The organism is Streptomyces sp. NPDC050121, from assembly GCF_044460385.1.
GTDB classification, from domain to species: Bacteria; Actinomycetota; Actinomycetes; order Streptomycetales; family Streptomycetaceae; genus Streptomyces; species Streptomyces soliscabiei.
Genome location: NZ_JBITJV010000058.1, coordinates 1 through 46,763, shown reverse-complemented (window position 1 = coordinate 46,763; position 46,763 = coordinate 1). Strand labels below are relative to the sequence as shown.

Below are 46,763 nucleotides of genomic sequence, written 5' to 3'. Positions count from 1 at the left end.
TGGGGGGGTGAACCGCACGGGGGGGGGCCGCCCGCGTACTGGGCGTACGCGGACGATCCCGACGACGCGGCGAGGCGCCGTGCCAGGCGTCGCGGGCCAGACGGGACTTTCGAAACACGCCCTAGACTCCGGCCTTCTCGCGTTCGCGGCGCTCGCGGGCGAGTGTGGCGGCGTCCCGCTTGAAGGCCCACTCCATCTTCGGTTCCACCACGAACCCCAGCACCCGCCGCACGGGCCTGGTGCACAACAGGGTGACGATGACGGCCACGAGGACGGTGACGGCGATCTCCCCGAGCGGGCGGTGCAGGGCCGGGTGGTCGAACCAGCCGCGGTAGTCGGCGGTCTTGAGCAGCAGGCCGTGCACCAGATAGCCGTAGAGCGTGCCCGCGCCGAGCGCCGTGAACCACATCGTGCGCCCCGGCACCCAGGCGAGGAAGCAGGCGGTCAGCAGCAGGGAGCAGCCGAACAGGGCCAGTTGCATGACGGGACCGACCCACCACGGCACGCCCAGCTCCTGCGCGGAGTTGCGGTGGTAGAGCCACCCGCTGTTCATCCGCGGCACCGCCCACCAGCAGAAGGCCGACGCGAAGACGAACACCGGCACCGCCGCGATCCGGACCGAGCGCCGGCGCACCAGCCGGAAGTGCTCCGGTTTCAGGTTCAGCCCCAGCACGAAGAACGGCAGGAACTGAAGAACGCGCTGGAGGTCCAGGTCGTCACCGATGTTCGGGGTGGCGGACGCCAGCATGGCGATGCCCAGCGCGAGCGGCACCGGATACCGGACCAGCTTCCAGATGGGCGTGGTCAGCCGCCAGACGAACAGCGCGCACAGGAACCAGGTCAGGTAGTAGGGGTCGAGCAGACTGATGTCCTGGGGGGAGCCGTCGACGTACGTCTTCAGGAGCGGGTAGGCGGTCTCGAAGACGACGTACGGCACGACGACGCCCGTCACCAGCCGCTTCAGCTTGCCGGGGCTCGCGTCGAAACCGCGGGAGAAGAAGCCGGAGATGAGGATGAAGGCCGGCATGTGGAACGTGTACACCAGCACGTACGCCGCCGTGAGCACCCGGCTGTCGCCCTTGAGAGGCTCCCAGGTGTGCCCCATCGCCACCAGCACGATCGCCAGGTACTTGGCGTTGTCGAAGAACGCGTCACGCTTGGTGACCGACCGCGGGGACGGCTGCCCGGTGGATCTGTCCCCGGACGGATCGTGCAGATCGTGTTCGTCGCGTTGATCGTGTTGATCGTGTTGATCGTTCTGGCTCGGAACGAGAGACGGAGCGGCGGAGAACATTCGAGGCACCCTAGCGTCGCGTACGCGTATTCGTAAAACACCCCAGGTCATTCCTCGTTATTGCTCTCCGAGTGCCTCACGGCTGCCCTTGATGTCATGATTCATCCCGACTAAAAGGTGCATAACGCCGGTTGTGTGCCGGTAGTTGACGTACATGCGGCCATCATTCGAATTACCTGCGCACATGTTGTGTGGACAGGGAAACCAACTGCCCCGATTTTCAATGCGGATGGGCTCTCGAATTGCCGTACGGGGCACTCGTGCTCGGAAGGTCCACACGATGATGTGTCACGGGCCGCATAGGGAGGCCGGGTTGGTGGCACGATGGTCTCGGGAGTGCGGACCGATCGAGGGTGTGTGATCAGTTGTGGCCATTTCACTGTCAGTGGTGCTGCTGTTGGCGATCATCCTGGTGGTACTGATCCGGGGAGGGTCGATCAAGGCGGGTCCGGCGATAGTCGCGATCCTCTTCGGCTTCTTCCTCGCCTCGACAGGCATGGCCCCGTCGATCAACCGCTTCCTCAACTCCCTCGCGGAGTCGATCAACTCGATCAGCTTCTGAGGCCGGCCCTCGCCGTGTTCCGGACACGCGCCCGAACACGACGAGGGCCGGGTCGGAGAAGTGCATCTCCGACCCGGCCCGGGCCGTACAGAGCGGGCGACGGGAATCGAACCCGCGTAGCTAGTTTGGAAGATCGCGTATGCGGACCGGGCCTGAGCTGGGAAGGCGCTGACCTCGGTGTTCCCAGCGTGCTCGCCGATGTTCCCCGTGAGTCCCCGCCGCTCGCCGTTCGATCGGGCACGCAGCGGGCACACGCGGCCTACTCACGCCCTAACAGGCGCTGGGTGTCCGTCGGGGCTCAATGAGCCCAGGCGATCTGTCAGCCGCCATCGGTGGCGCCGGATGGCGTCACCGCCTGGGTGACACTCCCAACTCGATGAGATAACGCTTTGTCACCCGGCCGCAGTACCGCCCATCGATCAAGCCCGCGATGGACCCCAGCAGCCCGTTCCTGGCGGCGTCCGGAAGAGCTCGGGTGCCGGAATAGGTCCGCAATAGCTCCAAGTACTCTGACGCGGTGTAGGTGAGTTCCTGCTCGTAGCGGCGGAAGACTGTAGGGCCGAATCGGCCGCTTCGCGCCACCTCTTCGGCATGGTCCGAGCCGTCGATGTCCGCGGCCGCGGGAAGCCGCAGCCCGGGCGGCGTCTCCGGGTCGAAGCGCTCGTAGCAGCGCTGCACCTCGAGGAAGAACTCCTCGGTGCCACCCATCACGTGTTGGGTGCGCACTACGGCGAGCGCCCCGCCCAGACGCAGCGCATCGGCGGCTTTGGTCATCCGCACCGCCGGGTCGATCCAGTGGAACGCTGTCGCCGAGACGACCGCGTCAAACGGTTCCTCCGGCAGTGGCCAGCTCTCGAACTCCGCCGTCACCACCTCCACCGCCGTGGCCTCGGCCAGATTGCGGCGGGCGACCGCAGCCATACTCGATCCCGCCTCGACGGCCGTGATCCGACAGCCCCGCCCGGCCAGAGGCACCGTCACTTGGCCGGTCCCGCAGCCCACCTCCAGAACACGGCTGTCGGGGCCGGCGCCCGCGAGTTCCGCGAGGTCGTCGTACAGCTCCGACGGGTATCCCGGCCTGGCCCGGTCGTACAGCTCCGCGTCTTCGTCGAATGTCCGGCTCAGGTGCGCCCGTCGGGACTCCTCGGGCCTGTCGTCGCGCTTCGCGCGCGTGGTGTTGTCGGGCATGCGGAGCACGCTAGGCCATGACCCGCAGGTCGGCGTAGCGACTTTGGCCGGGAGCTGCTTTGGCGCGAGTGATCATGGCCCCGTAAGCTTCCGGCGCGTCGGGCAGTCTGTGGACCTGCCCGTTAAAGCACGACGTTGGGGCCATGATCTTCGAGGCTCGCGCCAAAGTGGCTGGCTAAAGTCGCGGAGCCGACCGCCCCAGCCACGACGTGTTCTGACCTCATGCTCTGTGTGCCTGCCTCTTGGGCGGGAGCGGGCGGTCGGCGGTGCCGAGCGGGGCGGAGACATGAGCGCGGGCGCCGCCGGCCGCCCGCTCCCGCCCGGAGGAGCGAAGCGACGACGGGTGCTTGATGAGGTAGGGAAACCTGTAACAGGTGATCTCCCTGGGGTGGCTGCAACTGGCGATCATTCCCGGTCACACATCCGGCGCCTGCTGTCCCATGGTGTAGAACCCTGGGCATGGGGAGTGAGCGGCAGGAGCGCATGAAGGCGCTCGGGGCACGTCTTCGGGGACTTCGTGGAGAAGCCGGACTGACGGGTGCCGTGCTGGCGCAGCGGGCCGGTGTGGGGCAACCGACCGTGTCCAAGGTCGAGAACGGACGTATGGTTCCGAGCCTCGATGTCCTGGGCCGCTTGTCGCTCGCCCTCGACCTCGACGAGTCCACCACCCGCGAGGTGCGTGACCTTCTGGTCGCCGTGGAAGCTGCGCCGGACGCTGTCGAAGCATCCGAGGATGAGGCTCCCGTCGGGGCGGCTCTCAATGAAGCGGTGGGGTCGGCTCGGTTGGTGCGTTCGTTTCAGTGCGTCGTCCTGCCGGCCATGCTCCAGAGCGCGGAGTACGCCCGGCACGTCTTCGAAAGCGCGCCGAATACGACCCCTGAGGACGTCGGCCGTGCAGTTGCTGCCCGCGTCGAGCGGCAGAGCGTCTTGTACGAGCCGGGGCGGGAGTCGGTGTTCGTGCTGACGGAAGCTGTGTTGAGGACCTGGCCGGGGAACCCTGCGCTGATGCTTGCCCAGTTCGACCGGCTGCTGGCCGTCGACAGTCTCAGCACTGCGCGCATCGGCGTCATTCCGTGGCGGCGGCGGGTGCCGGTCATGCCGCGCCATGGGTTCACCTTGTGTGACCGGGGGGCGGTCGTCGTCGAGTCGTTCCGGGGTGAGCGGGTCTTGGACGATTCCACAGAGGTCGCGGCGTACGAGGAGACCTTCGCCCGGTTCGAGGAGGCTGCGGTCTTCGGGGTCGAGGCGCGGGAGCTCCTGGTGCGGGTGATGCTGGAGTTCCGGGAGTTGGAGGACTCCACCACTCGTTAGAGGAATAATTCCTCTAGATGCCTGGCTCATTAGTCGCGCATGGGAATACTCTGCCGCTGTGTCGTCTAGCCCCCTAGACGAGGAGGAGTGTTCCCATGCTCAAAAGTTGGTGCCGCATGTTTCCTGGCCTGGCCTGGCAGGTGGCCGAGGCCCGTCACTTCGTCCGCAGCCTGCTGGAAGACGAGGGGTCGGACTTCGTCGACGACGCCGTCCTGGTCGTCGGCGAGCTGGCGGCCAATGCCGTACGTCACTCGCGGAGCGGCTGGTACGGCGGGTGGTTCCTCGTGGTCGTCGGTTTCGGCGACGACCTGGTGCGTATCGAGGTGATCGACCAGGGCGGCGACGGCGAGCCCCAGCTCCGCAGTGTGCGCAGTCACGTGGAGGAGGGCGGCCGCGGGCTGATGCTGATCGCGGCCTGCGCCAAGGACTGGGGCGTGAAGGACCGGCCCGCCGGGAGCCGTTGCGTCTGGGCCGACCTGGCGCGGGTGAGCGTGCGATGACGTCCCCCTCGCTGGTGGCGCGTGGTCGCCTCGTGGACAGTGGAGGGTGAGCCCCCGGGGTGTACCTCGACGGAGAGCCAGGTTCTACGTGATCGGCGTTCGTTCCGGGCGGCGTCTCCCGCCCATACCGTCTAGGGCCCTAGACTCCTGGGTACTTCTAGGAGGTGTGGTCATGTCGGACGAGTTGCAGCGGATCACCGCGATCGATGATCCGTACCTGCTCCTGCGGGAGGTCACGACCCGGTTGGCCGACGCGCAGCACGAGGTCACCGAGCTGGCCCGGCTCCGTCGGCGCGTGGTCCAGGACCTTCACGCCCAAGGGCTGTCCTACGCGCAGATCGCCGAGAAGGCCGGCCTGAGCCGCGGGCGGATCCATCAGATCCGCCATACCGGACCGGCGCCGGAAGGGGCCTTCCTCGGGCGGGGTGCGGTCACTGTCGCGACTCCGTTGCGGCGGGACGACGAGCGCGGCCGTACGGTCGTCGCCGTGGACGACGTCAGTTCCGGCAAGCGTCTGGAAGACCTCGCGCGGTCCTACGGTCTCGACGTCACCTCGGAGCATGTGCCGGTGAGCGGCGACATCGACCTCAACCGTGACGGCCTGGTCGTCGTCTGCGGCCCGCGCATGTCCCAGCAGATGTGGGACACCTACGCGCAGGATCCCGTACTGCGCTGGGAGCGCGCGGAAGGCGGGCCCTGGACGGTCGTCGACCGGCGGACCGGCACCGCCTACCGGTCGGGACAGGACAGCGATCCCGCCCGCCCGTACGACGTGGGCTATGTAGGCCGGCTGCCGCGCCCCGACGGCAACGGCTCGCTGCTCGCCATCGCTGGTATCCACACGCAGGGCTCCCTCGGCGTCGTGCAGTTGCTCGCCTCCGACCTGAACGCGCTGTGGGGCCAGGTGGGCGACCATCGCTTCTCCACGCTGGTAGGCGTCGAGTACGACCCGGAGACCAGCGAACCGCAGTCCGTCGAACTCCTCACCCCCCTCTACCGGCACGACGAGGACCCGTCGGCGTGAGGGTCACCCTCGCCTCACTGCCCGCCGAACCGGGCCGGGAGAACGAGGACTTCGCCGCCGCCGCTCCCGGAGCGGCCGTCCTCCTCGACGGTGCCGGAGTGGCCGGCGCGGAGACCGGGTGCACGCATGGCGTCGCCTGGTTCTCCGCGACGCTGGGCGGGCTGCTGCTGAGCACCATCACAGCGCACCCCGCCCGGCCGCTCGCCGAATGCCTCGCCGATGCGATCCGCGCCGTCCGCTCCCTGCACGAGGACAGTTGCGACCTGGCCTATCGGGCCAGTCCGACGAGTACGGTCGTCGCCGTCCGGGCAGACGCGGGAGTTCTGGAGTACCTCGCACTCGGGGACTCCTCCCTCCTCCTGGCCCACCAGGACGGCGCTCCGGCCGTCGTCACCGACCGCCGCCTGGACGACGTCGGCAAGCGGCTGCGCGGGCCGGTCGACGCACTTCCCACCGGCTCACCGGAACACGCCGCGGCCTTGGCCGAGTACCGGAACGCCCTGACGGGGTTCCGCAACCAGCCCGGCGGCTTCTGGATCGCAGGGCCCGAACCGCGCGCGGCCGAACACGCCCTTACGGGTGCGGTGCCGCTGGAGGCGCTCACGTCCGTGACGCTGCTGAGCGACGGCGCTACGCGACTCGTCGACCGCTTCCAACTCGCCACGTGGCAAGAGACGTTGGCTGTACTCGCCTCGTCCGGGCCCGGTGAGCTGCTCCGCCGCGTACGTGAGGTCGAGGCCGGCGACCGTGAGGGCCGGCGCTGGCCACGGGGCAAATCGCAGGACGACGCAACCGCCCTGCACTGGACGCTGCCGTAGCGCGATCCCGCGCATCGAGACTCACACGTATACCCCCCTAGACAGTTGACGATCCGTCGGGCTATTGTCGTCGTCAACCCCCCTAGACAGTTAGGGCGGGTCACTCCCTGTGCTGTCTAGGGGGGTATTCAGTTCGATGCGGCGCTGGCAAGGCGTCGCCGACCAAGTGAGGTTCAAGAAATGCGTGTCATCCCCGTAGACGCCTCGGCCGCGACGCTGCTGGTCACCAAGCTGCCCGAGGTCAAGGTGAGGGACCGTCAGACCGGTGAGATCGCCGTCGACCCGGTCACCAACGACCGGCTCATGGTGCTGGAGCTGGTGTTCATCGCGGCGGGCGGTTCGGACATGATCAAGGTCACCGTCCCGGAGAAGGGCGTTGGCGAGGGCCTGGTGATGGGAGCTCCGGTCATCCTTCCCGGCCTCGTCGCCCGGCCGTGGGAGAGCGAGTTCGGCGGGCGGATGCGTCACGGCATCGCCTACCGGGCGGACGCCGTCATGGTCAACGCCCCCGCCTCGGTGCAGGGCTGATCGCCATGACCAACACCGCCTGGGCCCTGACGCTGTGCCTGCTGGCGCTCGCCGCACTGCTCGTCCTGCGCCCTCGTATGCCGGTCGCGTTCTGGTGGCTCGTCGGCTACCCGTTCGTCGCGCTGCGCGTGCTCACCACCTACCGGACCACGATGGACGCCTGCGGCCTGACGGTCCCGGCCTCGGCCGTCCGTCGGGCCACGGCCCGGATGATTGGGCGGGAAGCCGCCCCCGTCCCGCCTCGGCGGTCGCTGCCGTGGCCGACCGGGTCCGGGCTCGTGATGCGGCTGCGTATGGCGACCGGACAGGCCCCCGAGGACTTCATCGCCTCGGCCGACCGGCTGCGCCACGCCTGGGCCGCGCACGCCGTGCACATCCGCCCGACCAAGCCGGGGTGGCTCGAACTGCGGCTGATCGGCTGGGACGTGCTCTCCGACGTGCAGCCCGCACGGCGGTGGAAGCAGCGCGGCCCGCTCACCCTTCCGATGGCGCTTCGGGATGACGGGCGCTGGCACGTGCGGGACTTCCGTGCCGTGCCGCATGAACTCATCCTCGGCGCAACGCAGTCCGGGAAGTCCGTGTACCTGCGGAACTTGGTGTGCGGTCTGGCCCGGCAACGCGTCGTGCTTGCTGGGATCGACTGCAAGTGGGGCGTGGAACTCGCTCCGTTCGCGCCCCGGTTGTCGGCGCTTGCCGACACCCCGGACCGGGCGAACGAACTCCTCGACGTCCTGCTGGAAGAGATGGAGGCACGGTTCCGCCTCATCGGGCTCTCGTCCACTGCGGGCCCTGACGCCGTGCTCACCTCGGACGTGTGGGGACTGCCGGACGCGGTACGGCCGGTGCCGGTCGTGGTCGTCGTCGACGAGGTCGCCGAACTCTTCCTCGCCGCGAGCCGGGACGACGAGAAGCGGCGCGACGCCATGGTCACCAAACTGATCCGCATCGCCCAGCTCGGCCGCGCGGCCGGCATCTATCTCGAAGTGTGCGGGCAGCGCTTCGGCTCCGAACTCGGTAAGGGCGCGACCATGCTGCGCGCACAGCTCACCGGCCGCATCTGCCACCGGGTCAACGACGAGTCCTCGGCGAACATGGCGCTGGCCGACATCTCCCCGGAAGCGGCGCTCGCCGCCACCGCCATCCCGGCCGACCGTCCCGGCGTCGCCATCGTCGGCGACTCCTCCGGCGGCTGGTCCCGAGCCCGCTCGCCTCACCTCACCCTCGAAGAAGCGGCGGACGTCTGCCGGGCAACGTCCGCCCTCGTGCCGGAACTGCCCCGCCTCGACTCCTTCCGGCCCGCCGTCGCCGTCGAGTCTGCCGGGTCGGCTTCTCCCTCCGCTGCCCCGGCCGTGCCCATCGGTCGTCCGGTGACCGAGTAGCCGCACCCCCTTCTCCACGGTCGGCGTGACCGCCTCGCGCCAAGTCCCTACCCCTCCCATGCCTCGAACCGGAAGGAAGTCGAGCCGATGCGCGCCCAATTGGCCCGTGTGGACGCCGTGATCGTCCAGGCTGTCATCGCCGGTGCCCTGTCCTTCTCGCACCTTCACGACCTGGCCGACGCGGCGGGACAGGGCGGCTGGAAGGCGTGGGCCTACCCCGTCAGCGTCGACCTGCTGCTGGTCGCCGCCTGGCGCAGGATGCGCGAACAGCAGCGCGCCGGACGCCCGGCCGGGGGACCGCGGCTGTGGTTCCTGGTCGCCCTGGCCGCATCCCTCGGCGCGAACATCGCCACCGCCGGACTCCTCGACCTGGACCACGTGCCCGCCTCGCTCCGCGTCGTGGTGGCCGGCTGGCCCGCCGTCGCCTTCTTCGGCGGAACCCTCCTCGCCCACACACCCCGGGCCCCGATGAACCCGGTGCCACCGGTGGAAACGGAGGTGTCCCCGGGCCCGGCCACGGTTGAGGAACTCCAGCGTGACGCGCTCCCGGCACCCTCCACCGAACCGGAACTGGCTCCGGAACCCGCTGCCCAACCGATCAGCGCTCCCGCCCCGGCGCCCCTCGCCCCCGCCGTCTCCCTGCCGCCCGCCCTCGTCGACCGCGTCCGGGCCCTGGCCCAGGAACACCACGCCACCACCGGCCACCCCGCCGACCCCGACACCGTCCGCGCCCGGCTCGGCCTGCCCCCGTCCATGACCCCGTCCGTCGCCGCCCACCTCTGAGGAAGGAACGCCACGCCATGCGCCCCGCCATCCGCTCCGCGCTGGAGTACGCCGCTGACCTGGCCCGCCGTAACCGCCTCGGCGACGCCGTCGCCGTCACAGAGGCCGCGATCAACCAGGCCACCGACGACGAACACCCCGAGATCCGCCAATGGCTCACCGACCACGCCCGCGACCTCACCGGAGAGGACGCCCACTGATGACCGGCCCCCGCTTCCGCAACGTCCGCCGCATCGGCCCCGTACAGGTCGCCTCTTACCTCGCCCGCGGCCGCAACCGCCACCTCGCCGCCTGCACCGCACCCCGCTGCGACTTCTCCACCGAGTACGACAGCCGCGCCGCCGCCGAACTCGCCGCCCGTACCCACCGCTGCAAGGCCTGAGAAGGAGACCGCCGCCATGACCGTCCCGCTCTGGTTCGCCGTGCTCGTCGTCGCCGTCCTCGGCATCCAGCTCGCCCGCCCGCCGTGGTGGCTCGTCGCCCTGCTCCTCCTCGGCGGCTACCTCGTCGCCGACAGCGTCCTCGCCCCCGCCGTCGCCGCCCTCCTCAACTGACGCCCGAAGGGATCACTCACGTGTTCACCCCGAAGTACCCGCCGCAGGACACCGCCCCGGTCCACACCATCCCGGCTCCGACCGTCTACAGCCCGACCGCGTACAGCCCGGCGGCCTACGCCCCCGCTCCCGTCCCGGCTCCGTCCGCCCCGGTCTCCAACCGGCCGACGGTTCAGCTCACCCCCGGAAGTGCCCTCGCCCTCGTCGCCGGTGGCAGCGCCGCCGTCCTGGTGGTCGGCGCGGTCCTGGTCTCCATGCTTCTCGCCGTCGCCGTCACGGCCGCCTCGGTGGCTGTGTGCGCGGTCGTCATCCGCTCCATCCTGCTGAAGGGGAACAAGGCGTGACCGACTCCGCCACCATGGCGGGCCTGGACCCGGCCACCCTCGCCGACGTGCTGAGGCTGGCCGGGGCCCCCGGCTTCGACCGCGTCCAAGACCAGATCCGCCGAACTGGCGGCTGCACCGACCCGATCCACCTGCAAGGCACCACCGTGACCCGCGACAAGGCCACGGGACAGGTCCTCCACACGTACAGCACCGACAGCGAACCCGGCGGCCGACTCCGGATCGCCTGCGGCAACCGCCGCGCATCCCGCTGCCCTTCCTGCGCCTGGACCTACGCGGGGGACACGTACCACCTCATCCGGGCCGGCCTCGTCGGCGACCCGGCCAAGGGCACCCCGCACACGATCCGCGACCATCCCCGGGTCTTCGCCACCCTCACCGCCCCGTCCTTCGGCCCGGTCCACAACCGCCCCGGAAACCGGCCCTGCCGCTGCGGCACCCGCCACCCCGAGGACGCTCCCGCACTCGGCACCCCCCTCGACCCGGACGCGTACGACTACGCGGGCGCGGTGCTCTGGAACAACCACGCCTCCGAGCTGTGGCGCTACTTCACGATCTACCTCCGCCGCGAGATCGCCCGCCGGGCCGGCCTCACCCAGAAAGCCGCCCGCGAGGCCTCCCGCGTGTCGTTCGGCAAGGTCGCCGAGTACCAGAAGCGCGGTGCCGTGCACTTCCATGCGGTGATCCGCTTCGACGGACCCGACGGACCGGACTCCCCGCCCCCGGCCTGGGCCACCCTCGACCTCCTCACCGGCGCGATCCATGCCGCCGCTGCCCGCGTCGCGGTCGACGTCGCCCCGGCTGGTGACCAGCCTGCCCGAACCCTGCGCTGGGGCACCCAGCTCGACGTACAACCCATCGGCGCGTTCGGCCACGGCGAGGAGATCACCGAACAGGCCGTCGCGTCCTACGTCGCCAAGTACGCCACCAAAGCAGCCGAGACCACCGGCACCGTTGACCGCCGCATCGGCAACAAAGAGGCCCTGGTCCTCCTCGACGTGCCGAACCACCCCCGTCGGCTCATCGAGGCCTGCCTCGACCTCCATCCGCTCTACGCGAACCGCAAGCTGCGGGACTGGGCTCACATGCTCGGCTTCCGGGGCCACTTCTCCACCAAGTCCCGGAGCTACTCGACCACCCTCGGCGCCCTCCGCCAAACCCGCGCCGACTACCGCGCAGCCCAGCAACGCGAAGCCCTCGGCCTGCCCGACCCCGACGCCCCGGAGGCAACCACGCTGACCCTCGCCCACTGGTCCTACGCCGGTCACGGCCACACCCCCGGCGAATCCTGGCTCGCGGCCAGCATCCGCCGTGACATCGAACTCAACCGAGAAACGGCACGCGAAGCGCTCGCAGATGTGCGCCAGGAAGGAGAAACACGACGATGAATGAGCGTTACCTCAACGTCGACCAGGTCGCCGAAGTCCTCGGCACGACCGTGCGCTTTCCCCGGAGGCTGATCGAGGAGCGGCGCATCGCCTACGTGAAGGTCGGTCGACACGTGCGTATCCCGGAGAGCGCTGTACGGGAGTTCATCAAGGCCAACACGGTGCAGCCTCGTCGAAGCGGTCGTGTATTTCAGGGGGTGGCTGCCTGATGGCTGGCAAGCGTCGACAGTTCGGCCGGGTCCGCAAGCTTCCGTCCGGCCGCTACCAGGCTCGCTACATGGGTCCTGACGGGCAGCTCCGTCCCGCCCCCGAGACGTTCCGCACGAAGAAGGACGCGGACGACTGGCTTGCCGACAAGCAGACCGAGATGCGGCGCGGCGACTGGCACGATCCGGACGCCGGAAAGGTGTCGTTCGGCCCGTATGCCGCCGACTGGATCCAGGAACGTGAGCTGGCCACCACCACCCGGCAGCTTTACCGCTCACTCCTACGGAATCACCTCGAACCCGCCTTCGGTGCCGTCAGCGTCGCCGAGATCTCGCCTCCGCTCGTACGCCGCTGGCGTGCGGACAAGCTTGCGGCCGGCACCGGAGCCACGACCGTTGCCAAGGCGTACGCGCTGCTGCGCGCGATTCTAGGCACGGCCGTTGCGGACCTGATGATCAAGCGCAACCCGTGCACGATCAAGGGTGCGAGCACCGTGCACACCCCTGAGAGGCCGACCGCCACCGTGCAGGAGGTCTACGACCTGGCCGATGCGATCCAGCCTCGCTACCGGGCGCTTGTGCTCATGGCGGGCTTCCTCGGCCTGCGCTGGGGCGAATTGATCGGCCTGCACCGTCGGGACATCGACCTCGACAACGGTGCCGTGCGCGTCCGCCGCGCCGTCGCCGAACTCGGCAACGGACAGCGGCAGATCAAAGCCCCCAAGAGCGCGGCGGGCAAGCGCACGGTCTCGATCCCGGCCGCGGTCCTCCCGGACATTCGCAATCACCTGAAGGTGTACGCCGAATCGGGTGCGGACGGCCGCGTGTTCATCGGTGCGAAGAAGGCGACGCCACGCCGGAACCACTTCAACCGGCTGTGGCACAAGGCGTGCAGCGATGCCGGGATCAAGGGCCTGCACTTCCATGATCTACGCCACACGGGCAACACGCTCGCCGCGTCGACCGGTGCCAGCACACGTGAGTTGATGTCCCGGATGGGCCACAGCACCGCCCGCGCCGCGCTGATCTACCAGCACGCCAGTGCCGAGCGAGACCGGCTTATCGCTGACGCGGTGAGCGGTCTCGTCGCGAAGGGTCGGAAGAAGAAGCCGAAGCCGAAGCCAAAGAAAAAGCAAGATCCAAAGCCCAAGGGGCACGCGGGGGACACACAGGCCTGAACAGCTCGGGAAACGATCGAAGGCCCAGGGGCAGTAAATTTACTGCCTAGCTGGGCCTTCGCCGTACAGAGCGGGCGACGGGAATCGAACCCGCGTAGCTAGTTTGGAAGACTAGGGCTCTACCATTGAGCTACGCCCGCACAGGACGCGCCGCAGGTCAGCCGACCGCGGCACTGCAGGCATCGTAGCGGGTCGGCGCCCTGTGTCGCACACCCCGTTTCCCGGCCCGGCCGCGGCCCGCCCCGATGCTCGGCAAAAGCGGCGGTCAGACGGCCTGCGGGCATGTACCCTACGTGTCGCACCAGACGGGGTGTGGCGCAGCTTGGTAGCGCGTCCGCTTTGGGAGCGGAAGGCCGTGGGTTCAAATCCCGCCACCCCGACCACCGACCGACACAGCTGCGCGGTCACCTCGCTTGATCGCCTTTGGGGCGTGTCCTCGCTGCCGTTACTATGCAAGCTGCACGCCCGTATGTCCTCATCCACTGAAGTCTCCGGGCGGCGAAATCCGCCGGGCCGGTCTGGCTCCGGCAGAACCCAAGAAGTCAGCCCCCAAGGAGACCGAACCGTGAAGAGCGCCGTGGAGACCCTGAACCCGACTCGGGTTCGGCTCAGCATCGAGGTGCCCTTCGAGGAGCTCAAGGACAGCCTCGACGCGGCGTACAAGAAGATCAACCAGCAGGTCACGGTGAAGGGCTTCCGTAAGGGCAAGATCCCCGCCCGGGTCATCGACCAGCGGTTCGGCCGCGGTGCCGTGCTGGAGGAGGCCGTCAACGACGCGCTGCCGAAGTTCTACACCGAGGCGGTCAACGAGGCCGAGATCGACGTCCTCGGCCAGCCCGAGGTCGACATCACGGAGCTGAAGGACGGCGAGACGCTGAACTTCACCGCCGAGGTCGACGTCCGTCCCGCCCTGGAGCTCCCCGAGGACTTCTCCTCCATCGAGGTCGAGGTCGACGCCGTCGAGGTGACGGACGAGGACATCGACAAGTCCGTCGAGCAGCTGCGCGAGCGCTTCGCCTCGACCTCCCCGGTCGAGCGCGCCGCCGAGGACGGCGACGTCGTGACCGTCGACCTGGAGGCCAAGGTCGACGGCGAGGTCCTGGAGGACGGCGTCGCCAGCGGCGTCTCCTATACCATCGGCTCCGGCGAGCTGCTGGAAGGCATCGACGACGCCGTGAAGGGCCTGGAGGCCGGTGGCGAGGCCACCTTCACCTCCGAGCTCAAGGGCGGCTCGGCGGCCGGCAAGGAGGCCGAGGTCACCGTCAAGGTCACCCAGGTCGCCGCCCGTGAGCTTCCCGAGCTGGACGACGAGTTCGCGCAGCTCGCCTCCGAGTTCGACACCCTCGACGAGCTGAAGGCGGACAGCCGCAAGCGCCTCGAGAACATGAAGCAGTACGACCAGGCCACGCAGGCCCAGGAGCGCGTCCTGGAGAAGCTGCTGGAGCTCGTCGAGGTGCCCGTCCCCGAGAAGCTGCTCGAGGACGAGATCAACACCCGCAAGCACAACCTGGAGCACCACCAGCTCGGCCAGATGGGCCTCGACCTCGACAAGTACCTGGAGATCCAGGGCAAGACCGCCGAGGAGTTCGAGACCGAGACCCGTGAGGCCGCGGTCAAGGGCATCAAGACCCAGTTCGTGCTCGACGAGCTCGTCAAGCGCGAGAAGCTGAACGTCAACCAGGAGGAGCTCACCGAGCACCTCATGCGCCGTGCCGCCTCCTCCGGCATGTCGCCGGACCAGTTCGCCCAGGCGGTCGTCGAGGGCGGCCAGGTTCCGCTCCTGGTCGGCGAGGTCGCCCGCGGCAAGGCTCTGGCCACGGTCGTCGAGTCTGCCACGGTGAAGGACACCAACGGCGAGGTCATCGACCTGGACGACGAGGAAGAGGTCGAGGCCGCCACCGAGACGGTCGAGGCCGCCGAGGGCGCCGGCGAGCCCGAGGAGAAGCCCGAGGCCTGAGCGGCCTCGCGTCACTTCTGAGGCGGTTCCGACGTAGACACGAGGGGCCCTGGGGCGGGATTCGCCCCGGGGCCCTTCTGTCATACGCCGGGACGGCCCACCCCCGGGGCGCGGGGATCACGCTGAGTCCCCGGCGACTACGCCCCCGGCGAACACTCCTCTCTCCGGGATTCCCCGAAGGGACCCGCGCGTTAGGGTCCATGAATACGAGGGCAGGGGAGTCCCCGTTGCCCCCGGCAGTACACGTGAGACGGCCCGGCGCCGTCGTAAGACGAGCAGGTGGATACGTGACGAATCTGATGCCCACAGCCGCCGGCGACCCTATCGGTGGTGGCCTCGGCGACCAGGTCTACAACCGGCTGCTCGGCGAGCGGATCATCTTCCTCGGCCAGGCGGTCGACGACGACATCGCCAACAAGATCACCGCACAGCTGCTGCTCCTTGCCTCCGATCCGGACAAGGACATCTACCTCTACATCAACAGCCCCGGCGGATCGATCACGGCCGGCATGGCGATCTACGACACCATGCAGTACATCAAGAACGACGTGGTGACCATCGCCATGGGCATGGCGGCCTCCATGGGCCAGTTCCTGCTCAGCGCGGGCACCCCCGGCAAGCGCTTCGCGCTGCCGAACGCCGAGATCCTGATTCACCAGCCCTCGGCCGGCCTCGCCGGCTCCGCGTCGGACATCAAGATCCACGCCGAGCGGCTGCTGCACACCAAGAAGCGGATGGCGGAGCTGACCGCCTTCCACACCGGCCAGACCGTGGAGCAGGTCACCATCGACTCGGACCGCGACCGCTGGTTCGACCCGATCGAGGCCAAGGAGTACGGCCTGATCGACGACATCATGCCCACCGCGGCCGGCATGCCGGGCGGCGGCGGTACCGGGGCGGCCTGAGGGCCGCTGACGGCAGCAGGGCCGCCCAGGGCGCTCCCCGGAGCCCCTTGAGCCCCTTCCGAAGCCAAAATCCGAAAGCCCCAGAAGCCCAGCGGTCCGAAAGCCTCAGGAGTCCAGGACTCCGAAGGCCCAAGAGTTCCAGGAGCCTCAGGAGCCCAGGAGCCCAGGAGCCCAGGAGCCCAGGAATCCAGAAGGCTCCGGGCTCCAGAAGCCCAGGAGTCCGGAGTCCTCAGGACTCCACAAGCTCCAGAAGCTCCAGGGGTTTCAGGAGCCTCCGAGAGGCTGGGGCCTCCCGGAGCTCCAGGAAGCCTCTCGGGCCCTCCTGGAGCCCCTCAGGAGCCTCGGACCCCCTGGAGCCACCCCGGGGCCGTCCGGGGCCTCGGAAGCCGTCAGCGCCCCGTCCAGCCCATCCAGCCCACCGCCTCAAGCCCTCTCTCCAGGAGACACCGTGAACGACTTCCCCGGCAGCGGCCTCTACGCCCGCACCGAGGCCGAATACACCGGCCCCCGCGCCGAGTCCCGCTACGTCATCCCGCGCTTCGTCGAGCGCACCTCCCAGGGCGTGCGCGAGTACGACCCGTACGCGAAGCTCTTCGAGGAGCGCGTGATCTTCCTGGGCGTGCAGATCGACGACGCCTCCGCCAACGACGTCATGGCGCAGCTGCTGTGCCTGGAGTCGATGGACCCCGACCGGGACATCTCGGTCTACATCAACAGCCCCGGCGGCTCCTTCACGGCGCTGACCGCGATCTACGACACGATGCAGTTCGTGAAGCCCGACATCCAGACGGTCTGCATGGGCCAGGCGGCGTCCGCCGCCGCGATCCTGCTGGCCGCCGGTACGCCGGGCAAGCGCATGGCGCTGCCGAACGCGCGCGTGCTGATCCACCAGCCGTACAGCGAGACCGGCCGCGGTCAGGTCTCCGACCTGGAGATCGCCGCCAACGAAATCCTCCGGATGCGCGCGCAGCTGGAGGAGATGCTGGCCAAGCACTCCACCACGCCGATCGAGAAGATCCGCGAGGACATCGAGCGCGACAAGATCCTCACGGCCGAGGACGCGCTGTCGTACGGCCTGATCGACCAGATCATCTCCACCCGGAAGATGAACAACGGCTCTCTGCGTTGACGCAGGGGTTCGTCCCGTTCGAGCCCTCCTCGGCACGGTGTGACACGCTCCACGTCGCAGTGAACCGTGCCAAGGGGGACCCGAACGGGGGCCCAGGCAAGGTACCGTCGGAATAAGGCAGCACCAGGAGCCGCTGGATTCGAAAGCGTCCAGGCGTCTCCCAGGCGAAGGGGAAGCACACCGTGGCACGCATCGGTGACGGCGGCGATCTGCTCAAGTGCTCGTTCTGCGGCAAGAGCCAGAAGCAGGTCAAGAAGCTCATCGCAGGGCCCGGTGTGTACATCTGCGACGAGTGCATCGATCTCTGCAACGAGATCATCGAGGAAGAGCTCGCGGAGACGAGCGAGGTCCGCTGGGAGGAACTCCCGAAGCCGCGCGAGATCTACGAGTTCCTCGAGGGCTACGTGGTGGGCCAGGAGCCCGCCAAGAAGGCCCTGTCGGTCGCGGTGTACAACCACTACAAGCGCGTCCAGGCCGGTGAGAACGGCGGCGCCCAGGGCCGCGACGACGCCATCGAGTTGGCGAAGTCCAACATCCTCCTGCTCGGCCCCACGGGCTCGGGCAAGACGCTCCTCGCCCAGACCCTGGCGCGCATGCTGAACGTTCCGTTCGCCATCGCCGACGCCACGGCGCTGACCGAGGCGGGGTACGTCGGCGAGGACGTCGAGAACATCCTGCTGAAGCTGATCCAGGCCGCGGACTACGACGTCAAGAAGGCCGAGACCGGGATCATCTACATCGACGAGATCGACAAGGTCGCGAGGAAGAGTGAAAACCCCTCCATCACGCGCGACGTGTCGGGTGAGGGCGTTCAGCAGGCCCTCCTGAAGATCCTGGAAGGCACCACGGCCTCGGTTCCGCCGCAGGGCGGCCGCAAGCACCCGCACCAGGAGTTCATCCAGATCGACACGACGAACGTGCTGTTCATCGTGGGCGGCGCCTTCGCGGGCCTGGAGAAGATCATCGAGACCCGGGCCGGCGCCAAGGGCATCGGCTTCGGCGCGACGATCCGTTCCAAGCGCGAGCTGGAGTCGAAGGACCAGTTCGAGGCCGTCATGCCCGAGGACCTGGTCAAGTTCGGCATGATCCCGGAGTTCATCGGCCGTCTGCCGGTCATCACCTCGGTCCACAACCTGGACCGCGAGGCGCTGCTGCAGATCCTGATCGAGCCGCGCAACGCGCTGGTGAAGCAGTACCAGCGGCTCTTCGAACTCGACGGCGTGGAGCTGGACTTCGAGCGTGAGGCCCTGGAGGCCATCGCCGACCAGGCCATCCTCCGCCAGACCGGCGCCCGTGGCCTGCGCGCCATCATGGAGGAGGTCCTCCAGGCGGTCATGTACGAGGTCCCGTCCCGCAAGGACGTGGCGCGCGTCGTCATCACCGCGGACGTCGTCCTGTCCAACGTCAACCCGACGCTGATCCCCCGCGACGCCCGCGGCGGCCGCGGCCCGGGCGAGCAGAAGACGGCGTAGGCAGCGCAAGGAATCGAAGAGGGCGCCCGGTGATACCGGGCGCCCTCTTCTTGATTGCGTTGCGGCGACGCCTCTCGCGCGGAAGATCAGCACTGGGCAGGAGGCAGTAAATTGTCTGTGGAGCGTGACGCTGCACGCCGCGATGTTGTGGCGCGGGCCCTCTCTCGGCTGCTTCGAGCTACCAGTACTGGTTGGTTCCCGTGGGTGTCACGCAAAGCTGGAGTATGGCGTCGCCCTCGAACACGGCCACCTGTGTCCAGGCTTGCCGGACACCCGCAGAGTCCGTAAGGCTCGTTCCCCAGCTTTCGCTGTTTCCGGCGCCGGCGTAGATACGGTGCCACGCCCAGTAGGCGTTTGTGCCGTCGCTCCTCCGTGTGACGAGCCTTACCCCCACACTGTGTCCGTCCGCCCGCCTGTCTGTGACGAACAGAGTCATCGGGTCCAACTTTGTCCGGCTCGCGTAGTTCCACTTGCCTCCGCCACTCGCCCCGGCTAGGGCGACACCAGCGCTGAAACAAGAGTTCTCGTAGGTGGCAGCCGCTGCGGGCGTGGCCACGACGGGTATCGCCAGTGACGCCACGGATGCCGCGATGAGCAAGGAAAAGCGATTGCGCATAATGCCCCCATTCGCATGTTCATTGACGTGGCCATGTTAGTTAACCCGGCGAGGCGCTTAGGTGACCTGCGTAGACTGTGCCGCGCGTCACCTCTTTGCAGCTTGAGTGGTCTTCTGGCCGGGCGTAGGTTCCCAGCCCTGTGGCGGACCTTCCTGTTGGCTTTCGGGCCGTCAGGACTTGACGCGGACTTCCTTACGTACGTCGGCTGCGATTTGGGCCGAGTTGTCCAGTGAATACGTCTTGGAGCCCGCAGTTGGCTCGACCACGCCCATGGTGCTGTAGTCCGCCCAGATGCACATGTAGGTCTTCTGGGTCTTCTTGGTGAGCTGGTTCGAACTCTCGGCCTGCTGGCACTTCATCAGGGCACCGTCCAGGTTGTCGGGAGTCACCGTCTCGGCGTTGCCGATCAACTTGACGTCGTCGTCGGACCCTGACCTCATCTGGGCGATGGTGATGTCGAGAGCCTGCTCGGGATCCTTCACTGTGCCGTACACACCGAAGAACGTGACGTTCTCGGCGGTTTCCGTCTTCGCGAGTTCGCTCGGGTCCGTGGTGTCGATGGACGTCAGGTCAATGGTGGAGTAGATGGCGCCAACTGTGGTGGCGTTGCTGACGCCTGCCTTGGCGAGGTCTTCCACATCGCTCGAGCTTGCCTTCTCCTCCTTGGAGTCACCCATCCGCTTGTACTTGTTCGACAGCAGAGAGGTCGGCGTCGTCAGTTTGTGTGCGCCGTCGTCCTTCAGGCCGCCCGCGCCGCCGCCTCCGCCGATGACGAAGTACGCGCCCACGCCGATCGCCGCCACCACCGCGACCGCGCCGACGATGACGGCCGCCTTCTTGCCCCCGCCGCCGCTCGGCGCCGGGGGCTGCGGGACGCCGTAGGGAGGCTGGCCGTACGGCGGCTGCTGTCCGTAGGGAGGGGTCGGGGGCTGGCCGTAGGGCGGCTGCTGGCCGTAGGGCGGGGTCTGCGGGGGGACGCCCTGCGGGGGCTGCTGCGGGTAGCCGTAGCCGGGTTGCGGGGCGGGGGGCTGCTGGGGGTAGCCGTAGCCGGGCTGGGGCGCCTGCGGCGGCTGGCCGTACGGACCGGGCTGGCCGTACGGTCCGGGCTGCTGGGGCTGCCCGCCGTACGGGCCCGGCTGGTTGTGACTCATCTCTGGGTTCCCCTCCAGATGCTTATGTGATTTTCACATCCTGGCTCAAAGCCAACACCTGCACGGCGGCGGGGGCCCGACCGTTACACGGCAAACACGTTTCGGGACGGCCCGGTGACACCGTTTCTAGAGACTGAGCGGGAGTGAGTCCTATTGCCAGGATTCATGCTCAGCCGCGTGCCCCGAACGGTGTTGGGCACGCTGGTCGCCCGCTTTCGCTCCACGGTCCGGCGGCGCGCATCGTATGCGTGGTCCGGGTGGGTGGGGGCGGGTTTCCTCACGCCGTCGGGTGTCCGGTCGGGCCTGGGCGGTCCGATGCCCCGCACCATCACTCTGGTGCTGCGGGGGCGGTGTCGTCCGTCGCCGGATCGGGTGTCCGAGGGCGCGTCGCCCGACCGCGATGCTCGCCGCATCGTGCCGGGAAATCTGGCGGGTGGGGGTGATGAGGGGCTTCTGCCAGTGCTGGGCACCCCAGCGGCTGGTGTAGGCCGGGTCGACCGCGACGATGGCCAGGTTCTGTTCGGCGGCCATCGACACCAGGCGGGCGCGGATTTTGGCGGTGGGGAACCGGGAGAGCAGGCGGCGGAAGCGTTTGTTGCGGCCGTGCTTCTCGCGGCTGGTGCCGTCGGTGAAGTCGAGGTCTTCGACGGCGATCGCGGCAGCCCCACAGCGTCGGGTGTGGTGCAGCAGCCGGGTCAGAGCGTGCCGTACTTGCGCGTCCCGGTGCTGTGCGCTGCCGGTCAGGTCGTAGAAGAAGCGCTGCGGGTCGCCGACCGGGTTACCGTGCGCGTCGAGGTGCCAGGCGGCGAGGTGGTCGTCGTTCATGTCCACGCCCACCACCCCCCGGGCCAGGGCCGCCTCCAGCGGCAGGACGGGGGTGGCGGCGCGCTGCCAGGACGCGGTGACATACCAGCGGCCGCGCGTAACGTCGTGGTGGATGCGGTAGGCCACCGCCCGGTTCATGATGATCCGATCACGCCACTCCTCGCCCCGGTATTGGAACGTCACGGTCGCATCTAGCACGTACCGGCCGTGCGGCGCGTTGGCCAGGCGGGCCAGCGACACCGGGAGCTTGATGGAGACTTGCCCGGTGTCGGTGATGCGGATGGTCTCGTTGCCGAAGCGTTTGCCGGACTCCCCGTCGGCGGTCAGGAACATCCGTTCCGCCCGCCACTGCTCCCGCCACGCCTGCTCGCTCAGCCTGACCGCCTGCAAATGATGGCGGGCGTTGGCGAGGCGTTTGCCGCCGCGCACCACCCGCACCCGGCCCGCCGCCCAGTCCGCCTCCACCACCGCGAGTCGGTCCTTCAACGTCTGCAGGCGGCGGGACTTGGCGTGCCACTCACCCCGCGAGGCATAGCCCCGCACCAGCCCTTCCCACTTGACAGCCTTGGCACCCAGCGGCCGGGCCAGCCGCGCCTCGACCGATGCGATCTGCCTGTGCAGCCACGCCAGGTGGGCCGCCTGCCCACGCCTGGCCAGCGCCCACTGGTCATGTGTGGCCTTGGTGATACTGCCCGCCCAGCGCGCCGACGACTTCCCCGTCAGCCCCCGCTTGCGCACCGCCCACTCGCCCGCATCATGTCCCAGCCCCTGACGGCACCGTTCCGCGAGATCACCAGCCGCCAGCGACCCCAGGAACACCCCGACCTCGGCCAGCACCCCCGCATCCGCCGCCGACACCCGCAACCGGTCCCGGACGGCCACCCCGGCAGGACCGGGCACCACAAACGACGCCGCCAACTCGCGCAGCCCGCCCATCCGTTCACCCCACCCTTGGCTGAAGATCCCCGTCAGGTCAGTCAACGAGCACCTTCCGTAAAGGTCACCCATTCGACCTAAGAACTTACGTTCCACCCTCGGAGAAGGGTCAGCATGCACCCCGTGACAGCGGAGTCGCTTCCGACGCACAACGGGACAACCGCATCCAGCCCGGCACTCACTCATGCGCACCAGAAGTCACTCCTGCTCAGGCCCCGGCAGCAGTTTCCAACCCCTAAACTGGCCCCGTGACCGAGAACGCTCAGCAGCAGCCACCAGCGCCCCCCACCGAACTGCCGACCCAGTACGCGCCGGCCGACGTAGAGGGGCCGCTGTACGAGCGCTGGGTGGAGCGTGGTTACTTCGAGGCGGACGCGAAGAGCGACAAGCCTCCCTACACGATCGTCATCCCGCCGCCGAACGTCACGGGCAGCCTGCACCTGGGCCACGCCTTCGAACACACGCTCATCGACGCCCTCACCCGTCGCAAGCGCATGCAGGGCCACGAGACGCTGTGGCAGCCCGGCATGGACCACGCGGGCATCGCCACACAGAACGTCGTCGAGCGTGAACTGGGCAAGGAGGGCAAGTCCCGGCACGACCTCGGCCGTGAGGCGTTCGTCGAGCGCGTCTGGCAGTGGAAGGGCGAGTCCGGCGGCCAGATCAGCGGCCAGATGCGCCGCCTCGGCGACGGCGTCGCCTGGTCGCGCGAGCGCTTCACCATGGACGAGGGCCTCTCCCAGGCCGTCCAGACCATCTTCAAGCGCCTCTACGACGACGAGCTCATCTACCGCGCCGAGCGCATCATCAACTGGTGTCCGCGCTGCCTGACCGCGATCTCCGACATCGAGGTCGAGTACCAGGACGACGACGGCGAGCTCGTCTCCATGAAGTACGGCGAGGGCGACGACACCATCGTCGTCGCCACCACACGCGCGGAGACGATGCTCGGTGACACGGCAGTCGCCGTCCACCCCGACGACGAGCGCTACAAGCACCTCGTCGGCAAGGAGATCCGGCTCCCGCTGACCGACCGCTTCATCCCGGTCGTCGCCGACACGCACGTCGACCCCGAGTTCGGCACGGGCGCCGTCAAGGTGACCCCGGCGCACGACCCGAACGACTTCGAGATCGGCCAGCGCCACAACCTGCCGTCCCTCACGATCATGGACGAGCACGCCGTCATCACGGCCCACGGCCCCTTCCAGGGCCTGGACCGCCTGGAGGCCCGCTCCGCCATCGTCGCCGCCCTGCGCGCCGACGGCCGGATCGTCGCCGAGAAGCGGCCCTACGTCCACTCCGTCGGCCACTGCTCGCGCTGCAAGACCACCATCGAGCCGCGCCTGTCCATGCAGTGGTGGGTCAAGGTCGGCCCGCTCGCGAAGGCCGCAGGCGACGCCGTCCGCGACGGCCGGGTCAAGATCCACCCGCAGGAGATGGAGAAGCGCTACTTCGACTGGGTCGACAACCTCCACGACTGGTGCATCTCACGGCAGTTGTGGTGGGGCCACCGCATCCCGGTCTGGTACGGCCCGAACGGCGAGGTCGTCTGCGTCGGCCCCGACGACGAGGCCCCGACCGGCGAGGGCTGGCGTCAGGACACCGACGTCCTGGACACCTGGTTCTCCTCCGGCCTGTGGCCGTTCTCCACGCTCGGCTGGCCCGAACAGACCGAGTCGCTGGCGAAGTTCTACCCGAACTCCGTCCTGGTCACCGGCTACGACATCCTCTTCTTCTGGGTCGCCCGGATGATGATGTTCGGCCTGTACGCGATGGACGGCACCCCGCCGTTCCACACCATCGCCCTGCACGGCATGGTCCGCGACCAGTTCGGCAAGAAGATGTCGAAGTCCTTCGGCAACGCGGTCAACCCGCTGGACTGGATGGACAAGTACGGCTCCGACGCGCTCCGGTTCACCCTGGCCCGCGGCGCCAACCCCGGCGTCGACGTCCCGATCGGCGAGGACTGGGTCCAGGGCTCCCGCAACTTCGCCAACAAGATCTGGAACGCCACCCGCTTCGCGCTGATGAACGGCGCCACGGTCGACGGCCCGCTGCCGGACGCCTCGAAGATGTCGGCGACCGACCGCTGGATCCTCTCCCGCCTCAACTCCGTCGTCGCCGAAGTCGACGCGCTCTACGAGGACTACCAGTTCGCGAAGGTCTCCGACGCGCTGTTCCACTTCGCGTGGGACGAGGTCTTCGACTGGTACGTCGAGCTGTCCAAGACGACGTTCATGGCGGGCGGCGAGCCGGCCGAGGTCAGCAAGCGCGTCCTCGGCGAGGTCCTCGACGTCACCCTGAAGCTGCTGCACCCGATCGTCCCGTTCGTCACGGAGACGCTCTGGACGACGCTGACCGGCGGCGAGTCCGTCGTCATCGCCGAGTGGCCGAAGGACAGTGGCTTCCGGGACGCGGTCGCCGAGCGGGAGATCGAGAGCCTCCAGTCGGTGATCACCGAGGTTCGCCGCTTCCGCGCCGACCAGGGCCTGCAGCCGGGTCAGCGGGTCCCGGCCCGCCTCACGCTGGACGGCACGCCGTTCGCCGCGCACGAGGCCGCCGTCCGCCAACTCCTGCGCCTCCAGCCGGAGGGCGAGAGCTTCTCGGCGACGGCGACCCTGCCGGTCGCGGGCGCCACGGTCGCGCTGGACCTGTCCGGCACGATCGACGTGGCCGCCGAGCGCAAGCGCCTCGCCAAGGACCTGGCCGCCGCCGAGAAGGAGAAGGCCCAGGCGAACGCCAAGCTGGGCAACGAGGCGTTCCTCGCGAAGGCCCCGGACCAGGTGGTCGACAAGATCCGCACCCGCCTCGCCAAGGCGGACGAGGACATCGCCCGCATCCAGACCCAGCTGGAGCGCCTGCCCGAGGCGTGACGGCCGGCACGTGGGCGAAGGCCCCCGGAACCAGTACGGCTGCCAGTACGGCCCCTACGGCCAGTACGGCAGCACGGTTCCGGGGGCCTTCGCCCGCGTCTGTCAGTGGCCGTCCGTAGACTGGCCCTGTGACTGAAAGCGACCCCTTCGACGAGATCGTCGCCGCCGAGACCGACCGCGACCCGGACCTCGCGGTCATCGAGGCAGGCAGCCGCACCCTCCGTACCCAGGGCGGCGCGCCGCAGGCCGACGTGCCGGGGTGTCCCGAGGACCCCGAGGTCGACAAGGCCCTGCGCGAGGTCGAGGCGGAGCTGGCCACCCGCTGGGGCGAGACCAAACTGGAGCCGTCCGTCGGCCGCATCGCCGCGCTGATGGACGTGCTGGGGGACCCGCAGCGCTCGTACCCCTCGATCCACATCACGGGGACGAACGGCAAGACGTCCACGGCCCGCATGATCGAGGCCCTGCTCGGCGCCTTCGAGCTGCGCACCGGCCGGTACACGAGCCCACACGTCCAGTCGATCACCGAGCGGATCAGCCTCGACGGCGCCCCGATCTCCGCCGAGCGGTTCATCGAGACGTACCAGGACATCAAGCCGTACATCGATATGGTCGACGGACAGCAGGAGTACCGGCTGTCCTTCTTCGAGGTGCTCACCGGCATGGCGTACGCCGCGTTCGCGGACGCGCCCGTCGACGTCGCCGTCGTGGAAGTGGGGATGGGCGGCTCGTGGGACGCCACGAACGTCATCGACGGTGATGTCGCCGTCGTCACGCCCATCGACCTGGACCACACCGACCGACTCGGGGAGACGCCCGCCGCGATCGCCGACGAGAAGGGCGGGATCATCAAGCAGGACGCGACGGTCATCCTGGCCCAGCAGCCCGTCGACGCGGCCCAGGTGCTGCTGAAGAAGGCCGTCGAGGTCGATGCGACCGTGGCCCGGGAAGGGCTGGAGTTCGGGGTCGTCGCCCGGCAGGTCGCCGTCGGCGGGCAGCTGGTCACCCTGCGCGGGCTGGGCGGCGAGTACCCCGAGGTGTACCTGCCGCTGCACGGCCCCTACCAGGCGCACAACGCGGCCGTCGCGCTCGCCGCCGTCGAGGCGTTCTTCGGCGTCGGCTCCCAGCGGCCCGAGCCGCTCGACATCGACACGGTCCGCAAGGCCTTCGCGGCCGTCTCCTCGCCGGGCCGCCTCGAAGTCGTACGGCGCTCCCCGACGATCGTCCTGGACGCCGCGCACAACCCGGCCGGCGCCCGTGCCACCGCCGAGGCGGTCGGCGAGGCCTTCGACTTCAGCCGGCTGATCGGCGTGGTCGGGGCCAGCGGCGACAAGAACGTACGGGGCCTGCTGGAGGCCTTCGAGCCGATCTTCGCGGAGATCGTCGTCACCCAGAACACCAGCCACCGCGCGATGGACGCCGACGAGCTGGCGGCGATCGCCGTCGAGGTGTTCGGCGACGACCGCGTGCAGGTCGAACCACGGCTGCCCGACGCGCTGGAGGCGGCGATCACGCTCGCCGAGGAGGAGGGCGAGTTCGCCGGCGGCGGCGTGCTGGTCACCGGGTCCGTCATCACCGTCGGCGAGGCTCGACTGCTTCTCGGGAAGGGCTGAGGTCCCCGCCATGCGAACGCTCTGCTCCTCGACCCTGATCGGCGAGTTCTTCATCATCGGCTTCGCCGGTCTGGTCGCCATGAAGGACGCCGACCTGTCCACGTCCACGGTGTGGACGGTCTGCGGCATCGCCATGCTCCTCAGCGTGCTGCTGTGCGGCGTGGTCACCCGGCCCGGGGGCGTCGCCCTCGGCTGGGCGCTGCAGATCGCCCTCGTCGCCTCCGGCTTCTTCGTCCCGATCATGTTCTTCATGGGGGTGCTGTTCGGGGCCCTGTGGTGGGCGTCCGTGCACTTCGGCAGAAAGATCGACGAGGCCAAGGCCCGCTTCGCCGCGCAAGCCGCAGCAACCTCTCCGGATACTGCTGACGCTGCGTAACAGGCACTGGGACATGCCCTGTAACCTCATCCCACCGCACACACCGGCCGTACGAACCGGCTGTGGAATCCGGCAGTAGAAGGAGTCACCTCGTGAGCCAGCGCACCCTCGTCCTGCTCAAGCCCGACGCGGTCCGTCGTGGCCTGACCGGCGAGATCATCAGCCGTATCGAGCGCAAGGCCGGCTGGCAGATCACCGCGCTGGAGCTGCGCACCCTGGACCAGGACACGCTGGAGCAGCACTACGGCGAGCACAAGGGCAAGCCGTTCTACGAGCCGCTGGTGGAGTTCATGGCCTCCGGCCCGGTCGTCGCGCTGATCGTCGAGGGCGAGCGGGTCATCGAGGGCGTGCGCGCGCTCGCCGGTCCGACCGACCCGATCGCCGCCGCCCCCGGCTCCATCCGCGGCGACTACGGCGTGATCGTCCGCGAGAACCTCATCCACGCCTCCGACTCCGAGGAGTCCGCCGAGCGCGAGGTGAAGATCTTCTTCCCCGGTTGCGTCTGACACCGACCGCAGCCGAGTGGCCCAACTGGCCCAACTGGCCCAATTGGCGGAAGCGGCGGAAGCGGCGGAAGCGGCTGAAACGGGCGATCGAGGGAACGCGAGCCCCCGAACGCCCGTCTCCAGAAGCGAACCCACACAGCATCTGCAAACAATGGCGGAGACCGCTCCGCAGTGTTCGTGCAGGCGCGTTTACGATGGAAGCCTTCACGTCACAGCACCCACCACGCCGACCTGAAAAGCCCTCAAAGCTCATGGAAGGCCAGTCGAATCCTGATGGGGAACTCAATGTCGTTCATCGGCCGTGACATGGCTGTCGACCTCGGGACCGCCAACACGCTGGTGTACGTCAGGGGTCGCGGGATCGTACTCAACGAGCCGTCCGTCGTCGCGATCAACACCAACACCGGTGGCATCCTCGCGGTCGGCGCCGAAGCGAAGAAGATGATCGGGCGCACCCCCGGCAACATCGTTGCCGTGCGTCCGCTGAAGGACGGCGTGATCGCCGACTTCGAGATCACCGAGCGGATGCTCCGCTACTTCATCCTGAAGATCCACAAGCGGCGGTATCTGGCTCGGCCGCGGGTCGTCGTCTGCGTGCCCTCGGGCATCACGGGCGTCGAGCGCCGCGCCGTCATCGAGGCGTCGACCCAGGCCGGCGCCCGTCAGGTGCACATCATCGAGGAGCCCATGGCCGCGGCCATCGGCTCCGGCCTGCCGGTCCACGAGGCCACGGGCAACATGGTGGTGGACATCGGCGGCGGCACCACGGAGGTCGCGGTCATCTCGCTCGGCGGCATCGTCACCGCCCAGTCCATCCGTGTCGCGGGCGACGAACTGGACAACGCGATCATCCAGCACATCAAGAAGGAGTACAGCCTCCTCCTCGGTGAGCGGACCGCCGAACAGATCAAGATCACGATTGGTTCGGCGTACGACCTCGACGACGACCAGCACACCGAAATCCGCGGCCGGGACCTCGTCTCCGGCCTGCCCAAGACCGTCGTCGTCTCGGCCGCCGAGGTGCGCAAGGCGATCGAGGAGCCGGTCAACGCGATCGTGGACGCCGTGAAGACCACGCTCGACAAGTGTCCGCCGGAGCTGTCCGGCGACATCATGGACCGCGGAATCGTTCTGACCGGCGGCGGAGCCCTGCTGCGCGGTCTGGACGAGCGGCTGCGCCGGGAGACCGGCATGCCCATCCACATCGCCGAGGACCCGCTGGACAGCGTGGCGCTCGGCTCCGGAAAGTGCGTCGAGGAGTTCGAGGCCCTGCAGCAGGTCCTGGACGCCGCGCCCCGCAGATGACGTAACGCTTCGATTCCGCCGTACGGGATGATCTCCTCTCGTGCGGCGGATCGTCGATATCGAGGCATAAGCTCCCACAAAGCGCCCTTGGTCATCTTGGCCCGGGGCTACCCGAATTCCTGGTTTTTCTCTCGAGGAAGGGCACGGCCGCCGCACGTGAGGGACACACGAGAGAGTCGGCTGCTCCTGGTGCTGCTGATCGCCATCGCGTTCGCGCTGATCACGGTGGACATCCGCGGCGGGGAGGACTCCCCGGTCGACGGTGCCCGGCAGGCCGCGGCCGCGGTCTTCGGTCCGATCGAGGACGGTGTGTCGTCGGCGGTGGATCCCGTCGGCAACGCCGTCTCCGCCGTCCGTGACTCCGGCGAACGCCATGACCGGCTCTCCGAGCTGGAGAAGGAGAACGCGGCCCTCAAGGCGAAACTCGGCAGCGACGACCGCAACCGCAGCCGCCTCGCGCAGCTCGACAAGATGCTGAAGATCGCCGGCGCGGGCCAGTACGGCATCAAGGGCGCCGAGGTCATCGCGATAGGAGCGGCCCAGGGCTTCTCCTGGACCATCACCATCGACGTCGGCGCGAACGACGGCGTCAAGCGCGACATGACGGTCCTCAACGGCGACGGGCTGGTCGGACGGGTCACCACCGTCGGGCCCGACACCGCGACCGTGCTCCTCGCCTCCGACCCCGACTTCACCGTCGGCACCCGTATGGAGGCGTCCGACGAGCTCGGCTTCGCGTCTGGGCAGGGCGACCGGCCGCTGCGCGTGGAACTCCTCAACGGCAAGGCCGATGTGAAGAAGGGCGACCGGCTGGTCACCTTCGGCTCGCAGGCCGACAAGCCCTTCGTGCCCGGCGTCCCCGTCGGCGTCGTCTCCCGCGTCGACCCCTCCGGCGGAGACCTCACCCGCACCCTCTACGTCACGCCGTACGTCAGCTTCACCAAGCTCGACATCGTCGGCGTCGTCGTCCAGGCCCCGAAGAAGGATCCGCGCGACACCGTGCTCCCCTCGAAGCCCAAACCGGTTCCCACGCCGACGGTGACCGTCACGGTCACTCCGAGCGCGAACGCACCCGTAGACGGCCAGCAGCAGTAGGAGCTGACAACCCCCATGCGCGTCAACCGGATCCTGCTCTCCGTCCCGCTGGTCGTCGTCGCCCTGGTGATCCAGGTGAGCGTGCTCGCCCGCCTCCACCTCCCCGGCGCCGTCCCCGACCTCCTCCTGCTCACCGTCCTGGGCCTCGCCATGGTCTACGGCCATGTCGGCGGCGCCCTCATCGGCTTCGGCGCCGGTCTGCTGGCCGACCTCGCGCCGCCCGCCGACCACGCCGCCGGGCGCTACGCCCTGGTGCTGTGCGTGATCGGCTACCTCGCCGGGCTCATCAAGCCCGAGACCGGCCAGATCAAGTCGGCCACCGGCCCCATGGTCGTGGTCGTCGGCGCCGCGATCGGCTCCACCCTGCTGTACGCGGGGGTCGGCGCCCTCGTCGGTGACACCGCCGCCCGCCATGTCGGCCTCACCGGGCTGCTGTTCACGGCCGCCCTGTACGACCTGCTGCTCGCCCCGTTCGTGGTCCCGGCGATCATGTTCCTGGCGCGGCGCGCCGACAACGATCCGCTCGCGGAGACCAACTCCGCCAAGAGCCCCGACATCTCCTCCGGCTGGCTCTCCCCCGGGACGGGTCTCAGGATCGGAGGCCAGCGTGGCGGCCTGAAGCTGAAGGCGGCCAAGTCGCGGGCGACCCGGGCGGGGCGCATCAAGGGGGTCAAGCGGCTGTGAGCGCGGGCGAGTTCGCTGGAAGGTTCACTCGAACGGGGAAGTACGGGGGGAACGCGGCCTCGCAGGCCGGTCGTTCATCATGCGTACGCACACACAGCCGTACGCACAGTCGTACGTGTGGCCGTACGTGTGGCCGTACGCACGTCCGTGCACACATGTCCGCACACGCGTCCGCGCACTGAGAGGGGGAGGCAGCCGCAGTGACCAACATTCCCGAGACCGGTCGGACACCACGGGTCCAGATCCGGCTCGTCGTGATCCAGATCCTCGTCCTCTCCCTGCTCGGCACCCTCGGCGGCCGCCTGTGGTACCTGCAGATCCGGGAGGGCGCGGCATACGCCAAGGAGGCCTCCGGCAACCACGTCCAGCAGGTCGTCGAGCCCGCCGTGCGCGGCTCGATCCTGGACGCGCGGGGTGTGCCGCTCGCCGACAACGAGACCCGGCTGGTGGTCTCCGCCTCGCGCACGGACCTGCTGAAGCAGCCGGACGACGGCAAGGCGGTCCTCGCCAAGCTCGCCGGCGTCCTCGGCATGAAGCCCGCAGAGATAATGCTGAAGGTGCGGCTGTGCGACGCGAAGACCCCGCAACCCTGTTGGAACGGCTCGCCCTACCAGCCGATCCCCATCACCGACGAGGCCACCGCCAAGCAGACCCTGCAGATCCGTGAGCGCGCCGAGGACTTCCCCGGCATCACCGCCGAGCCCGAGGCCGTGCGCCGTTACGCCGCTCCAGGCAACGCCAACACCGCCCAGGTCCTCGGCTATCTCTCCCCGGTCACGGACGAGGAGATCACCAAGGCCCAGGACACCGACTCGCCGTTCCTGCGCTCCGACCAGGTCGGCCGCTCCGGCCTGGAGCGCCAGTACGACAAGGAACTGCGCGGCAAGGCGGGCGTCACCCGCTACGAGGTCGACAACCTCGGCCGTGTCATCGGCCAGGCCCGCGCGGACGCGGCTCAGCCCGGCTCCAACCTCGTCACGAGCATAGACGCCCGGGTTCAGCGGGTCGCCGAGTACGAGCTGAACAACGCGATGAAGATCGCCCGCACCCAGTTCGACAAGATCACCGGCGAGAACTACAAGGCCGACTCCGGAGCGGTCGTGGTGATGGAGGCCAGGACCGGCCGGATCGTCGCCATGGCGTCCGCCCCGACCTACGACCCCAACGTCTGGGTCGGCGGGATCTCCGCCAAGGACTACAAGAAGCTCACCGGGAAAAACTCCGACTACCCGCTGCTGAACCGGGCCATACAGGGTCAGTCCGCGCCCGGTTCGACGTTCAAGGTGGTCTCCACGGCCGCCGCGGTCGAGGCGGGCTACGAGTGGGACGGCGGCTACCCGTGCACCAGTTCGTACTCGGTGGGCAGCCAGGTCTTCAAGAACTTCGAGGGGGAGAGCTTCGGCCCCATCTCGCTCGGCCGGGCCCTGGAGGTCTCCTGCGACACCGTCTTCTACGGTCTCGCCGACCGGGAGTGGAAGAAGGACGGCGGCATCAACCCCAAGAAGGGTGAGCCCAAGGACTACTTCTACAAGGCCGCCCACCAGTTCGGCCTCGGCAAGGAGACCGGCCTGGACCTCCCCAACGAGGTCACCGGCCGCGTCCCGGACCGCCAGTGGAAGGAGTCCTACTGGAAGGCCAACAAGGACTCCTGGTGCAAGTCCGGCAAGAAGGACGGCAGTTACGTCGAGAAGATCGCCTACGAGAACTGCCTCGAGGGCAACAAGATGCGCGAGGGCGACTCGATCAACTACTCCATCGGCCAGGGCGACACCCTCGTCACGCCGATCCAGGAGGCCGTGATCTACGGGGCGCTCGCCAACGGCGGCACGATGTACACCCCGACCATCGGCAAGGCGATCGTCAGCGCAGACGGCAAGTCCGTCCAGGAGATCAAGCCCAAGGCCAAGGGCAGGCTGCCCGTCGACCAGGCGACGATCAAGGGCATGGACGCCGCCCTCGAGGGCGTGGTCACCCGCGGTACCGCCGCCTGGAAGTTCGGCGGCTGGCCGCAGGACGAGATCCCGCTGCACGCCAAGACCGGTACCGCGGAGGTCTACGGCAAGCAGACGACGTCCTGGCTCGCCACCTACAGCAAGGACTACACGGTCGTCATGACGATCGCTCAGGCCGGTACCGGTTCGGGCGCCTCCGGTGAGGCCGTGCGGCACATCTACAACGCGATGTACGGCGTCTCCGACGACGGCAAGATCGACAAGAAGAACGCCCTGCTGCCCACCCCGCAGACGGCCCTGCCGAAGGTGCAGGCGGACGGCACGATCAAGTCTCCGAAGGTCTCCAAGGACCCGGCGAAGGAGCAGCGCGCCAGCCAGCAGACCGCGCCGGCGCCGGACGAGACGCAGCCCGGGGCCACCGTGCAGCAGAACACGAACACCAACCGCGACACCCGCAGGCGACGGCGGAAGAGGGGAAGCCGGAGGATGTGCACATGACCGGCGCGAACAGCTTCTCCGTCTCCGGATACGGGCCCGAGCGGGCCGGCTGGACGCGGGTCTTCGCCCGTGACTCGCTGGCCCGGAGGCTGGACTGGCCGATACTGCTGTCGGCCATCGCCCTGTCCCTGATCGGCTCGCTCCTGGTCTACTCGGCGACCCGCAACCGCACCGAGATCAACCAGGGCGACCCGTACTACTTCCTCATCCGCCACCTCATGAACACCGGCATCGGGCTCGCCCTGATGATCGGCACGGTCTGGCTCGGCCACCGCACCCTGCGCAACGTGGTGCCCATCCTGTACGGCCTCTCCCTCATGGGGATCCTGGCGGTGCTGACCCCGCTGGGCTCGACCGTCAACGGCGCGCACTCATGGATCGTGCTCGGCGGCGGCTTCTCGCTCCAGCCCTCGGAGTTCGTGAAGATCACGATCATCCTGGGCATGGCGATGCTGCTCGCGGCCCGGGTCGACGCGGGCGACAAGCCCTACCCCGACCATCGCACGGTGGTCCAGGCGCTGGGTCTCGCGGCCGTCCCGATGCTGATCGTCATGCTGATGCCCGACCTCGGGTCGGTCATGGTGATGGTGATGATCGTGCTGGGCCTGCTGCTGGCCTCCGGCGCCTCCAACCGCTGGGTCTTCGGGCTCCTCGGCGCGGGCGCGGCCGGCGCGATCGCCGTCTGGCAGCTGCACATCCTCGACGAGTACCAGATCGCCCGCTTCGCCGCCTTCGCCAACCCCAGCCTCGACCCGGCAGGCGTCGGCTACAACACCAACCAGGCACGTATCGCCATCGGTTCCGGCGGTCTCACCGGGGCGGGGCTGTTCCACGGCTCGCAGACCACGGGCCAGTTCGTCCCGGAGCAGCAGACGGACTTCGTCTTCACCGTCGCGGGCGAGGAACTGGGCTTCATGGGCGCGGGCCTGATCATCGTCCTGATGGGCGTGCTCCTGTGGCGCGCCTGCCGCATCGCCCGGGAGACGACCGAGCTGTACGGCACGATCGTCGCCGCCGGCATCGTGGCCTGGTTCGCCTTCCAGTCCTTCGAGAACATAGGGATGACTCTGGGGATCATGCCGGTGACGGGTCTGCCGCTGCCGTTCGTCTCCTATGGCGGCTCGTCGATGTTCTCGGTGTGGGTGGCGGTGGGGCTGTTGCAGTCCATCCGGGTGCAGCGGCCCATGTCGGCGTAGGGGATCCAGGAGGCGCAAGGCGTCGGACACCTTCTGGTCTCCCTGGGTTCAGCCGTGATTCGGATCCGGTGCGCACTGCCGTTCGGGCCCGACTGCGACTAGATTCGAATCATGGCGGAGACGAAACGCGAGATCGAGCGCAAGTACGAATCCGACGACAGTGGACTGCCCGACCTGACCGGGGCCGCCGGGATCACGTCCGTCCTGGACAAGGGCGTTGCCGAGCTGGACGCGACCTACTACGACACCTCCGACCTGCGGCTGGCCACGGCCTCCATCACGTTGCGCCGTCGTACCGGAGGTTCCGACGCCGGCTGGCACCTGAAACTGCCGGTCGGCCCAGGCATCCGGGACGAGATCCGGTCCCCGCTCTCCGACGCCGTTCCCGACGAGCTCGCCCAGCTGGTCCGTTCCCGTGTGCGGGAGGGGCAGCTGGTGCCCGTGGTGCGACTGCGCTCCAGCCGGGACGTCCGTGACCTCGTCGACGCCAAGGGCCGGCTGCTCGCCGAGGCCAGCGTGGACGCCGTACGGGCGGACCGGCTGTTCGGCGGCCAGGGCACCGCCCAGTGGACCGAGATCGAGGTGGAGCTCGCCGACGGCGGCGACCCGGTCCTCCTCGACAAGGTGGAGAAGCGGTTGCGCAAGGCGGGCGTCCGGCCGTCGAAGTCGGCGTCGAAGCTGGAGCGGGCGCTGGCGGAGACGAAGGGCGGCCATCCGCGGCCGAAGGACACGGGCCCCGCCGAGCCCGTCACCGCCGGCGACCACGTGCTGGCGTACATCCGTGCCCAGCGGGACGCGATCGTCGAGCTGGACCCGGCCGTGCGCCGGGACGCCGAGGAGTCGATCCACGACATGCGGGTCGCCACCCGCAGGATGCGCAGCACGTTCCGCTCCTTCCGCAAGGTCCTCGATCGGGAGGTCACCGACCCGATCGGCGCCGAGCTGAAATGGCTGGCCGGGGAGCTGGGCGTGGGCCGCGACCACGAGGTGCTGGCGGAGCGGCTGGCCGCGGCCCTCGACGAACTGCCCTCCACTTTGGTCTCCGGCCCGATCCACGACCGGCTGCGCACCTGGGCCAAGGCCGGCGAGCACGGCTCGCGCCGCCGACTGCTCGGCGTACTGGACTCGCAGCGCTATCTGACGCTCCTCGACAGCCTGGACGCCGTGGTCGCCGACCCGCCGACGCTCAAGGCAGCCGCCAAGAAACCGGCCAAGGTGCTCGCCAAAGCCGTGCGCAAGGACTTCGGGAAGGTCTCCGCGCTGATCGAGGAGGGCATGGAGCAGCCGCCCGGCACCGACCGCGACCTCGGACTGCACGAGGCCCGCAAGAAGGCCAAGCGGACGCGGTACGCGGCCGAGACGGCCCACCCGGCCCTCGGCAAGCCGGCCAAGGCCCTCGTCAAGTCCATGAAGTCGCTCCAGAGCCTGCTCGGCGACCACCAGGACAGCGTCATGGCCCGCACGACCCTGCGGGAGCTGTCCGCGGTGGCGCACGCGGCGGGGGAGAGCGCCTTCACCTACGGCGTGCTGTACGCCCGTGAGGAGCGGCGCGCGGAGCGGGTGGAGGAGGCACTGCCGGAGAAGTGGAAGAAGACCAACGGCTCGATGAAGGTTTAGGGCCGGAATCTTCGCGGGCGGGGGAGTCCTCCGGGCGGGTTAGGCTTGATGGTCACCCCTGTCCCTGTCAGCTCACGAAGGTAACCCCGCGATGTCTGTCGAGTCGGTCTTCCCGCAGCTCGAAGCCTTGCTCCCGCATGTGCAGAAGCCGATCCAGTACGTGGGCGGCGAGCTCAACTCCACGGTCAAGCCCTGGGAGTCCTGCGACGTCCGCTGGGCGCTCATGTACCCGGACGCGTACGAGGTCGGTCTGCCCAACCAGGGCGTCATGATCCTCTACGAGGTCCTGAACGAGCAGGAGGGCGTCCTCGCCGAGCGCACGTACAGCGTGTGGCCGGATCTGGAGGCCCTGATGCGGGACCACGCCGTCCCACAGTTCACGGTGGACAGCCACCGCCCGGTGAAGGCGTTCGACGTGTTCGGCCTGTCGTTCTCGACGGAGCTGGGCTACACGAACATGCTGACCGCCCTGGACCTCGCCGGCATTCCGCTGGAGTCCAAGGACCGCACGGTCGACGACCCGATCGTCCTCGCGGGCGGCCACGCCGCGTTCAATCCCGAGCCGATCGCCGACTTCATCGACGCGGCGATCATCGGCGACGGCGAGCAGGCCGTCCTCGACATGACGAAGATCATCCGCGAGTGGAAGGCGGAGGGCCGGCCGGGCGGCCGCGAGGAGGTCCTCTTCCGCCTCGCGAAGACGGGCTCGGTGTACATCCCCGCGTTCTACGACGTCGAGTACCTGCCGGACGGCCGGATCGCGCGGGTCGTACCCAACAAGTCGGGCGTGCCGTGGCGCGTGTCGAAGCACACCGTCATGGACCTGGACGAGTGGCCGTACCCCAAGCAGCCGCTGGTCCCGCTCGCCGAGACGGTCCACGAGCGGATGTCGGTGGAGATCTTCCGCGGCTGCACGCGCGGCTGCCGCTTCTGCCAGGCCGGCATGATCACGCGCCCGGTGCGCGAGCGCTCCATCACCGGCATCGGCGACATGGTGGAGAAGGGCCTGAAGGCGACGGGCTTCGAGGAGGTCGGCCTGCTCTCCCTGTCGAGCGCGGACCACAGCGAGATCGGCGACATCGCCAAGGGACTGGCGGACCGGTACGAGGAGGACAAGATCGGCCTGTCCCTCCCGTCGACCCGCGTGGACGCCTTCAACGTCGACCTGGCGAACGAGCTGACCCGCAACGGCCGCCGCTCCGGCCTGACCTTCGCGCCCGAGGGCGGCTCGGAGCGCATGCGCAAGGTCATCAACAAGATGGTCTCGGAAGAGGACCTGATCCGGACGGTCTCCACCGCGTACGGCAACGGCTGGCGGCAGGTGAAGCTGTACTTCATGTGCGGTCTGCCGACGGAGACCGACGAGGACGTCCTGCAGATCGCCGACATGGCGATGAACGTGATCGCCGAGGGCCGCAAGGTCTCCGGCCAGAACGACATCCGCTGCACGGTGTCGATCGGAGGCTTCGTCCCGAAGCCCCACACCCCCTTCCAGTGGGCCCCGCAGCTCTCCGCCGAGGAGACGGACGCGCGCCTGACGAAGCTCCGCGACAAGATCCGCGGCGACAAGAAGTACGGCCGCTCGATCGGCTTCCGCTACCACGACGGCAAGCCGGGCATCGTCGAGGGCCTGCTCTCGCGCGGCGACCGCCGCATCGGCGCGGTCATCCGGGCCGTCTACGAGGACGGCGGCCGCTTCGACGGCTGGCGCGAGCACTTCTCCTACGACCGCTGGATGGCGTGCGCCGACAAGACGCTGCCCGCCTTCGGCGTGGACGTCGACTGGTACACGACGCGTGAGAAGACCTACGAGGAGGTCCTGCCCTGGGACCACCTGGACTCGGGCCTCGACAAGGACTGGCTCTGGGAGGACTGGCAGGACGCCCTCGACGAAACAGAGGTCGAGGACTGCCGCTGGACGCCTTGCTTCGACTGCGGGGTGTGTCCGGCCATGGACACGACAATTCAGATCGGTCCCACGGGCAAGAAGCTGTTGCCGTTGACGGTGAAGCAGCCGGCGGGGAGCGGGCACGGTCACTGACCCGCGGTCATGAGCCGTCAGGTGTGTGTGGAGGGCCGGTCGACCGGCCCTCCACACACACCCCGTTGGTGGGTCAGTGGCTCGTCAGTTGGGTGTGACGGCCGTGCCGCTGTTGATGGCGAGGGCCGCGGGCTGAAGGTTGACCCTCACCCAAGGCTGGGGGAGGCCCTGTGCGTTATTGCAGTTCAGGGTGGCATTGGGCAGGGTGCTCTGCTCTACGCAGGTGGTCTCCCAGACCTGGCCCACGGTGGTGATGATGTCGAACTTGATGGGGTCCCCGGCGTTCTGGCTGTGGGCGTTGAGGCCGATGGCGCAGGCGAAGCCGACCGGGGCGCCCTGCGAATCCACACCACCCAGGGGGTAGTTGGGGTGCGTGCTGAGATCGGTCCACAGGAAGGGATGAGTGCCGTCCCGGAGGTCGTGGATACCCGCGTACGCTCGCGTGTTGAACAGCGCGGCCCGGAGCTCGAAGTCGTTGGAGTCCTGCGCCGCGTCGAGGTCGATGCAGGGGCCGGTCGCGCCCGTGGCTCCCGTGGCTCCGGTCGCGCCGGTGGCTCCGGTCGCCCCCGTAGCCCCCGTGGCTCCGGTCGCGCCCTTGGGGCCGGTCGGGCCCGTGGGGCCCTTGCACTGGTCCTTGGCGGCCGCCTCGGCGGCCCGGGGTTTGTGGTGGCTGGGCTGCTTGCACTTGTCGCCGCCGCTGGGGGTGGCCTCCGCCCGCGCGTAGTCGGTGACGCTGCGCGCCGCCGCGGCGGCCGGGCTGATCACGCCCGCCGCCAGGACCACGGCGAGCGAGGCCACCATGCCGGCCTGCTTGCATCTGTGCCGGGCCACCGGCCCGAGGAGGGAGTACGGTCCGAACTCAGGTCGCATTCTCATGCTCCTTGCATCGACCGGTCCGGGCGGTCCCCGAACCTGAGGGCGAGCCTGACCCGGGGAACGGGCTCCGGCGAGGCGTATGGCCCGAAAGTGTCTGTTTATCGACGTATCGGACTAATCGATGCGCGCTGATGGGTCATTCTTCGCCGCGGTCGCCCGACCTGGTGTCTTCGCGGCCGTTCGGGGAGCGTTGCGGCCCGCTTCCCGCGTGGATGGGCGGCCCCGCGCCAGGCCTGTGTCACCTTGACGCCCGTGAAACAGCAGACCCTGTGCCTGTGCATGATCGTCAAGGACGAGTCGCGGGTGATCGAACGCTGCCTGCAGTCCGTACGCCCCCTCATCGACTACTGGGTGATCTCCGACACCGGTTCGACGGACGGAACGCAGGAGCTGATCCGCAAGGTGCTCGACGGCATCCCGGGCGAGCTCCACGAGGAACCCTGGGTCGACTTCGGGCACAACCGCACGCAGAACATCCAGCACGCCCGCGGCAAGGCCGACTACCTGCTCACCCTCGACGCCGACCACGTCATGCGCCAGGACGCCCCGCTGCCCCGGCTGACGGCGGGCTCGTACATGCTGCGCTACGACACTCCGGGCACCCAGCACCGCTTCAAGCACCTCATGCGCGGCGACCGGGCCTGGCGCTACGAGGGCGTCACCCATGAGTACCCCTGCACCGACGAGCCCGACCGGCAGGAGAACCTGGACGCGCTCGTCATCGAGGACCACGCGGACGGCGGCTGTCGCAGCGACAAGTTCGAGCGCGACGCGCGCCTGCTGCGGGGCGAGTTGGAGCGCGATCCCACCAACCCGCGCACCGTCTTCTACCTCGCCAACACCGAACGCGACCTGGGACACGTGGACGAGGCGATCGAGCTGTACGAGCGGCGGGCCGGCCTCGGCGGCTGGGGCGAGGAGGTGTACTGCTCGCTTCTGGAGGCCGGGATCCTCAAAGCGGAGAAGGCCGACGACTGGCCCGGCGCCATGGACGCGTTCTCCCGCGCCTGGGAGTCCCGCCCCGCCCGCCTCGAAGCCGTCTACGAACTGGCCTCGCGACTGCGCCTGCAGAGCCGCTATCGCACCGCGTACGCCCTGCTCGGCGGGGTCGTCGGCGCACGCGAGCCGGACGACCTGCTGTTCACCAAGTCGTGGGTGTACCAGTGGGGTCTGCTCTTCGAGTTCTCCATCTGCGCCTACTGGGTCGGCGATCACACGGTCGCCGTCCGGGCCTGCGACGCGCTGCTGGCGATGCCGGACCTGCCCGACGCCATCCGTCAACAGACCGCGACCAACCGGGAGTTCTCCGTCCCGCACGTCAAGGCCGTGCCCCGGTCGGCCGCCCCGGTCCGTCGGCCGAAGGCCTCCAGGGCCGGCAAGGCGGCCAGGACCCGGAAGAGGTGACGTCGCCTTGAGAGCCGCGTTCCGGCTGGTCAGTGCATCCGCAGGCGCGCCCGTGGCGTCTACGTCGACATGGACCTGCAGAAGCCGCCCGCCGCACCGCCTGCGCAGCCGCCCACCCAGCCGCCCACCCGGACGCCCGACCGGGCGGGTGAGGGGTGTCTCGTCGTCGCGATCAGGCTGCCCGTGCGGATCGTCGTGCTCGTGCTGGTCGTGCCCGTGCGGATGGCGTGGGACGCGCTCGTCGTCGTCGGACGGTTCCTCAGGGACACGGTCCTCCGGCCGCTGGGGCGAGCCCTGTTGTGGCTGGGGAAGGCGCTGTTCGTCCGGCCGCTGATCGGGCTGTGGCGGTACGTCGTCGTCCCCGTGGGCCGGGTGGCCGGCCTGCTCGGGAAGGTGCTGCTCGTCGTGCCGGTGGTGTGGTTCTACCGGTACGTCCTCACCCTGGTCGGGCACGGCATCGCGTGGCTGGCGCGGGGGACCGGGGCCGGACTGGCGTGGGTGTACGCGCGCGTGCTGACGCCCGCCGGGCTTGCGGTGCTCTGGCTGCTGAAGGGGATCGGGGCCGTCCTCGCCGCCGTCGGCGTCGGCGCGTACACCGGTGTGGCGTGGCTGGCGCGGTACCTCGTCGTCGTTCCGGCCCGCTGGGTCCACGCGTGGATCCTCGCGCCGGTCGGGCGGGCGATCGGCTGGTGCGCGCGAGCGGTGTGGCTGGGCCTGGTGATGCTGGTCAGGGGGATCGGTTTCGTCCTGTACTGGATCACCCGGATCGTGGTCGTGCTGCCCGCGGCGGCTCTGTGGCGCTGGGTGCTCGCTCCCGTCGGGCGTTTCCTCGCGGTTCTCGCGCGGGAGGTGGGGGACGCCCTGGGGCATGCCTGGCGGATCGCCGGACGGATCTCGCTCGCCGTCGGACGGTTCCTCGGCACGCTCTTCCGGTGGATCTTCGTCGAGCCGGTGCGCTGGGCGTACCGGACCGTCCTCACCCCGCTCGGGCACCTGGTCCGGGACGCCGTGCTGCGTCCCGCGGCCCGGGCCGCGCGCAGCGTGGGCCGCACCGCCCGGCAGACGCTGGCCGCCGCCCGGGAGACGGCCCGGCAGGCCCGCGAGGACGTGCGCCGGATGCTCTTCGGGCGGCCCGGGAAGCCGAGCGAGCGGGAGGCCGTCGTCCGGCGGGAACCATCGGAGGGCGAGACACGTACTCTTGGTAGGAGTACGACCGCTCTCACGAAGGACTGAACGACACTGGGCAAGCGACAGCCCGAAGGCCCGCCACCCGCACCCGCGGTGCAGCGCATCCGACTGCGCTACACCAAGCGCGGCCGCCTCCGGTTCACCAGCCACCGTGACTTCCAGCGCGCCTTCGAGCGTGCGTTGCGCCGTGCCGAGGTGCCGATGGCGTACTCGGCGGGGTTCACGCCGCATCCGAAGGTGTCGTACGCCAATGCCGCACCCACCGGCACGGGCAGTGAGGCGGAGTACCTGGAGATCGCGCTGACCGCGGCGCGTGACCCGGAGAAACTGAGAATTCTCCTCGACGAGTCGCTGCCCGCCGGGCTCGACGTCGTCGACGCGGTCGAGGCCCGGACGTCGGGGCTCGCCGACCGGCTGACGGCCTCCGTCTGGGAGCTGCGGCTGGCCGGGGTGGACCCGACCGACGCCGATCGCGCGGTGGAGGCCTTCAACGAGGCCGACACCGTCGAGGTTCAGCGCATGACCAAGAACGGCGTCCGCACCTTCGACGCCAGGGCCGCGGTCGTACAACTTGAAACGCACAGTGAACCTGCTGATAGGCCGACCGACCAGCCCTGTGCGATACTGCGGCTGGTTGTTCGGCACGTGACGCCTGCCGTACGACCCGACGACGTCCTGTCCGGTCTCCGCGCCGTGGCCGACCTGGCGCCGCCGGTCCCCGCAGCGGTGACCAGGCTGGCGCAGGGGCTTTTCGATGAAGAGACCGGCACGGTGACCGACCCGCTCGCGCCCGACCGCGAGGCAGCACAGGCCCCCACAACGGCCGTACCCGCTGCCGCCGCGAAGGCGCCCGCGTAGGGAAGGTTCCGCGAAGGGACGGACGTCGTAGCGCCGCCCTCGGACTCGGGAGCCACCTGGGTCGGGCAGCGCACCGACCAGAAGACTTTCGCCAGGCCGTACGCATTCGGCGTACGGAACCGGCGAGACAGGACACAGAGAGCTCCCGTGCGGCGCCCGCGCCCCGGACGGCGGCACCGCGCATCGCGCGAGCCGCGGACGTCAACGGCGATCGATCCCCCGTGATCGACGCCGGACCAGGCGCGGCGCCCGGGAGCCTGACGGGAGAAACGCCCGCATGCTCGAGCCAACCGAATCCACAGAGTCCGTGACGGACTCCGAATCGAACACCCCCAGCGACACCCTGCCGCCGCGTCGTCGGCGCCGTGCCGCTTCCCGGCCAGCGGGTCCGCCGGTCGCCGCCGCCGACACCTCGGCCGAGATCACCACGCCGGCCATACCGGCCGTGGAGTCCGTCGAGGAGCTGGCGGAGGAGGATCTGCGGACCGCCGACGTCAAGGCCAAGGAAGCCGAAGAGGCCGCCGCGGTCGCAGAGGTCGAAGAAGCCGCCGAGGCCGCGCCTCGTACGCGGCGCCGGGCCACCCGCCGTGCCTCCGCGCCCGCCGGTGCTCCGGCCGCCGCCGAGGCCGCCGAGACGGTCGTGCCTGTGGCCGCCGCCGAGCCGCTCGCCGAGCAGGCCATCGCCGATGAGGCCGCAGTCGAGGAAACCGCCGTCGAGGACGCCGCTCCTCGCCGCACCCGCCGCCGGGCCACGCGTCGCGTGTCCGCGCCCGCCGGAGCCGCTCCGGCCGAGGTCGTCGAGACCGCCGCCCAGGAGGCCGCCGTCGTGGAACAGCCCGCCGCAGAGTCCGAGACCGAGACCGCGCCCACCGCCCCGGTGGCCGACGAGGCACCCGCGCCCCGTACGCGGCGCAGGGCCACCCGCCGGGCGACCGCGCCCGCCGGCGCCCCGGAGGCCGAGACGCCCGCCGCCGAGGCCGAGGCTCCTGCCGTGGCCGACGAGGCTCCCGCCGAGGCCGCTCCCCGTACTCGCCGTCGCGCCACGCGCCGGGTCTCCGCGCCCGCCGAGGCCGAGGTCGCCGAAGTGACCGAGGCGACCGAAGCGGCGGAGGTGACCGCGGCGGCCGCCGAGCCGGTTGTCACCGCTCCCGCCGCCGCTCCCGCCGCCGCTCCCGCTTCTGCCGCCGCTGTCGAAGAGCCGAAGGCTGTCGAGGCCCCTGCCGCTCAGGCCGACGAGGACGCCGGTCCGCGGCGTGGGCGTCGGCGAGTGGTCCGTCGGGCCGCCGGTGGCTTCTCCGCGCCCGAGCCGGTGAAGGGCGACGGCGAGGAGGACGCGCCGCGTCGCCCGGCGCGGCCCGCGGTCGCCGTGTTCCAGGCGCCCGTGTTCGCCGAGCCGCAGTTCCAGACGCCGCAGCGGGCCGCGGCCGAGGCTGCCGCCGCCGTGGCCGAGGAAGTCGTCGAGGCCGAGGAGCCCGAGGAGGCCGCGGAGCCTCCGGTGGAGGAGCCGGCCGGTTCGCGCCGTCGCCGTCGCCGCCGGGGTGCCCCCGGGGTCGAGGAGACCGAGACCGCCGCTCCGGCGCCCGCCGTGACCGCCGCGCCCGCCGCCGAGGAGGAGCCGGAAGAGGCCGACGAGGCCGCCGAGGACGTCGTCGAGGGTGACGACGACAGCGAGGAGACCGGGTCGCGTCGCCGTCGCCGCCGTGGCGGTCGTCGCCGTCGTCGTGGCGATGCCGCCGACGGCGAGGGGGAGTCCGGGGACACCGAGGCCGACGACCTCGCCGCCGAGCAGGCCGAGCAGGACGCCGAGGACACCGCCGAGCAGGAGGACGAGGACGCCGAGGACGCGGAGGACGGGGCCGGTGGCTCCACCGCCGGAAGCCGTCGTCGCCGTCGTCGCCGTCGCCGCGCCGGCGACTCCTCGACCGAGGCCGAGACGGGTGACGGAGACCCCGAGCGCACGGTCGTCAAGGTCCGCGAGCCGCGCAAGCCCTCCGAGCCGTCCGACGAGGTGCAGTCCATCAAGGGCTCCACGCGTCTGGAGGCCAAGAAGCAGCGCCGCCGGGAAGGCCGCGAGCAGGGGCGTCGTCGCGTCCCGATCATCACCGAGGCCGAGTTCCTGGCCCGCCGCGAGGCCGTCGAGCGGGTGATGGTCGTCCGCCAGAGCGGCGAGCGCACCCAGATCGGCGTCCTGGAGGACGGCGTGCTCGTCGAGCACTACGTCAACAAGGAGCAGGCCACCTCCTACGTCGGCAACGTCTACCTGGGCAAGGTCCAGAACGTGCTGCCGTCGATGGAGGCCGCCTTCATCGACATCGGCAAGGGCCGCAACGCGGTGCTCTACGCCGGTGAGGTCAACTTCGAGGCACTGGGCATGGCGAACGGCCCGCGCCGCATCGAGGCCGCCCTCAAGTCGGGTCAGTCGGTCCTCGTCCAGGTGACGAAGGATCCGATCGGGCACAAGGGCGCCCGGCTGACCAGCCAGGTCTCCCTCCCGGGCCGCTACCTCGTGTACGTCCCCGAGGGCTCGATGACCGGCATCAGCCGCAAGCTGCCCGACACCGAGCGGGCCCGGCTGAAGACGATCCTCAAGAAGATCGTCCCCGAGGACGCGGGCGTCATCGTGCGCACCGCCGCCGAGGGCGCCAGCGAGGACGAGCTGCGCCGCGACGTCGAGCGGCTCCAGGCGCAGTGGGAGGAGATCCAGAAGAAGGCCAAGAGCGGCAACGCCCCGACGCTGCTGTACGGCGAGCCGGACATGACGGTCCGGGTCGTTCGCGACATCTTCAACGAGGACTTCTCCAAGGTCGTCGTCAGCGGTGACGAGGCCTGGTCGACGATCCACGGTTACGTCTCGCACGTCGCGCCCGACCTGGCCGACCGGCTGTCGAGGTGGACGTCCGAGGTCGACGCCTTCGCCACGTACCGGATCGACGAGCAGCTCGCCAAGGCGCTGGACCGCAAGGTCTGGCTGCCCAGCGGCGGTTCGCTGGTGATCGACCGGACCGAGGCGATGGTCGTCGTCGACGTCAACACCGGCAAGTTCACCGGCCAGGGCGGCAACCTGGAGGAGACGGTCACCAGGAACAACCTGGAGGCGGCCGAGGAGATCGTGCGCCAGCTGCGGCTGCGCGACCTCGGCGGCATCATCGTGATCGACTTCATCGACATGGTGCTGGAGTCCAACCGGGACCTGGTGCTGCGCCGGCTGCTGGAGTGCCTGGGCCGCGACCGTACGAAGCACCAGGTCGCCGAGGTGACGTCGCTGGGGCTCGTGCAGATGACCCGTAAGCGGGTCGGACAGGGCCTGCTGGAGTCGTTCTCCGAGACCTGTGTGCACTGCAACGGGCGCGGCGTCATCGTCCACATGGAGCAGCCGGCCGCCGTCGGCGGCGGTGGCAAGCGCAAGAAGCGCGGCCGCGGTGGCGACGGCCATGAGCACGACCACGAGACGGTGGCGGCCGAGGTCGTCGAGCCCCTCGTGAGCGTCGAGTTGGAGGCGGAGACCGAGGCCGAGATCGCCGCCGAGGTGGCCGAGCCCGTCGCGCTCGCCGCGCCGGAGTTCGCGGCCGACGAGGAGCTGTACAGCAGCATCGCCGAGGCGGAGGCCGCTGCCACGCGTGGCCGTGGCCGGCGCCGGGCGAGCCGCCGGGCGTCCGCTCCGGCGGGTGCGCCGCGCGGCGGTCAGTCGCGCAGGGCGGGCGGCTCCGGGACGTTCGCCACGCCGGAGCCCGCCGAGCCGGTCGCCGAACAGGCCGCCGAGCCGGTCGTGGAAGCGGCCGTGGAGGCGCCCACCGCGCAGGAGGTCACCGTCGAGGCGGAGGCCGGGCGTCCGGTGCAGCCGGCCGAGGCCGTCGCCGCGTACGCCGAGCCGGTCGCCGTCGAGGACCCGGTCGTCGAGGCTCCGGCCGCCGAGGCCGCCGTCGTCGACGAGGCCGCGCCCAAGGGCCGTACGCGTCGTCGCGCCACCCGCAAGGTGTCCGCGCCGGCCGGTTCGCCGGCGGGGGCCGAGGCCGCCGTGGTGACGGTCGCCGAGTCGGCGCCCGCGCAGGCTCCCGTCGTGGAGGCTCCCACCGCCGAGACCGCTGCGGTGGCGCAGGCCGAGGCCGGGCAGGCCGACGAGCCCGTCGCCGAGAGCGCGGCCCCGGCCCGCCCGCGGCGCCGCGCCGTGCGCAAGGCCACCGCGCCGACCGCGTCCGAGGAGACGGCCGTCATGGTCGTCCCGTCGGCCGTGACGGAGCCCGCGGCCGAGGAGGCCGCGGACACCGAGGCGCCCGCCGAGGAGGCGGAGGCCGCTCCGGCGAAGAAGACGGCCGCCCGCAAGACGGCGAAGAAGGCCACGGCGAAGAAGGCCGCCACCAAGAAGACGACGGCGGCCAAGAAGACGGCCGCGAAGAAGACCGTCGCCAAGAAGACGACGGCCAAGAAGGCGGCGAAGGCGGTGTCGAAGAAGACGGCGGCGGCGCAGACGAGCGCCCCGGCCGTCTCGGCCTCGACGGAGGACTGACGTCCGGCTCGGGCCGACAGCGGCGGGGGGGGGGGGGGGGGGGGGGGGGGGGGGGGGGGGGGGGGGGGGGGGGGGGGGGGGTGACGCCCGGCGACACCCCGCCCCACTAGGCGGATAGAAAGGTGAAA

39 protein-coding genes and 2 tRNA genes are annotated in these 46,763 nt (G+C 69.7%); 35 read left to right on the top strand and 6 right to left on the bottom strand.

Features of this window, described 5'->3' with window-relative positions; genetic code table 11:
- Positions 1-121 precede the first annotated feature (121 nt).
- Positions 122-1,294: an acyltransferase family protein gene (locus ACIBTS_RS45245; protein ID WP_399327205.1), complete on the bottom strand. Its 1,173-nt coding sequence runs from the start codon at positions 1,292-1,294 to the stop codon at positions 122-124.
- Between the two features lie 367 nt (positions 1,295-1,661).
- Between ACIBTS_RS45245 and ACIBTS_RS45240 the strand changes: the two genes are divergently transcribed.
- Positions 1,662-1,856: a hypothetical protein gene (locus ACIBTS_RS45240; protein WP_079662250.1), complete on the top strand. Its 195-nt coding sequence runs from the start codon at positions 1,662-1,664 to the stop codon at positions 1,854-1,856.
- 348 nt (positions 1,857-2,204) lie between these two features.
- On the opposite strand, the gene ACIBTS_RS45235 is transcribed toward ACIBTS_RS45240, so the two are convergent.
- Positions 2,205-3,044: a class I SAM-dependent methyltransferase gene (locus ACIBTS_RS45235; RefSeq protein WP_399327203.1), complete on the bottom strand. Its 840-nt coding sequence runs from the start codon at positions 3,042-3,044 to the stop codon at positions 2,205-2,207.
- 459 nt (positions 3,045-3,503) lie between these two features.
- On the opposite strand from ACIBTS_RS45235, the gene ACIBTS_RS45230 reads away from it, so the two are divergent.
- The 14 genes from ACIBTS_RS45230 (at position 3,504) to ACIBTS_RS45165 (ending at position 13,057) form a co-directional block, all read left to right on the top strand.
- A complete protein-coding gene (locus ACIBTS_RS45230) occupies positions 3,504-4,355 on the top strand; it encodes a helix-turn-helix domain-containing protein (RefSeq protein ID WP_399327201.1) in 852 nt (283 codons plus the stop codon).
- Positions 4,356-4,450: 95 nt separating this feature from the next.
- On the top strand, positions 4,451-4,855 hold the full coding sequence (locus ACIBTS_RS45225; protein ID WP_399327199.1) for an ATP-binding protein: 405 nt from the start codon (positions 4,451-4,453) through the stop codon (positions 4,853-4,855).
- Positions 4,856-5,027: 172 nt separating this feature from the next.
- Positions 5,028-5,879: a sigma factor-like helix-turn-helix DNA-binding protein gene (locus ACIBTS_RS45220; protein ID WP_399327197.1), complete on the top strand. Its 852-nt coding sequence runs from the start codon at positions 5,028-5,030 to the stop codon at positions 5,877-5,879.
- On the top strand, positions 5,876-6,697 hold the full coding sequence (locus ACIBTS_RS45215) for an integrase (protein ID WP_399327195.1): 822 nt from the start codon (positions 5,876-5,878) through the stop codon (positions 6,695-6,697). Before ACIBTS_RS45220 ends, ACIBTS_RS45215 begins: the two co-directional genes overlap by 4 nt.
- Before the next feature lie 180 nt (positions 6,698-6,877).
- Entirely contained in the window at positions 6,878-7,225 is a 348-nt protein-coding gene (locus tag ACIBTS_RS45210; RefSeq protein ID WP_399327193.1) for a hypothetical protein, read from the top strand.
- A gap of 5 nt (positions 7,226-7,230) precedes the next feature.
- A complete protein-coding gene (locus ACIBTS_RS45205) occupies positions 7,231-8,604 on the top strand; it encodes an FtsK/SpoIIIE domain-containing protein (RefSeq protein WP_399327191.1) in 1,374 nt (457 codons plus the stop codon).
- A gap of 87 nt (positions 8,605-8,691) precedes the next feature.
- Positions 8,692-9,387 (top strand): DUF2637 domain-containing protein, encoded by a 696-nt coding sequence (locus ACIBTS_RS45200; RefSeq protein ID WP_399327190.1) that lies wholly within the window; start codon positions 8,692-8,694, stop codon positions 9,385-9,387.
- A gap of 17 nt (positions 9,388-9,404) precedes the next feature.
- Complete coding sequence (locus ACIBTS_RS45195; RefSeq protein WP_399327188.1) at positions 9,405-9,587, top strand: hypothetical protein; 183 nt, start codon at positions 9,405-9,407, stop codon at positions 9,585-9,587.
- The gene (locus ACIBTS_RS45190) at positions 9,587-9,769 is read left to right on the top strand and encodes a mobile element transfer protein (RefSeq protein ID WP_099935934.1); all 183 of its coding nucleotides are present in this window, start codon (positions 9,587-9,589) and stop codon (positions 9,767-9,769) included. Before ACIBTS_RS45195 ends, ACIBTS_RS45190 begins: the two co-directional genes overlap by 1 nt.
- A gap of 16 nt (positions 9,770-9,785) precedes the next feature.
- On the top strand, positions 9,786-9,941 hold the full coding sequence (locus ACIBTS_RS45185; protein WP_099935933.1) for a hypothetical protein: 156 nt from the start codon (positions 9,786-9,788) through the stop codon (positions 9,939-9,941).
- A gap of 20 nt (positions 9,942-9,961) precedes the next feature.
- Positions 9,962-10,285, top strand: coding sequence for a SpdD protein (locus ACIBTS_RS45180; protein ID WP_399327186.1), 324 nt, complete (start codon positions 9,962-9,964; stop codon positions 10,283-10,285).
- A complete protein-coding gene (gene repSA / locus ACIBTS_RS45175; RefSeq protein ID WP_399327184.1) occupies positions 10,282-11,673 on the top strand; it encodes a replication initiator protein RepSA in 1,392 nt (463 codons plus the stop codon). The genes ACIBTS_RS45180 and repSA overlap by 4 nt, the downstream gene beginning before the upstream one ends.
- Complete coding sequence (locus ACIBTS_RS45170) at positions 11,670-11,882, top strand: helix-turn-helix domain-containing protein (protein ID WP_399327182.1); 213 nt, start codon at positions 11,670-11,672, stop codon at positions 11,880-11,882. Before repSA ends, ACIBTS_RS45170 begins: the two co-directional genes overlap by 4 nt.
- Before the next feature lie 158 nt (positions 11,883-12,040).
- Entirely contained in the window at positions 12,041-13,057 is a 1,017-nt protein-coding gene (locus ACIBTS_RS45165; protein ID WP_399327180.1) for a tyrosine-type recombinase/integrase, read from the top strand.
- Between the two features lie 69 nt (positions 13,058-13,126).
- Here the strand turns inward: ACIBTS_RS45165 and ACIBTS_RS45160 are convergent.
- Positions 13,127-13,197: transfer RNA gene (locus tag ACIBTS_RS45160), tRNA-Gly, on the bottom strand.
- 166 nt (positions 13,198-13,363) lie between these two features.
- Between ACIBTS_RS45160 and ACIBTS_RS45155 the strand changes: the two genes are divergently transcribed.
- The 5 genes from ACIBTS_RS45155 (at position 13,364) to clpX (ending at position 18,520) form a co-directional block, all read left to right on the top strand.
- Positions 13,364-13,440: transfer RNA gene (locus ACIBTS_RS45155), tRNA-Pro, on the top strand.
- Positions 13,441-13,622: 182 nt separating this feature from the next.
- Complete coding sequence (tig, locus tag ACIBTS_RS45150; protein ID WP_399327178.1) at positions 13,623-15,014, top strand: trigger factor; 1,392 nt, start codon at positions 13,623-13,625, stop codon at positions 15,012-15,014.
- 299 nt (positions 15,015-15,313) lie between these two features.
- A complete protein-coding gene (locus ACIBTS_RS45145) occupies positions 15,314-15,919 on the top strand; it encodes an ATP-dependent Clp protease proteolytic subunit (RefSeq protein ID WP_079662264.1) in 606 nt (201 codons plus the stop codon).
- 448 nt (positions 15,920-16,367) lie between these two features.
- On the top strand, positions 16,368-17,048 hold the full coding sequence (locus ACIBTS_RS45140; protein ID WP_079662265.1) for an ATP-dependent Clp protease proteolytic subunit: 681 nt from the start codon (positions 16,368-16,370) through the stop codon (positions 17,046-17,048).
- Positions 17,049-17,230: 182 nt separating this feature from the next.
- Positions 17,231-18,520: an ATP-dependent Clp protease ATP-binding subunit ClpX gene (gene clpX / locus ACIBTS_RS45135; RefSeq protein ID WP_319336561.1), complete on the top strand. Its 1,290-nt coding sequence runs from the start codon at positions 17,231-17,233 to the stop codon at positions 18,518-18,520.
- Between the two features lie 787 nt (positions 18,521-19,307).
- On the opposite strand, the gene ACIBTS_RS45130 is transcribed toward clpX, so the two are convergent.
- On the bottom strand, positions 19,308-20,288 hold the full coding sequence (locus ACIBTS_RS45130) for a hypothetical protein (RefSeq protein ID WP_399327175.1): 981 nt from the start codon (positions 20,286-20,288) through the stop codon (positions 19,308-19,310).
- Positions 20,289-20,438: 150 nt separating this feature from the next.
- Positions 20,439-22,049, bottom strand: coding sequence for an IS200/IS605 family accessory protein TnpB-related protein (locus ACIBTS_RS45125; RefSeq protein ID WP_399327207.1), 1,611 nt, complete (start codon positions 22,047-22,049; stop codon positions 20,439-20,441).
- 248 nt (positions 22,050-22,297) lie between these two features.
- Here ACIBTS_RS45125 and ACIBTS_RS45120 point away from each other — a divergent pair, with 248 nt between their 5' ends.
- The 11 genes from ACIBTS_RS45120 (at position 22,298) to ACIBTS_RS45070 (ending at position 37,805) form a co-directional block, all read left to right on the top strand.
- Positions 22,298-24,922 (top strand): valine--tRNA ligase, encoded by a 2,625-nt coding sequence (locus tag ACIBTS_RS45120; protein ID WP_319671829.1) that lies wholly within the window; start codon positions 22,298-22,300, stop codon positions 24,920-24,922.
- A 128-nt stretch (positions 24,923-25,050) separates the two neighbouring features.
- Positions 25,051-26,535 (top strand): bifunctional folylpolyglutamate synthase/dihydrofolate synthase, encoded by a 1,485-nt coding sequence (locus ACIBTS_RS45115; protein ID WP_399327172.1) that lies wholly within the window; start codon positions 25,051-25,053, stop codon positions 26,533-26,535.
- Positions 26,536-26,545: 10 nt separating this feature from the next.
- Complete coding sequence (locus ACIBTS_RS45110) at positions 26,546-26,911, top strand: DUF4233 domain-containing protein (protein ID WP_079662270.1); 366 nt, start codon at positions 26,546-26,548, stop codon at positions 26,909-26,911.
- 92 nt (positions 26,912-27,003) lie between these two features.
- Positions 27,004-27,417 (top strand): nucleoside-diphosphate kinase, encoded by a 414-nt coding sequence (gene ndk, locus ACIBTS_RS45105; RefSeq protein ID WP_399327170.1) that lies wholly within the window; start codon positions 27,004-27,006, stop codon positions 27,415-27,417.
- Between the two features lie 285 nt (positions 27,418-27,702).
- Positions 27,703-28,722 carry a rod shape-determining protein gene (locus ACIBTS_RS45100; protein ID WP_319671828.1) on the top strand — a complete coding sequence of 340 codons (1,020 nt, stop codon included), beginning with the start codon at positions 27,703-27,705 and terminating at the stop codon, positions 28,720-28,722.
- A 156-nt stretch (positions 28,723-28,878) separates the two neighbouring features.
- On the top strand, positions 28,879-29,817 hold the full coding sequence (gene mreC / locus ACIBTS_RS45095) for a rod shape-determining protein MreC (protein WP_399327168.1): 939 nt from the start codon (positions 28,879-28,881) through the stop codon (positions 29,815-29,817).
- A 15-nt stretch (positions 29,818-29,832) separates the two neighbouring features.
- Positions 29,833-30,501: a rod shape-determining protein MreD gene (gene mreD, locus ACIBTS_RS45090; protein ID WP_399327166.1), complete on the top strand. Its 669-nt coding sequence runs from the start codon at positions 29,833-29,835 to the stop codon at positions 30,499-30,501.
- Between the two features lie 200 nt (positions 30,502-30,701).
- Positions 30,702-32,951, top strand: coding sequence for a penicillin-binding protein 2 (gene mrdA, locus ACIBTS_RS45085; RefSeq protein WP_399327164.1), 2,250 nt, complete (start codon positions 30,702-30,704; stop codon positions 32,949-32,951).
- Positions 32,948-34,147 carry a rod shape-determining protein RodA gene (rodA, locus tag ACIBTS_RS45080; protein ID WP_319671824.1) on the top strand — a complete coding sequence of 400 codons (1,200 nt, stop codon included), beginning with the start codon at positions 32,948-32,950 and terminating at the stop codon, positions 34,145-34,147. Before mrdA ends, rodA begins: the two co-directional genes overlap by 4 nt.
- Before the next feature lie 111 nt (positions 34,148-34,258).
- Positions 34,259-35,764, top strand: a complete 1,506-nt coding sequence (locus ACIBTS_RS45075) for a CHAD domain-containing protein (RefSeq protein ID WP_399327162.1) — start codon at positions 34,259-34,261, stop codon at positions 35,762-35,764.
- A 91-nt stretch (positions 35,765-35,855) separates the two neighbouring features.
- Positions 35,856-37,805: a TIGR03960 family B12-binding radical SAM protein gene (locus ACIBTS_RS45070; protein ID WP_399327161.1), complete on the top strand. Its 1,950-nt coding sequence runs from the start codon at positions 35,856-35,858 to the stop codon at positions 37,803-37,805.
- 84 nt (positions 37,806-37,889) lie between these two features.
- Here the strand turns inward: ACIBTS_RS45070 and ACIBTS_RS45065 are convergent, their stop codons facing one another.
- Positions 37,890-38,675 (bottom strand): hypothetical protein, encoded by a 786-nt coding sequence (locus tag ACIBTS_RS45065; protein WP_399327159.1) that lies wholly within the window; start codon positions 38,673-38,675, stop codon positions 37,890-37,892.
- A gap of 258 nt (positions 38,676-38,933) precedes the next feature.
- Here ACIBTS_RS45065 and ACIBTS_RS45060 point away from each other — a divergent pair, with 258 nt between their 5' ends.
- The 4 genes from ACIBTS_RS45060 (at position 38,934) to ACIBTS_RS45045 (ending at position 46,635) form a co-directional block, all read left to right on the top strand.
- Complete coding sequence (locus ACIBTS_RS45060; RefSeq protein ID WP_399327158.1) at positions 38,934-40,085, top strand: glycosyltransferase; 1,152 nt, start codon at positions 38,934-38,936, stop codon at positions 40,083-40,085.
- Positions 40,086-40,154: 69 nt separating this feature from the next.
- On the top strand, positions 40,155-41,318 hold the full coding sequence (locus ACIBTS_RS45055; RefSeq protein ID WP_399327157.1) for a hypothetical protein: 1,164 nt from the start codon (positions 40,155-40,157) through the stop codon (positions 41,316-41,318).
- A 48-nt stretch (positions 41,319-41,366) separates the two neighbouring features.
- On the top strand, positions 41,367-42,131 hold the full coding sequence (locus ACIBTS_RS45050) for a TIGR03936 family radical SAM-associated protein (RefSeq protein WP_399327156.1): 765 nt from the start codon (positions 41,367-41,369) through the stop codon (positions 42,129-42,131).
- A gap of 277 nt (positions 42,132-42,408) precedes the next feature.
- Positions 42,409-46,635, top strand: a complete 4,227-nt coding sequence (locus ACIBTS_RS45045) for an Rne/Rng family ribonuclease (RefSeq protein ID WP_399327155.1) — start codon at positions 42,409-42,411, stop codon at positions 46,633-46,635.
- The last annotated feature ends 128 nt before the right edge of the window (positions 46,636-46,763 follow it).

What these genes read in the sequence shown, in the direction of transcription:
- ACIBTS_RS45125 (WP_399327207.1), bottom strand. Translation starts at nt 22,049, where the DNA reads ATGGGCGGGCTGCGCGAGTTGGCGGCGTCGTTTGTGGTGCCCGGTCCT.
- ACIBTS_RS45075 (WP_399327162.1), top strand. Translation starts at nt 34,259, where the DNA reads ATGGCGGAGACGAAACGCGAGATCGAGCGCAAGTACGAATCCGACGAC.
- ACIBTS_RS45185 (WP_099935933.1), top strand. Translation starts at nt 9,786, where the DNA reads ATGACCGTCCCGCTCTGGTTCGCCGTGCTCGTCGTCGCCGTCCTCGGC.
- mreD (WP_399327166.1), top strand. Translation starts at nt 29,833, where the DNA reads ATGCGCGTCAACCGGATCCTGCTCTCCGTCCCGCTGGTCGTCGTCGCC.
- ACIBTS_RS45165 (WP_399327180.1), top strand. Translation starts at nt 12,041, where the DNA reads ATGCGGCGCGGCGACTGGCACGATCCGGACGCCGGAAAGGTGTCGTTC.
- ACIBTS_RS45045 (WP_399327155.1), top strand. Translation starts at nt 42,409, where the DNA reads ATGCTCGAGCCAACCGAATCCACAGAGTCCGTGACGGACTCCGAATCG.
- ACIBTS_RS45170 (WP_399327182.1), top strand. Translation starts at nt 11,670, where the DNA reads ATGAATGAGCGTTACCTCAACGTCGACCAGGTCGCCGAAGTCCTCGGC.
- ACIBTS_RS45130 (WP_399327175.1), bottom strand. Translation starts at nt 20,288, where the DNA reads ATGAGTCACAACCAGCCGGGCCCGTACGGCGGGCAGCCCCAGCAGCCC.
- ACIBTS_RS45245 (WP_399327205.1), bottom strand. Translation starts at nt 1,294, where the DNA reads ATGTTCTCCGCCGCTCCGTCTCTCGTTCCGAGCCAGAACGATCAACAC.
- ACIBTS_RS45205 (WP_399327191.1), top strand. Translation starts at nt 7,231, where the DNA reads ATGACCAACACCGCCTGGGCCCTGACGCTGTGCCTGCTGGCGCTCGCC.
- ACIBTS_RS45210 (WP_399327193.1), top strand. Translation starts at nt 6,878, where the DNA reads ATGCGTGTCATCCCCGTAGACGCCTCGGCCGCGACGCTGCTGGTCACC.
- ACIBTS_RS45070 (WP_399327161.1), top strand. Translation starts at nt 35,856, where the DNA reads ATGTCTGTCGAGTCGGTCTTCCCGCAGCTCGAAGCCTTGCTCCCGCAT.
- ACIBTS_RS45100 (WP_319671828.1), top strand. Translation starts at nt 27,703, where the DNA reads ATGTCGTTCATCGGCCGTGACATGGCTGTCGACCTCGGGACCGCCAAC.
- ACIBTS_RS45225 (WP_399327199.1), top strand. Translation starts at nt 4,451, where the DNA reads ATGCTCAAAAGTTGGTGCCGCATGTTTCCTGGCCTGGCCTGGCAGGTG.
- ACIBTS_RS45065 (WP_399327159.1), bottom strand. Translation starts at nt 38,675, where the DNA reads ATGCGACCTGAGTTCGGACCGTACTCCCTCCTCGGGCCGGTGGCCCGG.
- rodA (WP_319671824.1), top strand. Translation starts at nt 32,948, where the DNA reads ATGACCGGCGCGAACAGCTTCTCCGTCTCCGGATACGGGCCCGAGCGG.
- ACIBTS_RS45195 (WP_399327188.1), top strand. Translation starts at nt 9,405, where the DNA reads ATGCGCCCCGCCATCCGCTCCGCGCTGGAGTACGCCGCTGACCTGGCC.
- ACIBTS_RS45190 (WP_099935934.1), top strand. Translation starts at nt 9,587, where the DNA reads ATGACCGGCCCCCGCTTCCGCAACGTCCGCCGCATCGGCCCCGTACAG.
- ACIBTS_RS45200 (WP_399327190.1), top strand. Translation starts at nt 8,692, where the DNA reads ATGCGCGCCCAATTGGCCCGTGTGGACGCCGTGATCGTCCAGGCTGTC.
- ACIBTS_RS45220 (WP_399327197.1), top strand. Translation starts at nt 5,028, where the DNA reads ATGTCGGACGAGTTGCAGCGGATCACCGCGATCGATGATCCGTACCTG.
- ACIBTS_RS45235 (WP_399327203.1), bottom strand. Translation starts at nt 3,044, where the DNA reads ATGCCCGACAACACCACGCGCGCGAAGCGCGACGACAGGCCCGAGGAG.
- ACIBTS_RS45145 (WP_079662264.1), top strand. Translation starts at nt 15,314, where the DNA reads ATGCCCACAGCCGCCGGCGACCCTATCGGTGGTGGCCTCGGCGACCAG.
- ACIBTS_RS45055 (WP_399327157.1), top strand. Translation starts at nt 40,155, where the DNA reads ATGGACCTGCAGAAGCCGCCCGCCGCACCGCCTGCGCAGCCGCCCACC.
- ACIBTS_RS45110 (WP_079662270.1), top strand. Translation starts at nt 26,546, where the DNA reads ATGCGAACGCTCTGCTCCTCGACCCTGATCGGCGAGTTCTTCATCATC.
- ACIBTS_RS45230 (WP_399327201.1), top strand. Translation starts at nt 3,504, where the DNA reads ATGGGGAGTGAGCGGCAGGAGCGCATGAAGGCGCTCGGGGCACGTCTT.